Source organism: Streptomyces sp. M2CJ-2, from assembly GCF_016757295.1.
Taxonomy (GTDB): Bacteria; Actinomycetota; Actinomycetes; order Streptomycetales; family Streptomycetaceae; genus Streptomyces.
Map to the genome: position 1 here is coordinate 1 of NZ_JAESIF010000021.1, position 57349 is coordinate 57349.

Annotated in this window: 53 protein-coding genes; 38 read left to right on the forward strand and 15 right to left on the reverse strand. The window is 72.1% G+C overall.

What is annotated here, in order from left to right; genetic code table 11:
• Nucleotides 1–216: hypothetical protein (locus JL475_RS17930; RefSeq protein WP_202278731.1), on the reverse strand; the 216-nt coding region annotated here is incomplete at its 3' end.
• 67 nt (nt 217–283) lie between these two features.
• Nucleotides 284–1639 (reverse strand): SWIM zinc finger family protein, encoded by a 1356-nt coding sequence (locus tag JL475_RS17935; protein WP_202278732.1) that lies wholly within the window; start codon nt 1637–1639, stop codon nt 284–286.
• Nucleotides 1640–1771: 132 nt separating this feature from the next.
• Here JL475_RS17935 and JL475_RS17940 point away from each other — a divergent pair, with 132 nt between their 5' ends.
• From JL475_RS17940 to sucD, 6 genes are all read left to right on the forward strand, one after another.
• Nucleotides 1772–2962 (forward strand): AAA family ATPase, encoded by a 1191-nt coding sequence (locus JL475_RS17940; protein ID WP_202278733.1) that lies wholly within the window; start codon nt 1772–1774, stop codon nt 2960–2962.
• Entirely contained in the window at nt 2959–5373 is a 2415-nt protein-coding gene (locus JL475_RS17945; RefSeq protein WP_202278734.1) for a DUF5682 family protein, read from the forward strand. Before JL475_RS17940 ends, JL475_RS17945 begins: the two co-directional genes overlap by 4 nt.
• Nucleotides 5374–5435: 62 nt before the next feature.
• Nucleotides 5436–6599, forward strand: a complete 1164-nt coding sequence (locus JL475_RS17950) for a VWA domain-containing protein (RefSeq protein WP_202278735.1) — start codon at nt 5436–5438, stop codon at nt 6597–6599.
• 216 nt (nt 6600–6815) lie between these two features.
• Nucleotides 6816–7718 carry a hypothetical protein gene (locus tag JL475_RS17955; protein WP_202278736.1) on the forward strand — a complete coding sequence of 301 codons (903 nt, stop codon included), beginning with the start codon at nt 6816–6818 and terminating at the stop codon, nt 7716–7718.
• Nucleotides 7719–8324: 606 nt separating this feature from the next.
• Nucleotides 8325–9503 carry an ADP-forming succinate--CoA ligase subunit beta gene (sucC, locus tag JL475_RS17960; protein ID WP_202278737.1) on the forward strand — a complete coding sequence of 393 codons (1179 nt, stop codon included), beginning with the start codon at nt 8325–8327 and terminating at the stop codon, nt 9501–9503.
• A 21-nt stretch (nt 9504–9524) separates the two neighbouring features.
• Nucleotides 9525–10409, forward strand: coding sequence for a succinate--CoA ligase subunit alpha (gene sucD / locus JL475_RS17965; RefSeq protein ID WP_202278738.1), 885 nt, complete (start codon nt 9525–9527; stop codon nt 10407–10409).
• Nucleotides 10410–10507: 98 nt separating this feature from the next.
• On the opposite strand, the gene JL475_RS17970 is transcribed toward sucD, so the two are convergent.
• Nucleotides 10508–11656, reverse strand: a complete 1149-nt coding sequence (locus JL475_RS17970; protein WP_202278739.1) for a helix-turn-helix domain-containing protein — start codon at nt 11654–11656, stop codon at nt 10508–10510.
• 96 nt (nt 11657–11752) lie between these two features.
• Here JL475_RS17970 and JL475_RS17975 point away from each other — a divergent pair, with 96 nt between their 5' ends.
• Nucleotides 11753–13351 carry a DUF6350 family protein gene (locus JL475_RS17975; protein WP_237407483.1) on the forward strand — a complete coding sequence of 533 codons (1599 nt, stop codon included), beginning with the start codon at nt 11753–11755 and terminating at the stop codon, nt 13349–13351.
• A gap of 61 nt (nt 13352–13412) precedes the next feature.
• Here JL475_RS17975 and JL475_RS17980 read toward each other — a convergent pair whose 3' ends face one another.
• Nucleotides 13413–14207 (reverse strand): hypothetical protein, encoded by a 795-nt coding sequence (locus tag JL475_RS17980; protein WP_202278741.1) that lies wholly within the window; start codon nt 14205–14207, stop codon nt 13413–13415.
• Nucleotides 14208–14585: 378 nt separating this feature from the next.
• Here JL475_RS17980 and purN point away from each other — a divergent pair, with 378 nt between their 5' ends.
• Nucleotides 14586–15224 carry a phosphoribosylglycinamide formyltransferase gene (gene purN, locus JL475_RS17985; protein WP_202278742.1) on the forward strand — a complete coding sequence of 213 codons (639 nt, stop codon included), beginning with the start codon at nt 14586–14588 and terminating at the stop codon, nt 15222–15224.
• The gene (gene purH / locus JL475_RS17990) at nt 15221–16783 is read left to right on the forward strand and encodes a bifunctional phosphoribosylaminoimidazolecarboxamide formyltransferase/IMP cyclohydrolase (RefSeq protein ID WP_202278743.1); all 1563 of its coding nucleotides are present in this window, start codon (nt 15221–15223) and stop codon (nt 16781–16783) included. Before purN ends, purH begins: the two co-directional genes overlap by 4 nt.
• A 232-nt stretch (nt 16784–17015) precedes the next feature.
• Here purH and JL475_RS17995 read toward each other — a convergent pair whose 3' ends face one another.
• Nucleotides 17016–17603, reverse strand: a complete 588-nt coding sequence (locus tag JL475_RS17995; RefSeq protein WP_202278744.1) for a hypothetical protein — start codon at nt 17601–17603, stop codon at nt 17016–17018.
• 397 nt (nt 17604–18000) lie between these two features.
• Here JL475_RS17995 and JL475_RS18000 point away from each other — a divergent pair, with 397 nt between their 5' ends.
• From JL475_RS18000 to JL475_RS18070, 15 genes are all read left to right on the forward strand, one after another.
• A complete protein-coding gene (locus tag JL475_RS18000) occupies nt 18001–18855 on the forward strand; it encodes a bifunctional methylenetetrahydrofolate dehydrogenase/methenyltetrahydrofolate cyclohydrolase (protein WP_202278745.1) in 855 nt (284 codons plus the stop codon).
• Entirely contained in the window at nt 18845–19429 is a 585-nt protein-coding gene (locus tag JL475_RS18005) for a DUF3017 domain-containing protein (protein WP_202278746.1), read from the forward strand. Before JL475_RS18000 ends, JL475_RS18005 begins: the two co-directional genes overlap by 11 nt.
• A 453-nt stretch (nt 19430–19882) precedes the next feature.
• Nucleotides 19883–20974: an XRE family transcriptional regulator gene (locus JL475_RS18010; protein WP_202278747.1), complete on the forward strand. Its 1092-nt coding sequence runs from the start codon at nt 19883–19885 to the stop codon at nt 20972–20974.
• 446 nt (nt 20975–21420) lie between these two features.
• Nucleotides 21421–22410 carry a malate dehydrogenase gene (locus tag JL475_RS18015; protein ID WP_202278748.1) on the forward strand — a complete coding sequence of 330 codons (990 nt, stop codon included), beginning with the start codon at nt 21421–21423 and terminating at the stop codon, nt 22408–22410.
• Nucleotides 22411–22623: 213 nt separating this feature from the next.
• A complete protein-coding gene (locus JL475_RS18020) occupies nt 22624–24366 on the forward strand; it encodes a hypothetical protein (RefSeq protein ID WP_202278749.1) in 1743 nt (580 codons plus the stop codon).
• Entirely contained in the window at nt 24353–24709 is a 357-nt protein-coding gene (locus JL475_RS18025; RefSeq protein WP_202278750.1) for a hypothetical protein, read from the forward strand. The genes JL475_RS18020 and JL475_RS18025 overlap by 14 nt, the downstream gene beginning before the upstream one ends.
• Before the next feature lie 58 nt (nt 24710–24767).
• Nucleotides 24768–25805, forward strand: coding sequence for a hypothetical protein (locus JL475_RS18030; protein ID WP_237407486.1), 1038 nt, complete (start codon nt 24768–24770; stop codon nt 25803–25805).
• Between the two features lie 211 nt (nt 25806–26016).
• Nucleotides 26017–27537: an aldehyde dehydrogenase family protein gene (locus JL475_RS18035; RefSeq protein WP_202278751.1), complete on the forward strand. Its 1521-nt coding sequence runs from the start codon at nt 26017–26019 to the stop codon at nt 27535–27537.
• 213 nt (nt 27538–27750) lie between these two features.
• Nucleotides 27751–29286, forward strand: a complete 1536-nt coding sequence (locus JL475_RS18040; protein ID WP_202278752.1) for a GMC family oxidoreductase — start codon at nt 27751–27753, stop codon at nt 29284–29286.
• Nucleotides 29286–30401 carry a glycine betaine/L-proline ABC transporter ATP-binding protein gene (locus tag JL475_RS18045; protein WP_202278753.1) on the forward strand — a complete coding sequence of 372 codons (1116 nt, stop codon included), beginning with the start codon at nt 29286–29288 and terminating at the stop codon, nt 30399–30401. Before JL475_RS18040 ends, JL475_RS18045 begins: the two co-directional genes overlap by 1 nt.
• Nucleotides 30401–32344 (forward strand): proline/glycine betaine ABC transporter permease, encoded by a 1944-nt coding sequence (locus tag JL475_RS18050; RefSeq protein WP_202278754.1) that lies wholly within the window; start codon nt 30401–30403, stop codon nt 32342–32344. The genes JL475_RS18045 and JL475_RS18050 overlap by 1 nt, the downstream gene beginning before the upstream one ends.
• 1 nt (nt 32345) lies before the next feature.
• Nucleotides 32346–33302 carry an ABC transporter substrate-binding protein gene (locus JL475_RS18055; protein ID WP_202278755.1) on the forward strand — a complete coding sequence of 319 codons (957 nt, stop codon included), beginning with the start codon at nt 32346–32348 and terminating at the stop codon, nt 33300–33302.
• Between the two features lie 279 nt (nt 33303–33581).
• A complete protein-coding gene (locus tag JL475_RS18060) occupies nt 33582–33920 on the forward strand; it encodes a hypothetical protein (protein ID WP_202278756.1) in 339 nt (112 codons plus the stop codon).
• Between the two features lie 35 nt (nt 33921–33955).
• Entirely contained in the window at nt 33956–35179 is a 1224-nt protein-coding gene (locus tag JL475_RS18065) for a glutathionylspermidine synthase family protein (RefSeq protein WP_202278757.1), read from the forward strand.
• A gap of 296 nt (nt 35180–35475) precedes the next feature.
• Nucleotides 35476–36924, forward strand: a complete 1449-nt coding sequence (locus JL475_RS18070; protein ID WP_202278758.1) for a glycine hydroxymethyltransferase — start codon at nt 35476–35478, stop codon at nt 36922–36924.
• A gap of 13 nt (nt 36925–36937) precedes the next feature.
• On the opposite strand, the gene JL475_RS18075 is transcribed toward JL475_RS18070, so the two are convergent.
• Nucleotides 36938–37591: a hypothetical protein gene (locus JL475_RS18075; protein ID WP_202278759.1), complete on the reverse strand. Its 654-nt coding sequence runs from the start codon at nt 37589–37591 to the stop codon at nt 36938–36940.
• Between the two features lie 128 nt (nt 37592–37719).
• Between JL475_RS18075 and trpS the strand changes: the two genes are divergently transcribed.
• The 3 genes from trpS to JL475_RS18090 all read left to right on the forward strand — a co-directional run bounded on the left by trpS (nt 37720) and on the right by JL475_RS18090 (nt 40450).
• Nucleotides 37720–38733 carry a tryptophan--tRNA ligase gene (trpS, locus tag JL475_RS18080; RefSeq protein ID WP_307825090.1) on the forward strand — a complete coding sequence of 338 codons (1014 nt, stop codon included), beginning with the start codon at nt 37720–37722 and terminating at the stop codon, nt 38731–38733.
• 187 nt (nt 38734–38920) lie between these two features.
• Complete coding sequence (locus JL475_RS18085; protein WP_202278761.1) at nt 38921–39499, forward strand: 2'-5' RNA ligase family protein; 579 nt, start codon at nt 38921–38923, stop codon at nt 39497–39499.
• A gap of 39 nt (nt 39500–39538) precedes the next feature.
• On the forward strand, nt 39539–40450 hold the full coding sequence (locus JL475_RS18090) for a YihY/virulence factor BrkB family protein (protein ID WP_202278762.1): 912 nt from the start codon (nt 39539–39541) through the stop codon (nt 40448–40450).
• On the opposite strand, the gene JL475_RS18095 is transcribed toward JL475_RS18090, so the two are convergent.
• Entirely contained in the window at nt 40398–41690 is a 1293-nt protein-coding gene (locus JL475_RS18095; protein WP_307825085.1) for a D-alanyl-D-alanine carboxypeptidase, read from the reverse strand. The genes JL475_RS18090 and JL475_RS18095 overlap by 53 nt on opposite strands.
• Before the next feature lie 172 nt (nt 41691–41862).
• Here JL475_RS18095 and JL475_RS40080 point away from each other — a divergent pair, with 172 nt between their 5' ends.
• Nucleotides 41863–42111 carry an SCO4848 family membrane protein gene (locus JL475_RS40080; protein WP_307825086.1) on the forward strand — a complete coding sequence of 83 codons (249 nt, stop codon included), beginning with the start codon at nt 41863–41865 and terminating at the stop codon, nt 42109–42111.
• Between the two features lie 24 nt (nt 42112–42135).
• On the forward strand, nt 42136–43458 hold the full coding sequence (locus tag JL475_RS18100; RefSeq protein ID WP_202278764.1) for a metallophosphoesterase: 1323 nt from the start codon (nt 42136–42138) through the stop codon (nt 43456–43458).
• Nucleotides 43459–43490: 32 nt separating this feature from the next.
• Here the strand turns inward: JL475_RS18100 and JL475_RS18105 are convergent, their stop codons facing one another.
• Together JL475_RS18105 and JL475_RS18110 are read right to left on the reverse strand one after the other, a co-directional pair.
• Nucleotides 43491–44264 carry a TetR/AcrR family transcriptional regulator gene (locus tag JL475_RS18105; RefSeq protein ID WP_202278765.1) on the reverse strand — a complete coding sequence of 258 codons (774 nt, stop codon included), beginning with the start codon at nt 44262–44264 and terminating at the stop codon, nt 43491–43493.
• A 122-nt stretch (nt 44265–44386) separates the two neighbouring features.
• Entirely contained in the window at nt 44387–44797 is a 411-nt protein-coding gene (locus tag JL475_RS18110) for a VOC family protein (RefSeq protein WP_202278766.1), read from the reverse strand.
• Nucleotides 44798–44964: 167 nt separating this feature from the next.
• Between JL475_RS18110 and JL475_RS18115 the strand changes: the two genes are divergently transcribed.
• The 3 genes from JL475_RS18115 (at nt 44965) to JL475_RS18125 (ending at nt 46333) form a co-directional block, all read left to right on the forward strand.
• On the forward strand, nt 44965–45435 hold the full coding sequence (locus JL475_RS18115) for a TM2 domain-containing protein (RefSeq protein ID WP_202278767.1): 471 nt from the start codon (nt 44965–44967) through the stop codon (nt 45433–45435).
• Entirely contained in the window at nt 45428–45847 is a 420-nt protein-coding gene (locus JL475_RS18120) for a DUF2752 domain-containing protein (protein ID WP_202278768.1), read from the forward strand. Before JL475_RS18115 ends, JL475_RS18120 begins: the two co-directional genes overlap by 8 nt.
• Before the next feature lie 219 nt (nt 45848–46066).
• Nucleotides 46067–46333, forward strand: coding sequence for a TM2 domain-containing protein (locus tag JL475_RS18125; protein ID WP_202278769.1), 267 nt, complete (start codon nt 46067–46069; stop codon nt 46331–46333).
• A gap of 116 nt (nt 46334–46449) precedes the next feature.
• On the opposite strand, the gene JL475_RS18130 is transcribed toward JL475_RS18125, so the two are convergent.
• From JL475_RS18130 to JL475_RS18150, 5 genes are all read right to left on the reverse strand, one after another.
• Nucleotides 46450–47229 (reverse strand): succinate dehydrogenase iron-sulfur subunit, encoded by a 780-nt coding sequence (locus JL475_RS18130; RefSeq protein ID WP_202278770.1) that lies wholly within the window; start codon nt 47227–47229, stop codon nt 46450–46452.
• Nucleotides 47229–48983, reverse strand: coding sequence for a succinate dehydrogenase flavoprotein subunit (gene sdhA / locus JL475_RS18135; RefSeq protein WP_202278771.1), 1755 nt, complete (start codon nt 48981–48983; stop codon nt 47229–47231). Before sdhA ends, JL475_RS18130 begins: the two co-directional genes overlap by 1 nt.
• Nucleotides 48984–49002: 19 nt before the next feature.
• Nucleotides 49003–49485, reverse strand: coding sequence for a succinate dehydrogenase hydrophobic membrane anchor subunit (locus JL475_RS18140; RefSeq protein WP_202278772.1), 483 nt, complete (start codon nt 49483–49485; stop codon nt 49003–49005).
• Nucleotides 49486–49490: 5 nt separating this feature from the next.
• The gene (gene sdhC, locus JL475_RS18145) at nt 49491–49871 is read right to left on the reverse strand and encodes a succinate dehydrogenase, cytochrome b556 subunit (RefSeq protein ID WP_202278773.1); all 381 of its coding nucleotides are present in this window, start codon (nt 49869–49871) and stop codon (nt 49491–49493) included.
• Between the two features lie 236 nt (nt 49872–50107).
• Nucleotides 50108–50686: a 2-oxo-4-hydroxy-4-carboxy-5-ureidoimidazoline decarboxylase gene (locus JL475_RS18150; RefSeq protein ID WP_307825091.1), complete on the reverse strand. Its 579-nt coding sequence runs from the start codon at nt 50684–50686 to the stop codon at nt 50108–50110.
• Between the two features lie 329 nt (nt 50687–51015).
• Here JL475_RS18150 and JL475_RS18155 point away from each other — a divergent pair, with 329 nt between their 5' ends.
• The 3 genes from JL475_RS18155 to JL475_RS18165 all read left to right on the forward strand — a co-directional run bounded on the left by JL475_RS18155 (nt 51016) and on the right by JL475_RS18165 (nt 53978).
• Complete coding sequence (locus tag JL475_RS18155) at nt 51016–52596, forward strand: glycoside hydrolase family 20 protein (protein ID WP_307825087.1); 1581 nt, start codon at nt 51016–51018, stop codon at nt 52594–52596.
• A 116-nt stretch (nt 52597–52712) separates the two neighbouring features.
• Nucleotides 52713–53291, forward strand: coding sequence for a hypothetical protein (locus JL475_RS18160; RefSeq protein WP_202278774.1), 579 nt, complete (start codon nt 52713–52715; stop codon nt 53289–53291).
• 108 nt (nt 53292–53399) lie between these two features.
• Complete coding sequence (locus JL475_RS18165) at nt 53400–53978, forward strand: hypothetical protein (RefSeq protein WP_202278775.1); 579 nt, start codon at nt 53400–53402, stop codon at nt 53976–53978.
• Nucleotides 53979–54029: 51 nt separating this feature from the next.
• On the opposite strand, the gene JL475_RS18170 is transcribed toward JL475_RS18165, so the two are convergent.
• Entirely contained in the window at nt 54030–54524 is a 495-nt protein-coding gene (locus JL475_RS18170) for a DUF1877 family protein (protein WP_202278776.1), read from the reverse strand.
• Nucleotides 54525–54707: 183 nt separating this feature from the next.
• Here JL475_RS18170 and JL475_RS18175 point away from each other — a divergent pair, with 183 nt between their 5' ends.
• The 3 genes from JL475_RS18175 to JL475_RS18185 all read left to right on the forward strand — a co-directional run bounded on the left by JL475_RS18175 (nt 54708) and on the right by JL475_RS18185 (nt 57044).
• Entirely contained in the window at nt 54708–55106 is a 399-nt protein-coding gene (locus JL475_RS18175) for a hypothetical protein (protein WP_202278777.1), read from the forward strand.
• A 192-nt stretch (nt 55107–55298) separates the two neighbouring features.
• Nucleotides 55299–55916 (forward strand): RNA polymerase sigma factor, encoded by a 618-nt coding sequence (locus tag JL475_RS18180; RefSeq protein WP_202278778.1) that lies wholly within the window; start codon nt 55299–55301, stop codon nt 55914–55916.
• Between the two features lie 228 nt (nt 55917–56144).
• Nucleotides 56145–57044 (forward strand): hypothetical protein, encoded by a 900-nt coding sequence (locus JL475_RS18185; protein WP_202278779.1) that lies wholly within the window; start codon nt 56145–56147, stop codon nt 57042–57044.
• Nucleotides 57045–57349 lie beyond the last annotated feature (305 nt).

The window sequence follows — 57349 nt, forward strand, 5'->3', positions numbered from 1 at the left end:
GTGCTGGACAACAAGATCATCTCGTCGCCGCAGGTCGACCCGTCCGTGGCCTGTGGGGCCGGCATCACCGGCGGGCGCGGCGCCGGCCGGGGTACGCCGGTCCGTCCCCAGCAGCGCCGTGGTGACGAGGTCCTCCCAGGCGTCCGGGAGGGGTGGGTCCGCAGCGTGCGGCGCCGACGCGGCCGAGGGTGTGGCCGGTACGGAGGTCCTGCTCATGGGCTTCCTTTCCGTCGGACGGCCGGGAGCGGCAGAAGGCGGGTGGGGCCGGCGAGGTGCGGGCGGCTCAGCACAGCGGCACCACCTCGCCCGGTCCCTCCGGCCAGGCCGCCAGCGGGGTGAACCCCTGATGGCCGCACTCGCCGAAGACCGTGACCGGCGCACCGCCGGAGAGGGCGACGAGACGCCACAGGCCGGGACGGGAACGCGCGGTCGCGGTGAGCGGCAGGGCGGCGTCCTCGTCGGCGTCCGCGAGCTGCCAGGAGTCGCCGTCCAGGGCCGGTATCACCCGGTCCAGGGTCACCGGAACGGAGTCCAGCCAGGGGTCGTCGCGCAGCGCGTCACCGTAACGGGCGGCGGCCCGGGTCGTCGTCGTCCCGGGGGGCCGCTCGACCGTGGGGGCGGGCGCCGCGAACCGCTCGCCGAGCGCCGCCCGCGACTGCCCGGTGCCCGGGTGGGCGGACAGCTCCGCGTCCAGGGCCAGACCCACCGGCAGCGCGAGTTCCGGAGCGCGCCCCGCGGCCCCGTAGGAGAGGAGCAGCGCGGTGCGCCGCGAGTCCGTGCCGTACAGCCAGATCCGGCGGGTCGTCAGGCGCGCGTCCGCCGAGTCGTACTGGGCGAGGACCAGCCAGCGGTCCCGCACCGGCGGGCCGGCCGCCGAGGTCGGCAGACCGATGCGGGAGCGGACGGTCGCGGCCAGCCCCTCCGGCAGCCGATCACGGCGCAGCCAGCCCTGATCGAGGAGGTGGAGCAGCGCGCACTCCTCCAGCAGCCGCACCGGCCACCCCGGTCCCGTGCCCGGTATCGCCCCCAACTCCCGGACCCTGGAGGCCAGTCCCTGCGCCTGCGCGTCGACCATGCGGGCCGCCGTCTCCTCCCACAGGCCGTACCCGGACCGCTCCGCCACGGCCAGTCCGCCGCGGAGCAGATCCGTCAGCCGCTGCTCCAGCTCCGACGCACCCGCGGTGACCCGCTCGGCCCGGCGCTCCGCCCTGCGCCGGGCCGCCTCCGGATCGGCGGGTCCGGACGGGGAACCCGGCGGGGCCGCGGCCCCGTTCCGTCCCGCGGGCCCGCGCCTGCCCGTGATCCACTGCCCGGCCCACTCCGGCACCTCCGCCCGCGGCACCGCCCCCTCGTCGCCCGCCCAGAGCAGCAGCAGACCCACAGCGTGCTTGCACGGGAACTTGCGACTCGGGCAACTGCACTTGTACGCGGGCCCGGAGACGTCCGCGATGTCGACCACCGTCCGGTACGGCTTGCTGCCGCTGCCCTCGCACAGCCCCCACACCGCCCCCTCGCCCGAACTGCCGGCCTCGGACCACGGACCGGCCGCGCCGAGTCTGCTTCCCGCTGTGCGCGACGCGAGGTCAGGCGCCAAGGCCAGCACCTGCTCCGCGGTCCAGCGCACCCCCTGCTGAGTCATGTCGTCGAAGGTAGATCCCCCCACTGACAATCGGCCTCGCATGCGCGTCTGCCCAGGTCACAGCGATTGTCAGTGGTGTGGTGCACGGTGGTTGCCAGATCCGAACCGGCCGAGCTGGAGGGGGACTCCGCCATGTCTGTGCCTGTCGAACCGACGTCTGTCGACCCGACATCCGTCGACCCGAGCCGGAACGGCTCCGCGCCCGTGAACGGGGGCGCGAGAAACACCCCGCCCGCGCCCGCGGCCGAGGTGCTGCGGGCGCATGCCGAGGACGCCTTCGCCGCCGAACTCACCGCGCTGGCCGCACAGGACGACCGTCCGCGGCCGGCCCGCTGGAAGCTGTCCCCGTGGGCCGTCGCCACCTACCTGCTCGGCGGCACACTGCCGGACGGCACCGTGATCACACCGAAGTACGTCGGCCCGCGCCGCATCGTCGAGGTCGCCGTCACCACCCTGGCCACCGACCGCGCCCTGCTTCTGCTCGGCGTGCCGGGCACCGCGAAGACCTGGGTGTCCGAGCACCTGGCCGCGGCGGTCAGCGGCGACTCCACCCTGCTGGTCCAGGGGACCGCCGGCACACCCGAGGAGGCCATCCGCTACGGCTGGAACTACGCCCGGCTGCTCGCCCACGGCCCCAGCCGCGACGCCCTCGTGCCCAGCCCCGTCATGCGCGCGATGGCGGAGGGGAAGACGGCCCGCGTCGAGGAACTGACCCGGATCCCGGCCGATGTGCAGGACACACTGATCACGATCCTGTCGGAGAAGACGCTGCCGATACCGGAACTGGGCCAGGAGGTGCAGGCGGTCCGCGGCTTCAACCTGATCGCCACCGCCAACGACCGCGACCGGGGGGTCAACGACCTGTCCAGCGCCCTGCGCCGCCGGTTCAACACCGTGGTGCTGCCGCTGCCCGAGACCCCCGAGGCGGAGGTCGACATCGTCTCGCGCCGGGTGGACCAGATCGGCCGCTCCCTCGACCTGCCGACCGTGCCCGACGGCACCGACGAGATCCGCCGTGTCGTCACCGTCTTCCGCGAACTGCGCGACGGGGTCACCGCCGACGGCCGGACGAAGCTGAAGTCGCCCAGCGGCACCCTGTCGACCGCCGAGGCGATCTCCGTGGTCACGGGCGGGCTGGCGCTGGCGGCCCACTTCGGGGACGGCGTGCTGCGGGCCGGGGACGTCGCGGCGGGCATTCTCGGCGCGGTCGTCCGTGACCCGGCGGCGGACCGCGTCGTCTGGCAGGAGTATCTGGAGACCGTCGTCCGTGAACGCGACGGCTGGAAGGACTTCTACCGGGCCTGCAGGGAGGCAGGCGCGTGAGCGAGGTGGAGCGGGCCGGCGGTGGCCGGGGAGCGGGACCGCTGCTGCTCGGAGTCCGGCACCACGGACCGGGGTCGGCGCGGGCGGTGCGGGCGGCCCTGGAGGAGGCCCGTCCGGGAGTCGTCCTGATCGAGGGCCCGCCCGAGGCGAACGATCTGATTCCGCTCGCCGCGGACGACGGCATGCGTCCGCCGGTCGCCCTGCTCGCCCATGCGGTGGACGAGCCCGGCCGTTCGGCGTTCTGGCCGCTCGCCGCGTTCTCCCCGGAGTGGGTCGCCATCCACTGGGCGCTGGAGCACGGTGCCCCGGCCCGCTTCATCGACCTGCCGGCCACCCACACCCTGGCCTGGGGGAGGGGCGAGGCGAATGACGGAGAGCAGCCGGACGACGGAGAGCGGTCGGACACCGGGCAGCGGACCGATGTGCGGATCGATCCGCTCCGGGTGCTGGCCGAGGCCGCCGGGTACGACGACGCCGAGCGGTGGTGGGAGGACGTCGTCGAGCACCGCGGAGTGGGGGAGGAGGGCGACGTGCTCGCCCCGTTCACCGCGCTGGAGGAGGCCATGACGGAGCTGCGGGAGGTGTACGGCAGCGGGGGACACGACCGGGATCTCGTGCGCGAGGCGTACATGCGGCTCCAGATCCGGGCGGCGCAGCGGGAGTTCGGGGGCGGCGTGGCCGTCGTCTGCGGGGCCTGGCACGTGCCCGCGTTGCGGCGGAAGGCCACCGTCACCGCCGACCGGGCCCTGCTCAGAGGTCTGCCGAAGACCAAGACGGACATGACGTGGGTGCCGTGGACGAACCGCAGGCTGTCCCGGTTCAGCGGATACGGCGCGGGCATCGACTCGCCCGGCTGGTACGGGCATCTGTTCGGCGTGGAGGACCGGCCGGTCGAGCGGTGGATGACGAAGGTGGCGGGGCTGCTGCGCGCCGAGGACCGGACCGTGTCCTCCGCCCATGTCATCGAGGCGGTACGGCTGGCGGAGACGCTCGCCGCGATGCGCGGCCGGCCCCTGCCCGGACTGGGCGAGACGACGGACGCGGTGCGGGCGGTGATGTGCGAGGGCTCCGACGTGCCGCTGGCACTGGTGCACGACCGGCTGATCGTCGGTGACGTGCTCGGCGAGGTGCCGGCGACGGCCCCCGCGGTGCCCCTGCAGCGGGACCTCACCCGGATCCAGCGCCGGCTGCGGCTGAAACCCGAGGCCGCGGAGCGGGAGCTGGAACTCGACCTGCGCAAGGAGACCGACGGGCAGCGCAGCAGGCTGCTGCACCGGCTGCGGTTGCTCGGCATCGGCTGGGGGGAGCCGGCGACCTCGTACGGGAGCACGGGCACGTTCCGGGAGACATGGCGGCTGCGCTGGGAGCCGGAACTGTCCGTGCGGGTCGCCGAGGCCGGGATATGGGGGACGACCGTGCTCGCCGCCGCGACCGCCAGGGTCGAGGCGGACGCCGTCGCGGCGCGGGACCTCGCCGCCGTCACCGGGCTCGCCGAGCACTGCCTCCTGGCCGAACTGCCCGACGCGCTGCCCACGGTGATGCGGATACTCGCCGACCGCGCGGCCCTCGACACGGACGTCGGCCATCTCGCCCAGGCCCTGCCCGCCCTGGTCCGCTCGCTGCGCTACGGCGATGTGCGCGGCACCGGCACCGCGGCGCTGGCCGAGGTCGCCGCCGGGCTGGCGGAGCGGGTTCTGATCGGCCTGCCCCCGGCCTGCGCCGGACTGGACGCGGACGCCGCCGACGAGATGCGGCGCCATCTCGACGCCGTGCACGGGGCGGTGGGGCTCCTCGGCGACGTTCCCGCGCCGGGCCACGGGAACCTGCGCGCCCGCTGGGCGTCGGCACTGCGGAAGCTGGCGACGCGGGGCACCGTGCCCGGTGTCGTACGGGGGCGGGCGGTCCGCCTGCTGCTGGACGACGGGGAACTGGCGCAGGACGAGGCGACCCGGCAGATGGGGCTGGTGCTGTCGTCACCGGGTACGTCCCCGGCGGACGCGGCGGCGTGGATCGAGGGGTTCGTCGGCGGCTCGGGGGGCGGGCTGCTCCTCGTCCACGACGAGCGGCTCCTCGGACTGGTCGACGCGTGGCTGACGGGGGTGCCGGCGGAGGCGTTCACGGACGTACTCCCGCTGCTGCGGCGGACCTTCTCGGCGTACGAGCCCGGGGTGCGGCGCACACTCGGCGAGCTGGTCCGGCGCGGACCGGGGGCACGGGGCGGCGCGGCCGGCGCCGGTTGTGGGACACCCGGCTTCGCGGCCGGCCTCGACACCGGCCGGGCGGACGCGGTCCTGCCCGTGGTGCGGCTGCTGCTGGGGCTGGGACCGGGAGCGGAGGAGGCGGACGGGGGCGGCGAGAACGGGGAGGACGGCGAGGGCGCAGAAGCCGGCCTGGTGGGAGCGGTGCGATGACGGCCACCCGGCCACCGGACGAAGGAGCAAGGGGCGAAGGAGCAGGGGACCGAGGGGGACGTATGACGACAGCGGTGACGGACCCGGCGCAGGAACGGCTGCGACGGTGGCGTCTGGTGCTCGGCGGGGACACGGCGGACGGCACCGGATGCGCGCTGTCCGGCCAGGACGCCGCCATGGACGGAGCGCTCACCGCGCTCTACGGCAAGGGGGACAAACCGCAGACGGGGCGGGAGCGTTCGGCGGGGCTGGGGGCGTCCGCGCCGTCGGTGGCGCGCTGGCTCGGGGACATCCGGACCTACTTCCCCTCCTCCGTCGTCCAGGTCATGCAGCGCGACGCCATCGACCGGCTGGGGCTCGCCACCCTCCTGCTGGAACCGGAGATGCTGGAGGCGGTCGAGGCCGACGTCCATCTCGTGGGCACGCTGATGTCACTCAACAAGGCGATGCCCGACACGACGAAGGAGACGGCACGGGCCGTCGTCCGCAAGGTCGTCGACGAACTGGAGAAGCGGCTCGCCACCCGCACCCGGGCCACTCTCACCGGTGCCCTCGACCGGAGCGCCCGCGTCAGCCGGCCCCGCCACCACGACATCGACTGGAACCGCACGATCGCGGCCAACCTCAAGCACTACCTCCCCGAGCACCGGACGGTCGTGCCCGAGCGGCTCATCGGCTACGGGCGTGCCGGGCAGTCCGTGAAGAAGGAAGTCGTCCTCTGCGTCGACCAGTCCGGGTCGATGGCGGCGTCCGTCGTCTACGCCTCGGTGTTCGGGGCGGTGCTCGCGTCCATGCGGTCCGTCAGCACGCGGCTCGTCGTGTTCGACACGGCGGTGGTCGACCTCACGGAGCAACTCGACGACCCCGTCGACGTGATCTTCGGTACCCGGCTCGGCGGGGGCACGGACATCAACCGGGCGCTGGCGTACTGCCAGTCGCAGATCACCCGGCCCGCGGAGACGGTGGTCGTACTGATCAGCGACCTCTACGAGGGGGGCATACGCGACGAGATGCTCAAGCGGGTCGCGGCGATGAAGGCGTCGGGGGTGCAGTTCGTGACGCTGCTGGCGCTGTCCGACGAGGGGGCGCCCGCCTACGACCGGGAGCACGCGGCGGCCCTCGCCGCGCTGGGCGCGCCGGCGTTCGCCTGCACGCCCGACCTGTTCCCGGAGGTGATGGCCGCGGCGATCGAGAAGCGGCCGCTGCCGATACCGGATCCGGTGTGAGGAACGAAGAGGAGGAAAGGGAGGGGGAGGGAGGGGGGAGGGGCGGTTTGTCGATCCGTCGTCGTCCGACTCGGTTGGGCAAAGGCGGACAAGACGCCCCATCGGTGAGAGAGGGCTTGCGCATCCTCGGGAGTCGCATGCGAGGATCTACGGCGCTTGATGCCTGAGGCATCGAGTTTCCCTCATGTACCGCCGTCCACGAGAAACCTTCCTCCCTTGACCTGGTCAGCCCTCCTGCCCGGTGCCGCTCCGCGCGCGATGCGTACGGCGGCCGGCAGGCGTGCGCTGCGCCTGGTGTTCCTGGTAGGCGCGGTGCTCGTGCTCGGCGTGCTGTGCGGGGAGCGGGCCCAGGCGGCGGACGGCGGCGGCAGCCCGGTGAACACCTCCTCCGCTTCTCCGGTCACTGGTGCGGTGGTGTCGGTTTCGGGGTCGGTGGGTGAGTCGGTCGTGACCCCGGTCGCCGATCGGCTGGGTGGGGTGGTCGCCGACCTGACCGAGGTGTCCGAGAAGGTGCTCCCGGTACCGTCTCTGCCTTCACGCCCGCAGGTTCCCGCCCTGCCGACCTTGCCCGGTCCGACGCAGCCCGCGCCCCTTCCGCAGCTCCCGGGGCTGCCCGAGACCCCGGTGGAGCCCCGGCTCCCGGGACTGCCCGCCGTGCCGCCCGACGCACCGGACGCGCAGGACGCACCGGACACACCGGACGCGCCGGACACCCTCCCGGCGCCGTCCACTCAGCCGGAAGCCCCCGAGCCACCGGCGACCGACGCCTCCACCACGCGGCCCGAAACCCCGGAGGTCGCCACGCACGGCCCGGACGTCGGAGGGGCCGGCGCAGGCCTCGCCGTCGACCCGCTGCCGCACGACGACACCGAGCGCCGCGCCACATCCCCCGCGCCGCACACCGACCCGGTCCCGGCGCCCCACGCCCACGGTGGAAGCCCGGACGGCGCGACGGGCCACCGCTCCGCGGCGGACCACGGCACACCACGCCACGGCGACGCGCACGCCGTCACCCCGAGTCACCGTCTCCGCGTCCGGCTCGTGCCCGGCGCCACCGCGTCCACCGAGGCGGCCGAGACCCGGGACCGGTACCAGGACGTCCCGGTCTCTCCCGCCTAGGCAGCTTCCCCGCGGGCAGGCCGCGCGCTGCGCAGGCCCCTCACCGGCTGCCTGGACGCGAGCGCACCCCACATCCGTACGAGCGTCCTGCATCCGCACGCCTCGTACATCCCGTACGCCCCACACCACTCGTACGTCCCGTGCACCTCGTACGTGCGGCACCTGACTCTCGAGTAATGAAAGCTCCCCGGGGGTATCCGGATCCGGACGGCCGAACGCCATCGGCTGGTCCGGCCGCAACCCCGTGGACGGGGTGGCCGGCCCCCATTGGGGTGGGGGCCGGCCACCCCGCACTCCGGAGAGCAGGGACGTCGTTCCTGCCCGGGTGCACGGCGGGCCTCACCGGGCCAACCCCAGCCCGGTGAGGCCCCATATCAATGGCACGCTGTGTCACTGTTTGCGGCATCATGTGACAGGTATCACCGCTCATGTGTGACGCGCGATTTAGAGACACCTTGCAACCGGGGCTAACCTGCGAGACGGACATGCCGCGCGCTCGGACACCGTGTGCGCCCCCTCTGTGACACTGCGGACGTAGTCACGTTGCCCTTCGCGGCACGCCCACGCATCCAACGAATCGCGAATCACTGATAGGGACGGAAGCGCGTGGACCTGTTCGAGTACCAGGCGAGGGACCTCTTCGCCAAGCACGATGTACCGGTGCTGGCCGGTGAAGTCATCGACACGCCTGAGGCGGCGCGCGAGATCACCGAGCGTCTGGGCGGCAAGTCCGTCGTCAAGGCCCAGGTGAAGGTCGGTGGACGCGGCAAGGCCGGTGGTGTGAAGCTGGCGGCCACCCCGGACGAGGCCGTCGCCCGTGCGACGGACATTCTCGGGATGGACATCAAGGGCCACACGGTCCACAAGGTGATGATCGCCGAGACCGCTCCGGAGATCGTCGAGGAGTACTACGTCTCCTTCCTCCTCGACCGTGCCAACCGCACGTTCCTCTCCATCGCGTCCGTCGAGGGCGGCATGGACATCGAGGAGGTGGCGGCCACCCGTCCGGAGGCCGTCGCCAAGACGCCGGTGGACGCCAACGAGGGCGTGACCCCCGAGAAGGCGCGCGAGATCGTCGAGGCCGCGAACTTCCCGGCCGAGGTGGCCGACAAGGTCGCCGACGTCCTCGTCACCCTGTGGAAGACCTTCATCGCCGAGGACGCGCTCCTCGTCGAGGTCAACCCGCTGGCCAAGGTCGCCTCCGGTGACGTCCTCGCCCTCGACGGCAAGGTCACCCTGGACGACAACGCCGAGTTCCGTCACCCCGACCACGAGGCGCTCCACGACAAGGCCGCGGCCAACCCGCTCGAGGCCGCCGCCAAGGAGAAGAACCTCAACTACGTCAAGCTCGACGGCGAGGTCGGCATCATCGGCAACGGCGCGGGGCTCGTGATGAGCACCCTGGACGTCGTCGCCTACGCCGGTGAGGCGCACGGCGGCGTCAAGCCCGCCAACTTCCTCGACATCGGTGGCGGCGCCTCCGCCGCCGTCATGGCGAACGGCCTGGAGATCATCCTCGGCGACCCGGACGTCAAGTCCGTGTTCGTCAACGTCTTCGGTGGCATCACCGCCTGTGACGAGGTCGCCAACGGCATCGTGCAGGCGCTGCAGCTGCTCGCGGACCGGGGCGAGGAAGTCACCAAGCCTCTGGTCGTGCGTCTGGACGGCAACAACGCCGAACTGGGTCGCAGGATCCTCTCCGACGCCAACCACCCGCTGGTGCAGCGCGTGGACACCATGGACGGCGCGGCCGACAAGGCCGCCGAGCTCGCGGCCGCGAAGTAAGGGACGAGGGACACCACAGCCATGGCTATCTTCCTCAACAAGGACAGCAAGGTCATCGTCCAGGGCATGACCGGTGCCACGGGCATGAAGCACACCAAGCTCATGCTGGCCGACGGCACGAACATCGTCGGCGGTGTGAACCCGCGCAAGGCCGGCACCTCCGTCGACATCGACGGCAACGACATCCCGGTCTTCGGCACGGTCGCCGAGGCGATGGAGAAGACGGGCGCGAACGTATCCGTCCTCTTCGTACCGCCGGCCTTCGCGAAGTCCGCCGTCGTCGAGGCGATCGACGCCGAGATCCCGCTCGCGGTCGTCATCACCGAGGGCATCGCCGTCCACGACTCGGCCGCGTTCTACGCGTACGCCGTGGAGAAGGGCGACAAGACCCGGATCATCGGCCCCAACTGCCCGGGCCTGATCAGCCCCGGCCAGTCGAACGCCGGCATCATCCCGGGCGACATCACCAAGCCGGGCCGGATCGGCCTGGTCTCGAAGTCCGGCACGCTGACGTACCAGATGATGTACGAGCTTCGGGACATCGGCTTCTCCTCGGCCGTCGGCATCGGTGGCGACCCGGTCATCGGCACGACGCACATCGACGCGCTGGCCGCGTTCGAGGCCGACCCCGACACCGACCTGATCGTGATGATCGGTGAGATCGGCGGCGACGCGGAGGAGCGGGCCGCGGCCTACATCGCGGAGAACGTGAAGAAGCCGGTCGTCGGCTACGTCGCGGGCTTCACCGCGCCCGAGGGCAAGACCATGGGCCACGCCGGCGCCATCGTCTCCGGTTCGTCCGGCACCGCCCAGGCGAAGAAGGAGGCCCTCGAGGCCGCGGGCGTCAAGGTGGGCAAGACGCCGACCGAGACGGCCAAGCTGGCGCGCGAGCTCCTCGCGGGCTGAGCGACCGCAGAACACGGGTGGGCCCGTCCCCTCAGGGGGACGGGCCCACCCGTCGTTTCCGGCAGCGTCACCCGTCACCTCGTCACCCCGTCGGCCGGTCACCGCGGCTGCGGTGCCAGCCGTTGCGGGCCGTGCTGCAGTTCCTCCCGGAGTTTGCTCCGCAGCTCCCGTTGCCTGTCCGAGAGGGGGCCCGGGGCCATCTGCGGCGGCACCCCCTGGACGGTCTCCCCGGGCGGTGGCGGCGGGTCGTAGCGCGTGGGTGCCGTGGCCAGGGTGAACGCGGTGACGCCGATCAGGGCAACCGTGAAGGCGATGACGGCCCGGGTCCAGAACCGGGCCCTGCGCTCGCTGCCGTCCCGCACCTCCGGCGGCTTGGCGGACCGCAGGTGCTCGGAGGAGGCCAGCTCGGCCAGCCGTTCGTGCAGCACCCGCGGATCCGACAACTCCGGCAGCCGGGCCGCGACGACCTCGTGCGCGTGCAGCAGCCGGCTCGCGGCCGCCCGCGTGCTGGCCTCCGTCTCCGCCGCGGTCTCCGGAAGATCGAGGCCGACACCGTCATAGAGCACGAGCGTGCGGCGGTACGGCGGTGGCAGGTGCAGCAGGACGTCCAGCAGCTCCCGGTCGGACGGCTCCGCGAGCGGCGGTTCCGGGCGCCGGTGGCGGGGCCGGAACCGGTGCCACGGGGACAGCGCCCACTCGTGCGCCGCCGCACGCACCCAACCGGCCGGATCGCGGTCGCGGGCCACTTCGGGCCAGCGGTCCCAGGCCAGTTGGAAGGCCCGCTCGACCGATTCGCGCGCCAGCCCGCGGCGACCGGACAGCAGATACGCCTGCCGTACGAGCGCCGGGGCGCAGAAGGCGTACAGGGCGTCGAAGGCCTGAGCGGGCGTCAGGGCGGAAGGGACGCAGCCCTCCTGGCCGGACGGGGCGAGGGCCGGCTCGGGATGTTCTGCGCATTCAGGGTATTCGGTGAACTCAAGGTACTCAGGATGTTCGAGGGGCCGACCGGGCCGCTCGGACCGCCTGGGCCGCCCCGTGGGCGTGGGTGCCGTCGTGGCCGTCAGCAGTTTCGCGTACGTCTCCCGCTTCCGGCCGTGCGGTGTGCTGCGGCCGGACTCCCACGCACGCACCGTCTCGCGGCTGACGCCGATCCGCTTCGCGAGCTGAGCCTGCGTCAGCGAGCGGGATTCACGCAGGCGTCGCCGTTCCTCGGGCGAGGGGAGGGGGGTGGCGGGGCTCCGTGTCACAGGACGCCCCTTCGCACAAGAAGGCACATAAGGTTATATTGAGCGACACAGCGGTGCTTCGCCCGTTACATGGGGAAAGCGCGTGTCGTTGGGAGCATGACGGGTGTGACCCAGACGACTGCCCGCCGATCGACGCCGGCCCTGCTGCTCACCCGGATGCGTGACCACTCGCCCGGACTGACCTCCGGTCTCCTCGGTGGCGCTCTCGCCGCGGGACTCGGACTCGCCGCGTTCGCCATGCTCGTGATCCTGCTGTGGATCAGCTCGCCCTACCCCGACGGCGGACCTGACGGCGCGCTGCACATCGCGGCGGCGCTGTGGCTGCTGGCGCACGGCACCGAGCTGATCCGTACCGACACACTCTCCGGGGTGCCGGCGCCCCTGGGCGTTTCGCCGTTGCTGCTGCTCACGGTCCCGGTGTGGCTGCTGCACCGGGCGGCCCGCGACGCCACGGACGGGGACGCGCCGGACGACGCTCCGCTCGTCGACGGCCCGACCGCATGGGCGGGCGTCGTCCTCGGCTACCTGGCCGTCGGTGCGCCCGCCGCTCTCTACGCCGCGGGTGGTGAACTGCGGCCCGCGTGGGCGTCGGCGGGCGTGTGCGTTCCGCTGGTCGCCGTGCTGGCCGCGGGCGTGGGGGTGTGGCGGGCCTACGGCTGCCCCAGTGGACCGCTGGAACGGGCCATGGGGGCACTGCTGCCGAGGGGGGTGCGTCATCTGCTCCTCGGCCCGGACGGACGCCTCGGGGTCGCGGCACGCGCGGCGGCGGCCGGGGTCGCGGTGCTCGGCGGCGGCGGGGCACTGCTGCTGACGGTGTCGCTGGTGTGGCACGGCGGGGAAACCCAGGCGGCCTTTCTGCGGCTGACGGAGGGTTGGTCGGGGCGGGCCGCGGTGCTGCTGCTCGGCGTCATGCTGCTGCCGAACGCGGCGGTGTGGGCGGCGGCCTACGCGCTGGGCCCCGGGTTCCTCCTCGGGGCCGGCACCGCCGTGACCCCGTTCGCCTCCACGCCGGCTCCGCTGCTGCCCGCCTTCCCGCTGCTGGCGGCGGTGCCGGACGCGGGCCCGGGAACGCCGGTGAACTGGGCGGCCGGAGCAGTGCCGTTGGCGGCCGGTGTGGTGACGGGGTGGTTCGTCGGGAAGGGCGCCACGGCGACCGGGCGCCCGGCGCCGGCGGAAGGGGAGGGCCGGCGGTCGGGGCGCGCGCCGGACGCGGCCTGGTCGTGGAGCCGGACGGTCGGCGCCGCCGGGATGGCGGCGGTGTTGTGCGCGGCCCTGCTGGCGCTGTCCGCCGCGCTGGCGGGCGGGCCGATGGGGGTCGCGGCGCTCTCCCGCTTCGGGCCGGTGTGGTGGCAGACGGGAGGTGCGACGCTGGTGTGGATCGGGCTGGTGGCGACGGCGACGGCCCTGGTGGTACGGGCACTGCGGTGCCGCACGCCTCGGGAGGAACCGGCGGAACGGGCACCGGTGAGGGCATGGGCGCGGGCGCCGAGGATGCCGAGGATCGGCGGGCCGCGCAGGCGGCCACCGGAGGACGAGGCGCGCACGACGGGCGCGCGACGGCCCCGGGACGCCTCCGGCCCCTACGACTTCCTGCCCGCGGACCCCGCCCCGGCCGGGCCCGGTGCTCTCCCGACCCCCGGAGCTCCCGCGGTTCCCCCCGCGCCCCGCGCTCCCGAACCCCCCGAACACACCTGAGCCGCCCCCTGTGCTGTGAGGGGGCGGCTCAGGTGTGTGGGAGCGGCTTTCGGCAGGCCTCTCAGTCGGCCGTCCCGAGGAAGTTCCGGAGTTCGTCCGGCAGGAGGGTGTTGCAGGACTGCTTGGCCTCCTGGGTCAGGGCGTCCTGCGTACAGGTGTAGTAGTCCCGGTACACCAGCTGTGCCGTGAAATTGGCGGCGACCAGGGCGAGCGCCAGGGAGGCCGTGACCAGCCCGCTCACCGCGGCCGTGGTCTGCGGACGGCCCGTCTGGGCCGGTGCCGGGGAGTCGGGGTCGGAGGCCGCGCGGGGCTTGGCGCGCAGGGCGCTGATCGCCCAGTACAGGGCGAGCGCGCCCAGCAGCAGCGCGACGTAGGGCCAGCTGAACAGAGCGAAGAAGAAGGCCCACATGCCGGACAGCAGGGAGTAACGCGCCCGGCGCTGGACCGGGTCCGTCGGGTCCCAGCGCGGTCCGGGACCCTGGGGGCCGCCGTTCCCGCCGCTCTGTCCCTCCGGGCTGCGCGGGCGATCGCCGAAGCCGCCCGAGGAACGACCGGGCTGCCGGTCACTCCACCGCCCGCCCCACGGGGAGCGGCCGCCGTCTGCCCGGCCGCCACCGTCACCGCCCTCGTCGCCGGACGGGTGCCGGGGCTGCCAGGGCTGGTCGGGGGTCCCCTCCGGGGGCGGCGCGAACGGGTTGCTCTCCTCGGAGCCACGGCGCCGCTCGCCGCCGCCGCCCTCGTCCCGGGGCGTCTCGGGCGGCGAGGAGTGGCGCTCCCGCAGCAGCACGGCGCCACGCTCCCCTCCCTGTGCCGACGGCTGGGGGAACGTGAGGAATCGCAGGCTGCGGTCCGGCATCAAGTGAGCGTCTTCCCCTTTTAACGAAGTGCGACTGATCGAGTACGGCTGACTACGGACGACTTCCACGGCTGAGCCGGAGTGTTCCGTCCGTTCTCCGGTCCCGGGTCCCCTCCTGGGAACGCTTGGTGCACAGGAGGCGTTCCCGGGCGACTCGAGCGTTCCCGGACGTCCGGGAACGCTCCCGGACCGGCTCTTCCCAGACGCTACCTTCCAGCCACGCCCCCGTCCCGTGAGGGCCGCCCAGTGTGCCGGTATCGTTGCTGACGGTCGGCCGCTTCGTAGGCTTCCCCGTATCCGGGGGAGTGAAGCATTCGTACGAATACACAAAGCGCTGTGCCTCCGACCGCACGAGCGCTCCCGAGAAAGGGCCCCACCGTGGCCGCCAAGCCCGTGGCCGAGCGCCCCAGGCGCCTCGTCGTGCTGGTCTCCGGATCCGGCACCAACCTGCAGGCGCTCCTCGACGAGATCGCCGCCACCGGCACCGAGGCGTACGGAGCCGAGATCGTGGCCGTCGGCGCCGACCGTGAGGGCATCGAGGGGCTCGCCCGCGCCGAGCGCGCCGGGCTGCCGACCTTCGTGTGCCGGGTCAAGGACTTCGCCGGCCGCCAGGAGTGGGACGCGGCGCTCGCCGAGGCGGTCTCCGCCCACGAGCCCGACCTCGTGGTGTCCGCCGGGTTCATGAAGATCGTGGGCAAGGAGTTCCTCGCGCGCTTCGGCGGGCGGTTCGTCAACACCCACCCCGCCCTGCTGCCCAGTTTTCCCGGAGCCCACGGCGTACGGGACGCGCTCGCGTACGGCGCCAGGGTCACCGGCTGCACCGTCCACTTCGTCGACGACGGTGTCGACACCGGGCCGATCATCGCGCAGGGCGTGGTGGAGGTCCGGGACGAGGACGACGAGAGCGCGCTGCATGAGCGCATCAAGGAAGTCGAGCGAAGGCTGCTCGTCGAGGTCGTGGGGCGGCTCGCCCGCAACGGCTATCGGATCGAGGGACGAAAGGTAGTTATCCAGTGACCGCCGAGAGCAACAAGCGGGCCATCCGACGGGCGCTCGTCAGCGTCTACGACAAGACCGGGCTCGAGGAGCTCGCCCGTGGCCTGCACGAGGCGGGCGTCGAACTCGTCTCCACCGGGTCCACGGCCGGCCGCATCTCCGCCGCGGGCGTCCCCGTCACCAAGGTCGAGGAGCTGACCGGCTTCCCCGAGTGCCTGGACGGCCGGGTCAAGACCCTGCACCCGAAGGTGCACGCCGGCATCCTCGCCGACCTGCGCCTCGACAGCCACCGGCAGCAGCTCGGCGAGCTGGGCGTGCAGCCGTTCGACCTGGTCGTGGTCAACCTCTACCCGTTCCGCGAGACCGTCGCCTCGGGTGCGACGCCCGACGAGTGCGTGGAGCAGATCGACATCGGCGGCCCCTCCATGGTCCGCGCCGCCGCCAAGAACCACCCGTCCGTCGCCGTGGTCACCGACCCCGCCCGGTACGCCGACGTCCTGTCCGCCGTCCGCGACGGCGGCTTCGACCTCACCACCCGCAAACGCCTGGCCGCGGAGGCCTTCCGGCACACGGCCGCGTACGACGTGGCGGTCGCCTCCTGGTTCGCCTCCGACTACGCCCCCGTCGACGAGTCGGAGTTCCCCGACTTCCTCGGCGCCACCTGGGAGCGCAAGAACACCCTGCGCTACGGCGAGAACCCGCACCAGCCCGCCGCTCTGTACGTCTCCGGCACCGGCGGCCTCGCCGAGGCCGAGCAGCTGCACGGCAAGGAGATGTCGTACAACAACTACACGGACACCGACGCCGCGCTGCGTGCCGCGTACGACCACGCCGAGCCGGCCGTCGCGATCATCAAGCACGCCAACCCGTGCGGCATCGCGACCGGCGCGGACGTCGCCGAGGCGCACCGCAAGGCGCACGCCTGTGACCCGCTGTCCGCGTTCGGCGGCGTGATCGCGGTCAACCGGCCGGTGTCCAAGGAGATGGCCGAGCAGGTCGCGGAGATCTTCACCGAGGTCATCGTCGCGCCGGACTACGAGGAGGGCGCCCTCGAGGCCCTCGGCAAGAAGAAGAACATCCGCGTGCTGCGCGCCCCCGCGGCCCCGGCCGCCCCCGTCGAGGTGAAGCCGATCGACGGCGGTGCCCTGCTCCAGGTCACCGACCGCCTCCAGGCCGAGGGCGACGACCCGGCCACCTGGACGCTGGCCAGCGGCGAGGCCCTCTCCGAGGCGGAGCTGGCCGAGCTGGCCTTCGCGTGGCGGGCCTGCCGGGCCGTGAAGTCCAACGCGATCCTGCTCGCCAAGGACGGCGCCTCGGTCGGCGTCGGCATGGGCCAGGTCAACCGCGTCGACTCCGCGAAGCTGGCGGTGGAACGGGCCGGCGCCGAGCGCGCCCGGGGTGCCTATGCCGCCTCGGACGCCTTCTTCCCCTTCCCGGACGGCCTGGAGATCCTCACCGAGGCGGGCGTCAAGGCCGTGGTCCAGCCGGGCGGTTCGGTCCGTGACGAGCAGGTCGTCGAGGCGGCGAAGAAGGCCGGCGTGACGATGTACTTCACGGGCACGCGCCACTTCTTCCACTGACGGATCGTCCGCCCGGCCGCTCACACGGGCGACCGGGTGGACGCACCCCCTGCTTGTCCACCTCGTACCGGCCGGCCTCGGGGACACCACGGGCGCGCCGGCCCGGGCCGGCGACGGCCCCCTGCCGCTTCCGCCGTTTCCGGATCCGCTCGCCCCGGACGCGCCGAGGGCCGTGCCCCACCCGTTCGGGGAGACACGGCCCTCGGAGGCGGTGTGCTCGGGTCGGTCGCCCTCAGTAGCGCGGGCGGTTGAACCAGCCGCTGCCCGCGGCGTTGCCGACGAACACGGCGATCAGGATCGCCAGCACCGTGTGGATCAGGCCCACGAAGATGAAGGGGTAGATGCCGAGGATGGCGGTGATGATGCCGAAGATCAGCGCGGTGACGCGGACACCGTTGCCGCCCTTGCCGAACTTGACGGCCAGCACGAGCGCGAACACGCCCCACGCCAGCGCGAACAGGGCCAGACCCCAGAGCAGGCCGGACGAGTAGTCGGAGAGCTGCTCGAACGCGGGCTCCTCACTCAGCGCCGGGTCGTTCTTCGCGGCTTCCACGCCCGCGGCACTGATCGCGAACAGCGCCACGCCGATGAGTTGCAGGCCCACGATGACCCACAGCAGCACACGTGCCGTGCTCACCGTTCCCGGCATGGACGTCGGTATCGGGGCACCGGGGTAGGCGCCCACCGGCGGCGCCGCCGGATAGCCGTACCCCTGCTGGGGCTGCTGGGGCTGCTGGGGATAGCCGTACCCGGGGGCGGCAGGGGGCTGCTGGCCCTGCGGCGGCTGTCCGTAGGGGTTGTTCGGGTCGCCGAAACTCATGGCGCTTCTTCCTCCGTTGTCGCTGCGGGTGCGGGGACGACGCGGGGCGCAGTTCGGAGGAAGTTCTGCAGACGCGGTCCGTCCCCCCGGTTCTTGCCCGCGGCACCGTGTCGTTCATCGTTCTTGACCGATCTGCCGATTGTCCAGCCGCAGGCGGTATGTGTTGTGCAAGTGCAACATTGCTGATCTTGGCCGGATACAGGTGAAACATGACCGGTCCGAGGGTGGACTGAGGGTGAAATGTGGGATTGCGAACCCCGCGGTCGCCGGGGACGAGCCGGGGACGCGTCCGGAACGCGGGCGGAGCGCGGTCGCAGCACGGGCTGAGCGCGTCCGGAGTGCGGGCCGAACGCGCGCGGATTGGAACCGGGGCCCGGTCATCCGCGAGGATGGGTCCATGACCGCCCAGATTCTCGATGGCAAGGCCACCGCAGCAGCGATCAAGTCCGATCTGACCGCCCGCGTGGCGGCGCTGAAGGAGAAGGGCGTCACGCCCGGCCTCGGCACGATCCTCGTCGGCAACGATCCCGGCAGCCAGAAGTACGTCGCGGGCAAGCACCGCGACTGCGCCCAGGTCGGCATCGCCTCCATCCAGCGGGAGCTGCCCGACACGGCCACGCAGGAGGAGATCGAGGCGGTCGTCCGCGACCTGAACGAGGACCCGGCCTGCACCGGATACATCGTCCAGCTGCCGCTGCCCAAGGGCATCGACGAGAACCGCATCCTCGAACTCATGGACCCGGACAAGGACGCCGACGGTCTCCACCCGATGAACCTCGGCCGCCTCGTCCTGAACGAGCCCGCCCCGCTGCCCTGCACCCCCAACGGTGTCCTCACCCTGCTGCGCCGCTACGGCGTGGAGATCAAGGGCGCCGAGGTCGTGGTCGTCGGCCGCGGAGTGACCATCGGCCGCCCGATGCCGCTGCTGCTGACCCGGCGCAGCGAGAACGCCACCGTGACCCAGTGCCACACCGGTACCCGCGACCTGTCGGCGCACCTGAAGCGCGCGGACATCATCGTCGCCGCCGCCGGCTCCGCCCATCTCGTCCGCGCGGAGGACGTCAAGCCCGGCGCGGCCGTCCTGGACGTCGGGGTCTCCCGCAACGCCGAGGGCAAGATCGTGGGTGACGTCCACCCGGACGTGGCCGAGGTGGCCGGCTGGGTCTCCCCGAACCCCGGCGGTGTCGGCCCGATGACCCGGGCCCAGCTGCTGGTCAACGTGGTGGAGGCGGCGGAGCGCAGTGTCGGCTGACAGCGAGGCCCGCGAGTCGCGGGCACCCGGGTCGGAGCCGGAGCCGACGCCGGAGCAGCCTCAGGCACCGGAGCCGGCGCAGGCCGAGACCGGCACGGTCCCCGACCTCGCCGAGGCCCCCGATCCCGTCAGCGCGCCCGACGCCGAGGGGAAGCCGCGGCGTACCACCCGCCGCTTCCCGCGGTTCACCAGGGACACCGCCCGCCCGGAGGGCGGTGGCCGGGCCGCCCCCGGCGACGCCCCCGCGCCCGCCAGGCAGTGGCCGATCCTCGCCGTGCTGCTCACGGCCGGCCTCGGCCTGCTGCTGACCGTGTTCGACCTGTTCCGGATCGGCACGCTGCTGATCGGTGTGGCGCTGCTGGCGGGCGGTGTGCTCCGCTGGGCGCTGCCGGACGTCGGCATGCTCGCCGTGCGCTCCCGCTTCACGGACATCGTCACGTACGGCGTGCTGGGACTGGTGATCGTGCTGCTGGCGCTGATGGTGCAGCCCAGGCCGTTGCTGGAGATCCCGTTCCTGGAGGACACCCTGCACTTCACGGTCAGCGGCCAGTGGTCGGGGCCTGTCCCGGGATGATCCGGGGAATCCGGGGGACGTAGCGGAACGGTCACTTCCGTGCCACAGCGCCCGGACAGCCGTTGAACAGCGGGTTCGGCGTGCAGGAAGGTTGTTTCCGGCGGTGGCCCGCCCTTTCACGGGGGTGAGGACGGGCCGCCGTTCACGACAGGGCGGACGTTTCGGACGACCGGTGGGGCCGATGCGACAATCCTGACGACCCCGGACAATCCGTGCCGCCCTCCCGCGTTGTGCCCGATTCCGTTCGGTCGAGGGGGCTGCCGGTGGGAGACTGGGCCACGAGCGAGCGCGCGACGGCGCATGCCCGCGGCCCTGACGCTCCTGTGCGCCCCCATCCCGGGAACTGAGATCCTGACCGGCGGCATCCATGTAGGTAGCCGGAACGGCGACTGGGCAGAGGGCCACCACGCGCGAGGGACATACCAGTACGACCGGGGGAAGAGGGGGGAAGCAATGCCTCGTTGGAAGGCCTTGCCGGATGAACTCGATCCGCAGATCAGGGAGTTCACGAGCCAGCTCAGGCGCGTCGTGGACCGCAGCGGCCTGAGCGTCGCGTCGGTCTCCGACCGCACGGGCTACAGCAAGACGTCCTGGGAGCGTTATCTGAACGGCCGGCTGCTCGCGCCCAAGGGCGCGATCGTGGCTCTGGCCGAGGTCACCGGAACCAATCCGGTGCACCTGACCACCATGTGGGAGCTGGCCGAGCGGGCCTGGAGCCGCTCGGAGATGCGGCACGACATGACGATGGAGGCGATCAGGATCTCGCAGGCGCGCTCCGCGCTGAGCGAGCTCGCCGGACCGTCGTCGAGCGGCGGGGGCGGCAGGAGCCGCAAAGGCGGTGGCGCCTCGGTCCGGCCGGGCGTCGCCGGACCGGCCGGCGTCTCATCGGGCGTGCCGCCGCAGCCGACGGCCTCGGACGTCCGTGACGCCTCCGGGGCGAACTCCTGGGGCATGGCCGGGTACGCCGGGCCCGCCCCGGCGGGCCGCAGCGGCGCCGCTGCCCCTCCCGCGCCACCCCGGAGCGGCGGAGGCCGTGGCGGCTCCAACGGCCCGGACGGCAAGCGGCGGACGGGGATGTTCCTCACGGGTGCCGTCGGAGTGCTGGTGGTGATCGCCGCCGCGTTCTACGTCACCGGGAACGAGGACGGCAGGAAGGGCGAGGCCGGGAAGTCCCCCTCGCCCACCGCCTCCGCCCCCGCGGAACTGCCCGCCGGGGTGAAGTGCAGCGGCGACAGCTGTGACGGCAAGGACGCGGAGAACATGGGGTGCAGCGGCGACCTCGTGACCACCACGCAGACGGCGACCGTCGGCGCCACCACGGTCGAGGTCCGCTACAGCAAGACCTGCGGGGCCGCGTGGGGCCGTGTCACCCAGGCCACGCAGGGGGACGAGATCGAGATCGCCGGTGGGAAGTCGAAGCAGAGCGACAGCATCACCGAGGTCGGCGACACGGTCGCCTACACCCCGATGATGGCGGTCGAGAGCGCCGCACAGGCCAAGGCCTGCGTGGTACTGGCCTCCGGCGAGGAGGGGTGTACGGAGTAGGGCGGTGTGCTGAGGCGGCGACCCGCCGGCGAGCCGGGCGCGCTGTGAGGCCGCCCGTGAAGTTCGTGGCGCGGTGTGCGCATGGGACGGCGGATCCGGGGCACGTGAACCTCACCCCCACGGGAGTCCGGCACGATCGGTCCCCCGATCGGCGGCCGCCTCCGCCCCTCTCCCGGACAGGCGGCCGCCTTCCCCGGGCACGCTCGTGTACACGTTCGTCACTCTGTGGGACTGACCACACGGAGCCTGGGCGTCCACGATCGTGGATGCCGCGATAGCCTGACCGCTGGATCTCTTGACGCCAAGAGATCGATCACCGGCACTCACCACGATGCCCCATCCGCGCCGGTGACCGATCATCGTGGCGGGCACCGGTCACGCGCCGGAGCGGGATCCGTATCCCGGGGCCGGGACGCCCCACCGCCAGCTGTCATACGGAGAACGCCATGACCCGCACTCCCGTGAACGTCACCGTCACCGGCGCGGCCGGCCAGATCGGTTACGCCCTCCTCTTCCGCATCGCCTCAGGCCAGCTGCTCGGCGCGGACGTGCCGGTCAAGCTGCGCCTGCTGGAGATCACCCCCGCGCTCAAGGCGGCCGAGGGCACGGCCATGGAGCTGGACGACTGCGCGTTCCCGCTCCTGCAGGGCATCGACATCACGGACGACCCGAACGTGGCCTTCGACGGCGCCAACGTCGCCCTGCTCGTGGGTGCCCGCCCGCGCACCAAGGGCATGGAGCGCGGTGACCTCCTGGAGGCCAACGGCGGCATCTTCAAGCCGCAGGGCCAGGCCATCAACGCCCACGCCGCGGACGACGTCCGGGTGCTGGTGGTGGGCAACCCGGCCAACACCAACGCGCTCATCGCCCAGGCCGCCGCCCCGGACGTACCGGCCGAGCGCTTCACCGCGATGACCCGTCTGGACCACAACCGCGCGCTGACCCAGCTGGCGAAGAAGACGGGCTCGACGGTCGCCGACATCAAGCGCCTGACCATCTGGGGCAACCACTCCGCCACCCAGTACCCGGACATCTTCCACGCCACCGTCGCCGGCAAGAACGCCGCCGAGGTGGTGAACGACGAGAAGTGGCTGGCCGAGGACTTCATCCCGACCGTCGCCAAGCGCGGTGCCGCGATCATCGAGGCCCGTGGCGCCTCGTCGGCCGCCTCCGCCGCCAACGCGGCCATCGACCACGTCCACACCTGGGTCAACGGCACCGCGGACGGCGACTGGGTCTCCATGGGTATCCCCTCGGACGGCTCCTACGGCGTCCCGGAGGGCCTGATCTCCTCCTTCCCGGTCACCGTGAAGGACGGCACGTACGAGATCGTCCAGGGTCTGGAGATCAACGACTTCTCCCGCGCCCGCATCGACGCCTCCGTCAAGGAGCTCGAGGAGGAGCGCGAGGCGGTCCGCGGCCTCGGCCTCATCTGATCACTCCGTCCGGCCACGGACCACGGGCCCCGCACCGGTACCGACCGGTGCGGGGCCCGTCCGCACAGGGGGCAAAGTTCTGGCCAGAGCTTGACGCGTGTCACACGATCGCACCCTTGACAAACCAGTTCCCCTTGGCCTAGCGCCTCCCGTATGCTGATGGCTCGTCAACCCTTCTGTCACCGAAGGCGTACGCAGCATCGGGGGACTGGCATGACCACTGTCCACGTGCCACAGCAACCGCACCACCCGGACGGCCCGGCCCCGCCGGAGGTGCTGTCCGTCCCGCCGCACGCGAGCGAGGCGACCCGGCTGCTGTGCGGGGGCGTCTACCTGGACCCCGACTACCGCGACCGCGTCATCGACGAGCTGTATCTCCACGAACAACGCTTCGTGGCGCCCTCGCTGGGCATCGATGCCGCCCGGGTCCTCGCCCATGCGCTGCGGGCCCGCCGCCAGGAGCTGCGCTGGTCCGCGGGGATCGCCGGGCTCTGGGCGGTGGGCATGGTGGTGACCGGCGGGCTGCTGGCCGGCCTGTTGCTGGCCGGCCTGCTGCTCGGCCTCGCGCCCTGGGTCAGGGGCGGTGCCCAGCCGCCGCCCCCGCACCGGCAGCTGCCCGCATCCGTGCTGAGCTGGGGAGGCCGCGTCCTCTTCGCGGTGTACGCGGTGCTGGTCGTCGCCACGGCCTTCGGGGCCGGTCCCGGCGGCTCCGGTTCCTCGTCCGGCTCGTACGGCTCGTACGGCTCGTACGGATCGAGCGATCTCGACGGTCTGGGTCTGCCCTTCGTCGAGGCGGTCGACCCCTGGCGTGCCTGGCTGGGTATCGGTGTCGTCGTCCTGGTCGCGTGGTGTGCGACGGCCCAGCGTGACGGGTTCGCCCGCGTATTGGGCATGGAGCTGTCCCCGCAGCACTTCCCGGATGTGGCGAACGACCCCGCGGAAAGGGGAGAGGGGGAGCGATTCACCCGGCTGATGCGGCGTGTCCGACGGGAGCAGCACACTCCGCTGATCATGTACGACGAGGAGCGTCCGTTCTGCGGAGCGGGAGCCGCGCACGACACCTGGGTGCTCGCCGTGGAGCTCCGGCCGGACGAGGAGCTGAAGAACCGGCAGCCGCTCGGCAACCGCGTGATCCTCGACCGGGTCCGGCCACTGATCGAGCAGCTCCGTGAACCGGCCGAGCACGCGAGCACCCCTGTGCGCGACCGGCTGCGCGGACTGGAGATCGACGAGTGCGTGTTCCTCCCCGTGGAGGGATTGACCGACCGTGACCAGGCCACCTACACGACGGAGGCGTTCGGGCAGCACCTGCTGCGGGCAGTCGAGGAGGGCGGCGAGAAGCGGCGGCACTTCCTGCGGGTCCGGGTCGGCGCCTGGGGGGAGGAACTGGGCGTCACGGTGTACGTGCGGGTCCACACCCAGGGCCGCATGCTCATGCTGGAGATCGCCCCGCACGTCATGCCCCCGGTGCGCCGGGAGTTCAAACGCGCCGACCATGTCGCGCACGCGGTCCGTACCGGCCCGACGCTGGACAGGATCGTCTCGGCGGCCACCCTGATGCCCGGCTCCGCGGGCCGGGCTCTGGTCTCCCTGTTCCGTGGCGCGGTCTTCGGGTGGCGGCTGCTCACCGGGGGACACCGGAGCGCGCTGCCCGAGGGGCCCGCCCTGTCGGTGCGCGAGTTGGCCGCGACGGCCGCGAAGTCCACGTTCCAGGAGATGGACGTGGCCCGCTATCTCCGGAGCATTCAGGACCGTGTCGGGCATGGGGTACGGCTGGCGCTCGCCGACGCCGGTTATGAGACCGGCGAGTTCGTCCAGAAGATCGTGAACATCAGCAACGGCGCGGTCAGCATCAACCGGGTCGAGGGCTCCACCTTCGCCATCGGTGAGAACTCCAGCGCCACCACCGGCGGCCCCGTGCCGCAGAGGGGAGCCTCCGACGATGACGGCACGTGAGGAGCCGGGCGTCCGCCTGGGGGACGTCCACGGCAGTACCTTCGCCATCGGCAGCAACGCGCACGCGGAGAGCCACCACGGCACCCCGGCGCCGCGCGACGCCGCCGCGGAGGAACTGCTCACCGCGGTACGGGAACTGCGGGCCGATCTGGCCCGGCTGCGGCAGAGCGAGCAGACCGCACGCCTGGATGAGGCCCTGGCGGACACCGAGGAGGAGATCGGCCGGACCGGTACGGCCGCGGAGAGCCGTCGGCGGCGGCTGCGCGATCTGCTCGCGGACGCCGAAACCATCACGGGACTGCTCGCCTCGGCGGGGACCGTGGCGGGCCTGCTCGGGATGTGACGCCGACGGGCGACACGACGAGGGGAACGCGAAGAGCGAGGGAAACGAGGGGGAAGCGATGGGCGGAGGACCGCGGTACTGGAACGAGGAGGCCCAGCGCTGGGAGGAGGGGGGCCCGGGGGAACGAGGAGGGACGGAGGGCGCGGCCGCACCGGCCGCACCGCCGCCCCCTGCAGCCCCGTCGCCCCCGGCTGCTCCGCCCTCCGGCACTCCCACCCTCACGGGCCTCCAGTGGCCGGGCGGCGGTACCCCGCCGCCCGCGCCGGCTGCCCGGGCGTCCCCCGAGCTGCCCCACACCCTCGGGGGAGAGCCCGTCCCGCCCGGGCCCCCGGCGCCGGCTCGGCACGGGCTCGACCGGAGGCGGCTGTGGGTCGTGATGGGCGGGGCCGCCGTGGTCGGGGTGGTCGTGGGACTGGTGCTGATCCAGACCCTGGGAGGCGGCGAGGGGGCGCACGGCCAGGGAGACGGCAAGGCCCCCTCGGTGAGCGTGTCACAGCCCGCCGGGTCCGGGACCTTTGGACCGGAGGAGCCGCCCGCCCCGAGCCGGCCGTCGTCCTCCACCGACCGGACCGGGCCGTCCACCCCGGACCCGGACAGCACCGTCCCCGCCGGTTACGACCGGTACGCCGACTCCGAGGGCTTCACCGTCGCCCGCCCCGCGGGATGGATCCGTAGCAGCGTGTCCTCCCAGTACGGCATGGACGTGGTCAACTACCGCAGTCCCGACGGCGGCAGGCGGCTCCAGGTGTTCGAGGTGGCGGAGCCCTCGCCCGACGCGTCGCACGAACTGTTCCTCTCCGACGCCACCCCGAAGGCCCCCGGATTCGAGCAGCTCTCCCTGGAGACACTGGACGACGGCGACTTCACCGGCTCCCGGCTGGAGTACCTCGCCGACTCGTTCAGGGAAGAGCCCGACATCGGAACCTGGCACGTCGTCGACCTGCGCTTCCAGGCCGCCGACGGCAAGCTGTACGCGCTCGCCGCCTACGGGGCCGACGCCGACGGTCACGAGGACGAGCGCGAGCTGATCCGGATCGCCCTCGAACACTTCTGCCCGCCGGACACCACCTGTGGGACGGCCACGAGCCCCGGCTGAACCGAACCCGGCCGGAGACAGGGGATGTTTTCAGCCGTTTTGCTCGCATGATGTGTGGCGTTGCGCACTTCCCGCAGGGAATCGCGCATGCATTCGGGTCCTGCGGGAAGGCGCCATCCCGTTCCGTGGGTGACGCCCGTGTGACTCGACCTGGTCACCGGACCTGTGTCACTCATGGGCGCTGAACAGGAACGGAAGGCAGCAGTCGATCATGGCGGACAGTACAGAGCTCCAGGTGCGCACCTCGATCCACGCGGGAGGCGAGTGGCGGGCGGCCCTCTCGGGAGCCACCCGCGAGATCCTCGACCCCGCGGACGCGCTGCCGTTCGCCGTGGTCGCGGAGGGCGACGAGAAGGACGCCGACCTGGCGGTGGCCGCCGCCCGGCGGGCGTTCGACGAGGGCCCGTGGCCGCACACCCCCGTCGCCGAACGGGCCGCGCTGTTGCGCCGCGTCGCCGGTCTCCTCGTCCGGGACAGGGAGACGCTCGGCCTGTTGGAGAGCCGGGACGCGGGCAAGACCGTCGAGGAGGGGCGCGTCGACATCGACTGTGTCGCCGACGCCTTCCGCTACTTCGCCGATCTGGTCGCCGGGGAGGCCCCCGGCCGGGTCGTCGACGCGGGCTCCACCGACGTCCACAGCGTCGTCGTGCACGAGCCCGTCGGCGTCTGCGCCATGATCACGCCCTGGAACTATCCGCTGCTCCAGGCCAGCTGGAAGATCGCCCCCGCCCTCGCGGCCGGCAACACCTTCGTCGTCAAGCCCAGCGAGATCACCCCGCTGACCACCGTGGCGCTCATCGACCTGCTGATCGAGGCGGGGCTGCCCACCGGGGTCGCCAACATCGTCACCGGGCCCGGCCACACCGTCGGCGCCCGGCTCGCCGAGCACCCCGACGTCGACCTGGTCTCCTTCACCGGCGGACTGGTCAGCGGCACCAAGGTCGCCCAGGCCGCCGCGCCGAGCGTGAAGAAGGTCGCCCTCGAACTCGGCGGCAAGAACCCCAACGTGGTCTTCGCCGACGCCTGCGCCACCAGGGACGGCTTCGACACCGCCGTCGACCAGGCGCTCAACGCGGCCTTCATCCACAGCGGCCAGGTCTGCTCGGCGGGTGCCCGGCTCATCGTCGAGGAGTCGGTCCGCGACCGCTTCGTCACCGAACTCGCCCGCCGCGCCGAGAAGATCAGGCTCGGCCGGGGCACCGCGGACGGCGTCGAGTGCGGACCGCTGGTCTCCGAGCAGCAGCGCGACAGGATCGAGGCGTATGTCGCCTCCGCGCTGAAGGAGGGGGCGGTGCTGCGCTCCGGCGGCAAGCGGCCCGAGCCGTCCGCCGACCGGCCCGAGGCCGGCTACTTCTACGAGCCGACCGTCCTCGACCACTGCCACCGCGAGATGCGGGTCGTGCGCGAGGAGGTGTTCGGACCGGTCCTCACCGTCGAGACCTTCCGCACCGAGGACGAGGCCGTGGCCCTCGCCAACGACACCGAGTACGGGCTGGCCGGCGCCGTCTGGACCGCCGACGCGGGACGCGCCCGGCGGGTGGCCGGACGGCTGCGCCACGGCACCGTGTGGATCAACGACTTCCACCCCTACCTCCCGCAGGCGGAGTGGGGCGGCTTCGGCAAGAGCGGAGTGGGCCGCGAACTCGGCCCGGCCGGCCTCGCCGAGTACCGCGAGACCAAGCACGTCTACCAGAACCTCGCGCCGAAGCCGGTGCGTTGGTTCGCGGGCTGAGCCGCCACCGCCGAGCGGCCCCCGGAGTGAACGCGGTGCGTGCGGCCCGGGCCGCACGCACCGCGTGACGCCGTACTGCCTCGAACGCACTGCTCCGAACGCACTGCTTCGAACAACACCCCTGACCAGGGCTCTGCTCGAGGTCCCGCCGACATCGCTCGGCACCCTTCGTTCCCCTGTTCCGTCCCCCGAGTCCCCGTAGGAGCAATTTCCATGCCGGATCGCACCCGCGAACGCACGTACGACTACGTTGTCATCGGAGGTGGTACCGCAGGGTCCGTCATCGCCTCCCGGCTGACCGAGAACCCGGACGTCACCGTCGCGGTCATCGAGGGCGGCCCCAGCGACGTCGGCCGCGACGACGTGCTGACCCTGCGCCGCTGGATGGGCCTGCTCGGCGGCGAGCTGGACTACGACTACCCCACCACCGAGCAGCCGCGCGGCAATTCGCACATCCGGCACAGCCGGGCCCGGGTCCTCGGCGGATGCTCCTCGCACAACACCCTGATCGCCTTCAAGCCGCTCCCGTCCGACTGGGACGAGTGGGAGCAGGCCGGCGCCAAGGGCTGGGGTGCGGTGCAGATGGAGGCGTACTACGCCCGGCTCGAGAACAACATCGTCCCGGTCGACGAGAAGGACCGGAACGCCATCGCCCGTGACTTCGTCGACGCCGCCCAGGGCGCGCTGGGCGTGCCGCGGGTCGAGGGCTTCAACAAGAAGCCGTTCGACGACGGCGTCGGCTTCTTCGACCTCGCCTACCACCCGGAGGACAACAAGCGCTCCTCGGCGTCGGTCGCGTACCTGCACCCGGTGATGGAGGAACGCCCCAACCTGACGATCATGCTGGAGACCTGGGCGTACCGGCTGGAGCTGAACGGCACGCGCGCCGAGGGCGTCCACGTCCGCACCAAGGACGGCGAGGAGATCCTCGTACGGGCCCGGGGCGAAGTCCTGCTGTGCGCCGGCGCGGTCGACTCGCCCCGGCTGCTGCTGCACTCCGGCATCGGTCCGAAGGCCGACCTGGAGGCGCTCGGCATACCCGTGGCGCACGACCTCCCCGGGGTCGGCGAGAACCTGCTCGACCACCCCGAGTCGGTGATCGTCTGGGAGACGAACGGACCCATCCCGGACAACTCCGCGATGGACTCCGACGCGGGCCTGTTCGTGCGCCGCGACCCCGAACACGCGGGCCCCGACCTGATGTTCCACTTCTACCAGATCCCGTTCACGGACAATCCGGAGCGACTGGGCTACCAGCGGCCGGAGTTCGGCGTCTCCATGACCCCGAACATCCCCAAGCCGAAGAGCCGCGGCAGGCTCTACCTGACCAGCGCCGACCCCGAGGTCAAGCCCGCGCTGGACTTCCGCTACTTCACCGACGAGGACGACTACGACGGCCGTACCCTCGTCGACGGCATCCGCATCGCCCGCGAGATCGCGAAGACCGAGCCGCTGGCCCACTGGCTCAAGCGCGAGGTGGCCCCCGGCCCGGACATCACGGGCGACGAGGAGCTCAGCGAGTACGCCCGCAAGGTCGCCCACACCGTCTACCACCCGGCGGGCACCTGCAAGATGGGCGCGGCGGACGACGAAACAGCCGTCGTCGACCCCGAGTTGAGGATTCGCGGCCTGCAGGGCATCCGGATCGCCGACGCCTCCGTCTTCCCGACCATGACCGCCGTGAACCCGATGATCGGCGTGCTGATGGTCGGCGAGCGGGCCGTCGATCTGATCGGGAGTGATGCGTGATGAGTACCGCCGCTGCTCCAGCCACTCCTGCCGCTCCCGCCGGCTCGGAGGCCGACTCACCCGTCTTCTCCGTCGACGGGCTGTGGAAGGTCTTCGGCCCGAAGGCCGACCGCGTGCCCGGCGACCCCGAACTCGCCGCGCTCGACCCGGCCGCACTGCGCGCCCGCACCGGCTGCACGGCCGCCGTCCGGGACGTCGGCTTCGACGTCCGCAAGGGCGAGGTCTTCGTCGTCATGGGCCTGTCCGGCTCCGGCAAGTCCACGCTGGTGCGCTGCCTGACCCGGCTGATCGAGCCGACCGCGGGCACCGTCGCCATCGACGGCGAGGACGTCCGCGCCATGGACAAGGCACGGCTGCGCGAACTGCGCCGGCACCGCGCCGCCATGGTCTTCCAGCACTTCGGGCTGCTGCCGCACCGCACCGTCCTCGACAACGTGGCCTACGGCCTGGAGATCCAGGGCATGGGCAAGGCGCAGCGACGCGAGAAGGCCGCCGAGGTCGTCGCCAAGGTCGGCCTGGAGGGCATGGAACAGCGCAGACCCGCCCAGCTCTCCGGCGGCCAGCGTCAGCGCGTCGGGCTCGCCCGCGCCCTCGCCGTCGACCCCGAAGTGCTGCTGTTCGACGAGCCGTTCAGCGCGCTCGACCCCCTCATCCGGCGCGACATGCAGGAGGAGGTGATCCGGCTGCACCGCGAGGAGAACCGCACGATGGTTTTCATCACCCACGACCTCGGCGAGGCCCTGAAGCTGGGCGACCGCATCGCCCTCATGCGCGACGGACGGGTGGTCCAGCTGGGCACCCCCGAGGAGATCGTGGGCTCGCCCGCCGACGACTACGTCCGTGACTTCGTCCGGGACGTCCCGCGCGAACAGGTCCTCACCGTCCGTACGGCCATGCGCCCCGCCTCCTCGGCGGAAGCGGCCGGCAGCGGCCCCGCCGTCCGCCCGGACGCCACGGTGGCGGAGGCCGTCGAAGCCGTCGCCCGCGGGGGCGGTCCGGCCCGGGTCCTCGACGAGGGCCGTTGCCTGGGCGTCGTCGACTCCGACGCGCTGCTGTCGGTGATCGCGGGAACGGAGCAGCCCGCCGGGACGGAGCTGCCCAAGGAGGCCGTCTGATGGCGACCGCCACCGCAGTCGTCCCCCGGACCGGCCGGTCCGGTCTGCTCGGACACCTCGCCGTGCGCAAGCTCCTGCTGCTCACCGTGGCCGCCGGGGTCCTCGTCCCGTTCGCCGTCGCGCGCTGGGCCGGCGGCAGCTGGCCCGAGGCGCTGACCGTGGACGTCTCCGGACCGCTGGCCGAAACCAGCGACTGGATCATCGACAACCGGGACTCCCACCCCCTCTTCCTGTACTTCTTCGGCCACGTCAGCAACGTCGTCGTCGTCACCGTACGGGTCGTCTACCTCGCCCTCCTCGCCGTCGGATGGGCGGGGGTGACCGCTCTCGCCGGGCTCGTCGCCTGGCGCGTCGCGGGCATCCGCCTCGCACTCGGCACCGCCGTCGCGTTCCTCGCCTGCGGACTGCTCGGCATGTGGGTGCCCACCATGCAGACGCTCGCCCTGATGGTGGTCGCGGTCACCGCGTCCGTCGTCGTCGGCGCGCTGCTCGGGCTCGCCGCCGGGCTCTTCGACCGGATGGACCGCGTCCTGCGCCCGGTCCTGGACACCATGCAGGTGCTCCCCGCCTTCGCCTACCTCCTGCCGGTCGTGCTGATCTTCGGCATCGGCGTCCCGGCCGCCGTCCTCGCCACGGTCGTCTACGCCGCGCCGCCCATGGCCCGGCTGACCGCGCTCGGTCTGCGGGGCGCCGACAAGGAGGTGCTGGAGGCGGTCGAGTCGCTCGGCACCACGTCCCGCCAGCGCCTGCTGACCGCCCGCATCCCGCTGGCCCGCAAGGAACTCCTCCTGGGGCTCAACCAGACGATCATGATGGCGCTGTCCATGGCCGTCATCGCCTCGGTGATCGGCGCGGGCGGTCTCGGCGACCGCGTCTACCAGGCGCTGGCCTCCGTCGACGTGGGCGCGGCCCTCGCCGCCGGCATCCCGATCGTGCTGCTCGCCGTCGTCCTCGACCGGGTGACCGGCGCGGCCGGGGCGAACCTCGGCCGGGCGCCCAGGCCCCGCACGCACTGGCTGTACGTCGTGGCCGGCGCCGCGGCCGTGGCCGTCGCCGGACGGCTGACGGCACGCCTGGAGTGGCCCGACGGATGGGTCGTGTCCATCATCGAACCGGTCAACCGGGCCGTCGGCTGGATGACCGACCACCTGTACTCGGGCGTCCCCGTCATCGGCGGCACCGCCGACTGGGCCGCCCGCTTCACCACCTGGGTCCTCGACCCGATCCGCGACGGACTGCAGTGGCTGCCCTGGTGGTCGGTGCTGCTCGTCGTCGCCGCCCTGGCCTGGCTGATCGGCACCTGGCGCACCGCGCTCACCGCCGTCCTCGCCATGGCCGCCATCGGAGTGCTCGGCGTGTGGAACCCGGCCCTCGACACGCTCTCCCAGGTCCTCGCGGCCGTCGCCGTCACCCTGGTCATCGGCTTCGCGACGGGCATCGCCGCGGCACGCAGCGACCGCGTCGACCGTCTGCTGCGGCCCGTGCTGGACGTGTTCCAGACGATGCCGCAGTTCGTGTACCTGATCCCGGTCGTCGCCCTGTTCGGCGTCGGCCGCGCCCCCGCCGTCGCCGCGGCCGTCGTCTACGCGCTGCCGGCCGTCGTCCGCATCACCGCGCAGGGGCTGCGCCAGGTCGACCCGGCGGCCCTGGAGTCGGCCCGCTCGCTCGGCGCGACCAGCGCCCAGCAGCTGCGCCAGGTCCAGCTCCCGCTGGCCCGCCCGGCGCTGCTCCTCGCCGTCAACCAGGGCGTGGTCCTGGTCCTCGCCGTCGTCATCATCGGCGGCATGGTCGGCGGCGGCGCACTCGGCTACGACGTCGTCTTCGGCCTCGCCCAGGGCGACCTGGCGACCGGCCTGGTCGCCGGTGCCGCGATCGTCTGCCTGGGCCTGATGCTCGACCGGGTGACCCAGCCCACCGAACGCCGCGCGAAGAAGGGAGCCTGACATGCGACGCCGTACGACCTCCGCGGTGGCCGGAGCCTTCGCGCTCGCGCTGCTCACCGGTTGCGGTGCCGCGGACATGACCAAGCAGGCCTCGCCGTACGCCAACGCCAAGGGCGCCCGGACGGTGAACCTGGCGGTGCAGTCCTGGGTGGGTTCCCTGGCCAACGTGGCCGTCGCCCAGCACCTGCTGGAGAACGAGCTCGGCTACCGCGTCGACATCGTCCAGGTCGACGAGGTGCCCGCCTGGGACGCGCTCAGCCAGGGCCGGGTCGACGCGATCCTGGAGGACTGGGGCCACCCCGAACAGGAACAGCTGTACGTCGAGGAGAAGAAGACGATCGCGCGCGGCGGCGACCTCGGGGTCACCGGGCACATCGGCTGGTTCATCCCGACGTACTTCGCCGAACAGCATCCCGACCTGAAGAGCTGGAAGGACCTCAACAAGTACGCCGACCGGTTCCGCACCGCGGAGAGCGGCGGCAAGGGCCAGCTGATGGACGGCTCACCGGCCTACCTCACCCACGACAAGGCGCTGGTGAAGAACCTGGAGCTGGACTTCAAGGTGGTGTTCGCCGGCTCCGAGGCCGCGCTGCTCACCCAGATCAAGCAGTTCGCCAAGGAGAAGAAGCCCTTCCTCACCTACTGGAACACCCCCCACTGGCTGTTCGAGAAGGTGCCGATGACCGAGGTGATGCTGCCCCCGTACGAGGAGGGCTGCGACGCCGATCCGGCGAAGGTCGCCTGCGCCTACCCGACCGCCCCGCTGCAGAAGTACCTGAACGCGGACTTCGCGCAGGACGGCGGCGAGGCGGCGGACTTCCTGAAGAAGTTCGAATGGTCCACCGAGGACCAGAACGAGGTCTCCCTGATGATCGCCGACCAGAAGCTGACACCTCAGGAGGCGGCGGAGAAGTGGGTGGACGGGCACGAGTCCACCTGGAAGAAGTGGCTGTCCTGACGGCCGGGCCGGTCCGGGCATGACGCGTGGCCCCGTGCCCACCGAGCACGGTGGGCACGGGGCCACACTCCGGACGCCCCGTGCAGAGCCCTTCCCGGAGGGTTCCGGGGGCGCACCAAGCGCGCACGGGAGGCCAAAAGCCGTGAAACACCGGGGGAGCGAGGCCGGCACCGGGGGTCTCGCGGACACGTCGGACGGGCGGCGCCTAGGCTGTCCGCCGCGAGCCGGGGAGCAGGGACCCGGTGACGGGTACACGCAACACGAGGGGGAGCGGGGAACATGGCGGAGACACGGCGACGGCTGCGGTCCGGCACGGTGATGCTCGGTGGCGTGAGCCTCCTCGCGGCCGCCCTGTCCGCGTGCAGTTCGGATCCGGACCGCCGCTGCGTGGACCGGAACAGCTACGACTACCCCGACGGCTACAAGATCGTCGCCGACAAGAACTGCACGACCTCCGGTTCCACGGGCAAGGGCAGGTCCACCGGGTCGAAGCGGGTCGACGCCGGCTGGTACTACGACGCGGAGACCAGCAACGGCCGGGCCCACGGCGGCACCTTCAGCCGGAGCGATGCCGTCGACCGGGGCGGCTTCGGCTCCTCCGGCACCGGCGGCGGCTGAACACCGCGGCGAGCGAAGGAACGAAGGACCCGCCCGTGGAACGCCGCACCACAGAGCCCCGCCCCGGCTGGCAGCAGACCGTCGAGGAACAAGGGCTCATCTACCCCCTCACCCTCCCCCAGGCCCTCGAGTCCGCCCGAGCGGCGGGGATGCCCGTCCCCGACGACGCCTGGGTGCCCTACTGGGACGAGAGCGCCTACTACGTCTTCGGCCTGGACGAGGTCGAGGCGCTGGAGGAGGTCGTCGAGGAACTGCACCGCATGTGTCTCGCGGCCGCCGAGCACATCGTCACCGCCGACCGCTTCGCCGACCTCGGCATCACCGACCCGCGGGTCGTCGGAGCGGTCACCGAGGCCTGGCACCGGCGCGCCGAACTCCCCTCCGTCTACGGCCGCTTCGACCTCCGCTACGACGGAACCGGCCCCGCGAAGCTCCTGGAGTACAACGCCGACACCCCCACCTCCCTCGTGGAGGCGGCCTCGCCGCAGTGGTTCTGGATGGAGGAGCGCTTCCCCGGCGCCGACCAGTGGAACTCGCTGCACGAACGCCTCGTCGACGCCTGGCGGAAACAGGCCGCCCTCCTCCCGCCGGGCAGCCCCCTGCACTTCGCCCACTCCTCGGCCGACGAGGTCGGCGAGGACCTCATGACCGTCGCCTACCTCAAGGAGACCGCCGAACAGGCGGGCCTCGACACCGAGTGGCTCTCCATGGAGGAGATCGGCTGGGACCGGCTCTCCGGCCGCTTCGTCGACAAGAACCTCCGGTTCATCCGCAGCATCTTCAAGCTGTACCCCTGGGAGTGGCTCACCACCGACCGCTTCGCCGACCACGTCCTCGACACCCTCGACAACGGCGGCGGCACCGGCAGCACCCTGTGGATCGAGCCGGCCTGGAAGATGCTGCTCAGCAACAAGGCCCTGCTGGCGATCCTCTGGGAGCTCTACCCGGACCATCCCAACCTCCTCCCGGCCCACCTCGACGGCCCGCGCGACCTGGCGTCGGGCCCCGGCTACGTGGCCAAGCCGCTGCTCGGCCGCGAGGGCGCCGGTGTGACGATCCACCAGCCGGGCAGCGCCCCCGTCGTCCGCGACGAACCCTGCTGCTACCAGCAACTCGCCCCGCTGCCGGACTTCGACGGCAACCACGTCGTCCTCGGCGCATGGACCGTCGGGGACGAGTCCGCCGGCCTCGGCATCCGCGAGTCCTCGGGCCTCATCACCGACGAGTACGCCCGCTTCCTGCCCCACGTGATCCTCTAGCGCGCCGAAGGGGCGCGGGAAGGCGCCGATACGCGACTCCGTCGCGGGGCACGATCAGCCGCGGCGAACCCGCGGAGGGCAACCGGCAGCCGCCGGACGGACGCCCCCGCCCGCATGGCGGACGCCTCGCCACGGCACTCCGTGCCGCCCGGTAGGCTGGCCGAGGGCCGTGACTGGCGTGCTGGGATGGGACCGACCATCGGGGAGCGGCCCCCGGATCACCCCCGGGTGCCCGGTACGAGTGCCGTGCGCCTGGGCCATGCCGTGAACGCCGAACGCCACGTCCGGAGGTCCTCATGTCCGCCGAGCCCCTCTCCACCGCTTCCACCGCCTTCCGCTCCGCCCTCGACGTGATCCGCGCCGTCGAGCCGCGCGTCGCCGACGCCATCGGCCAGGAGGTCGCCGACCAGCGCGAGATGCTCAAGCTGATCGCCTCCGAGAACTACGCCTCCCCGGCCACCCTCCTGGCGATGGGCAACTGGTTCAGCGACAAGTACGCCGAGGGCACCGTCGGCCGCCGCTTCTACGCCGGCTGCCGCAACGTCGACACCGTCGAGTCGCTGGCCGCCGAACACGCCAAGGAGCTCTTCGGCGCCCGCCACGCCTACGTCCAGCCGCACTCGGGCATCGACGCCAACCTGGTCGCCTTCTGGTCCGTGCTCGCCCAGCGCGTCGAGGTACCCGCCCTGGAGAAGGCCGGCGTCCGCCAGGTCAACGACCTCTCCGAGGCCGACTGGGCCGAACTGCGCCGCGCCTTCGGCAACCAGCGCATGCTCGGCATGTCCCTGGACGCCGGCGGCCACCTCACCCACGGCTTCCGCCCGAACATCTCAGGAAAGATGTTCGACCAGCGTTCCTACGGCACCGACCCGGCCACCGGCCTCCTCGACTACGAGGCGCTGCGCACCTCCGCCCGCGAGTTCAAGCCGCTGATCATCGTCGCCGGCTACTCCGCCTACCCCCGTCTGGTGAACTTCCGGATCATGCGCGAGATCGCCGACGAGGTCGGCGCCACGCTCATGGTCGACATGGCCCACTTCGCCGGTCTCGTCGCCGGCAAGGTCCTCACCGGAGACTTCGACCCGGTCCCGCACGCCCAGATCGTCACCACCACCACCCACAAGTCGCTGCGCGGCCCGCGCGGCGGCATGGTCCTGTGCGACGACTCCCTCAAGGACCAGGTCGACCGCGGCTGCCCGATGGTCCTGGGCGGTCCGCTCCCGCACGTCATGGCCGCCAAGGCGGTCGCCCTGGCGGAGGCGCGGCAGCCCTCCTTCCAGGACTACGCCCAGCGTGTCGTGGACAACTCCCGCGCCCTCGCCGACGGCCTGATGCGCCGCGGCGCCACCCTGGTCACCGGCGGCAGCGACAACCACCTCAACCTGATCGACGTCGCCACCTCCTACGGCCTCACCGGCCGCCAGGCCGAGGCCGCCCTGCTGGAGTCGGGCATCGTCACCAACCGCAACAGCATCCCGGCCGACCCCAACGGCGCCTGGTACACCTCCGGCATCCGCATCGGCACCCCCGCGCTGACCACCCGCGGTCTGGGCACCGCCGAGATGGACGAGGTCGCCGGTCTCATCGACCGTGTCCTCACCAGCACGGAGTCCGGCACCACCAAGTCCGGCGCCCCCTCCAAGGCCTCCCACGTCCTCGACACGCAGGTCGCCGACGAGATCTCCCGCCGCGCCACCGATCTGGTCGCCGGCTTCCCGCTGTACCCGGAGATCGACCTCGGCTGACGCACCGGGCGGCTCAGAGGTCGATCAGCTCCTGACGCGGCTCCCCGCGCGGCGGCCCGGCACCGTACCGGGCCGCCGCGCGGCGTGTCAGCAAGGCCCCGGCGATGCCCGCCCCGACCCCCGCGGCAGCCCACCACACCCGGTCCCGCACGCCGTCGCCGTCGTCGGGATCGGCGGGCCCCGCCCCGAGGAAACCGGCGTCGTCCAGACGGTCGTAGACCTCCCGCGGCACCCGGTGCCAGCGGATGTCGTCGTCCGGCAGGTCCGGCGCCGGGTCCGTGCGCACCCACGGCGTGCCGTCCCCGGCGAGGAACAGTTGGTCCTGGCGCAGCATCGCCACGTCGCCACCCGGTGCCCGCCGCGTCTGCGGCCAACCCCCGACCCCGGTCAGCCCCCACAGCACGGTGAACCGCACCGGGGGCCAGCGGCCCTCCGTCCAGGCCTCCGGCACCCGCTCCGTGCCCGTGTACGCCGGGTCCAGCAGGCTCCGCAGCCGGTCGAAGTCGGCCTCCCCGGCGTGCCAGGACGCGGTGCGTCCGGTGCCGGACCACACGACCACCGCCACGTCCGGCTCTCCGGCGGACGGCGCCCCGTCCGCCGCGGCCCCCGGCGCCCCCGCCGACAGCACCGCCGCCGTCGCCGCGATCGCGCACACCCACTGCCGCATGCCGCTCCCCTCCCACCCGCTGCCCAGCCGTCCCCAGCTCTCCTCGCCCCTTGTCGCACCGCCGCGGGCGGAACGGAACCCCCTGGGCCGAACCAGTGCCCGACCGCTCCCCGCGGCCTGAGAGAATGGTGAACATGGCTTCTCCGCGCGTGCTCTCCGGTATCCAGCCGACCTCCGGCTCGTTCCACCTCGGCAACTACCTCGGTGCCGTCCGCCAGTGGGTCGACATGCAGAACACCCACGACGCGTTCTACATGGTCGTCGACCTGCACGCGATCACGGTCCCGCAGGACCCGAAGCAACTGCGCGAGAACACCCGGGTCGCCGCCGCCCAGCTCCTCGCGGCCGGCCTCGACCCGGACCGCTGCACGTTGTTCGTCCAGAGCCACGTCCCCGAACACGCGCAGCTCGGCTGGCTGATGAACTGCATCACCGGCTTCGGCGAGGCCTCCCGGATGACCCAGTTCAAGGACAAGTCCGCCAAGCAGGGCAGCGACCGTGCCACCGTCGGCCTGTTCACGTACCCGATGCTGATGGTCGCCGACATCCTGCTCTACCAGGCCGACCAGGTCCCGGTCGGTGAGGACCAGCGCCAGCACCTGGAGCTGACCCGCGACCTCGCGGACCGCTTCAACCAGACCTACGGCGACACCTTCACCGTCCCGAGCGCGTACATCCTCAAGGAGACGGCGAAGATCTACGACCTTCAGGACCCGACCGCCAAGATGAGCAAGTCGGCGGCCACCCAGAAGGGCCTGATCAACCTGCTCGACGAGCCGAAGGCCACCGCGAAGAAGGTCAGGAGCGCGGTCACGGACACCGACACGGTGGTCCGTTTCGACCGCGAGCACAAGCCCGGCGTCAGCAACCTCCTGACGATCTACTCGACCCTCACCGGAGCGGGTATCACCGAATTGGAGGAGCGGTACGCCGGCAAGGGCTACGGTGCGCTGAAGACGGACCTCGCCGAGGCCGTGGTCGAGTTCGTGACTCCCTTCAGGGAGCGCACCCAGCAGTACCTGGACGACTCCGAGACGCTCGACTCGATCCTGGCCAAGGGCGCGGAGAAGGCGCGTGCCGTCGCCGCGGAGACCCTCACCCGGGCCTACGACCGGGTGGGCTTCCTGAGCGCCAAGCACTGAACGGACCGGGGCGTCGGTCGTACTGAACGCGACCCGGGCACCGATCCGTACCACCGGGTGAGCGCCGTACATCACGCCGACTGCGCCTGCCCGGGGCGGGGCCGTGGTCGTACAGTCGGGTAGAGGGTGACCGCTCCGGCGGTCACCGGGCGCTCGGCGGAATCACCATCACAACGAAGGAGACGACGTGGGGACCGTAACGATCGGTGTGTCGATCGCGGTCCCGGAGCCCCACGGCAGCCGGCTTCAGCAGCTGCGCGCGGGCTTCGGCGACGCCGCTGCTCACGGTATCCCCACGCATGTCACCCTGCTGCCGCCGACGGAGGTCGACGAGGGCGACCTGGCGGCCGTCGAGGCGCATCTGAGCGAGGTCGCCGCGGCCGGTCGGCCGTTCCCCATGCGGCTGTCGGGCACCGGCACCTTCCGGCCGCTGTCGCCGGTCGTGTTCGTCCGGATCGTGGAGGGCGCCGAGGCCTGCACCTGGCTGCAGAAGCAGGTCCGCGACGCGTCCGGTCCCGTCGCCCGTGAGCTGCAGTTCCCGTACCACCCGCACGTCACCGTGGCGCACGGGATCGACGAGGCGGCGATGGACCGCGCCTTCGAGGAACTCGCCGACTACGAGGCGCACTGGCCCTGCACCGGCTTCGCGCTCTACGAACAGGGCGCCGACGCGGTGTGGCGCAAGCTGCGGCAGTTCCCGTTCGGCTCGCCGGCGGTGCCGCCGCAGGCCGGGCGCGCGGACTGCGGCTCCGTCTCCGCGCACTGACCGGGTTCCGGCCCGGCCCGGCGGGGGCAGAGGCGGTTCATGGACTGGCTGAAGAAACTCCCGGTCGTCGGCCCGTGGGCGGTGCGACTGATGCGCACCCACGCGTGGCGGTCGTACGAGCGGTTGGACCGCGTGCACTGGACGCGGCTGGCCGCCGCGATGACGTTCACCAGCTTCGTCGCGCTGTTCCCGCTGCTCACGGTCGCCGCCGCGATCGGCGCCGCCGCACTCGGCCAGGAGCAGCAGGACACCCTCCAGGAGAAGATCACCCAGCAGGTGCCCGGCATCTCCGACCAGTTGGACATCGGGGGCTTGGTGGAGAACGCCGGCACCGTGGGCCTCATCGCCGGTGCCGTCCTGCTGTTCATCGGCATCAGCTGGGCCGGATCCATGCGCGAGTGCCTGCGCGCGGTGTGGGAGCTGCCCGACGAGGAGGAGAACCCCGCCCTGCGCAAGGCCAAGGACGCGGGCGTCCTCGTCGGGCTCGGCGGCGCGGTCCTGATCACCCTGGGCGCGTCCGTCGTCGCCTCCGCGATGGTCGGCCGGATCAGCAGGGCCATCGGGCTGGAGGAGGGCGGCTGGGGCGGGATCGTGCTGCACGTCGCGGCCTTCGCCGTCGCCGTGGGCGCCGACTTCCTGCTCCTGCTGTACGTCCTGACCCTGCTGCCCGGCGTCGAACCCGCCCGCCGCCGCCTGGTGGTGGCCGCGCTCATCGGCGCGGTCGGTTTCGAACTGCTGAAACTGCTGCTCAGCGGTTATCTGCAGGGTGTGGCCGCGAAGAGCATGTACGGCGCGTTCGGCGTCCCGGTGGCCCTGCTGCTGTGGATCAACTTCACCGCGAAACTGGTCCTGTTCTGCGCCGCCTGGACCGCGACGACGCAGAACGAGGAGACCGGGCTCACGGACGCGAGCGGCGGCGCACCAGATCCGGCAGCGGCCAACGGCGGTTGACCAGGAACGCCCCGCCCGCGAGCAGCGCCAGCGCCCCGCCCGCGACGGCGAGCGCGGTCCCCATGCCGTCGGTGCCGCCCCCGGTCGCGGCGCTCGCCACCGGCTCGGCGCCCGCGGCGCCGGGCATGCCGTCACCGGCGCCGCCCGCCTCACCGGGGGAGGCGGAGGCATCCGGCCGGGCGCCCGCCTGCACGGCGTTCTTCGGCGGCACCAGCTCACCCACCGGATCGACCTTGCCGGCCGCCTTGAAACCCCAGTCGAAGAGCTTCGCGGTCTCCTTGTAGACCGCGTTGCTCCCGCCCTCCTGCGGGTTCATCACGGTGACGAGCAGCACGGTGCCGTCCTGCTCGGCGACCCCGGTGAAGGTCGCGCCCGCGTTGGTGGTGTTGCCGTTCTTCACACCCGCGATGCCCTCGTAGACGGGCACGTCGTAGTCGCCGGACAGCAGCCGGTTGGTGTTCTGGATCTCGAAGGACTTGCGGACCTTCTTGCCCTTCTTGTTCTTCTTCGTCTCGCCCGGGAAGTCGGCGCGGACCGTCGAGGCGTACTCCCGGAAGGCCTTCTTCTGCAGCCCGGAGCGGGCTATCAGCGTCAGGTCGTACGCGGAGGACACCTGTCCCTCGGCGTCGTAGCCGTCGGGGCTGACCACGTGTGTATCGAGGGCCTGGAGCTCCTCGGCGTGCTCGTTCATCTCCTGGACGGTGTTCTCGATGCCGTCGTTCATCGCCGCCAGCACCCGCACGGCGTCGTTGCCGGAGCGAAGGAAGACGCCCAGCCACAGGTCGTGGACGGTGTAGGTCTCCTCCTCCTTGATCCCGACCATGCTGGAGCCGGGGCCGATACCGGCGAGGTCGGAGGGGGCGACCTCGTGCTCGGCGGATCCGGGCCACTTCGGCAGCAGCGTGTCGGCGAACAGCATCTTCAGGGTGCTCGCCGGGGCCAGCCGCCAGTGCGCGTTGTGCGCGGCGAGCACCTCGCCGGACTCGGCGTCGGCGACGATCCAGGAACGGGCCGACAGTTCCTTCGGCAGCACCGGGACCCCGCTCGCGAGGTCGACCTGCGTTCCCGGCTGCCCGAGCCGGGCGCCGCCCACCGACGACATGGTCGCCGGGGGAGTGGCCGAAGGGCTGCTCGAAGGGCTCGGCGCCGCGAGTGCGACGGGAGCGGTCAGCGCGGTGGACAACAGAACGGCGGAAGTGACCAGCAGTGATCGCCGGATGGAGTTCTTGGGTGCGGGCACGGACGGAAACGTACATGCCCCGTCCAGGGAAGTCCCTCTTCCGTCCCCACCCCGCGAACGGAACCGGACACCGTCCGGCGATACTGGATCCATGCCGTGCCCGTCCGGGGAACAACCCCTGGCCCCCCGGCCGACTCCGGGTGCCCGGAGTTGCGATGAAAGGTTCGATCTGGTGAAGCTCAGCCGCCCCGTCTCCTGGTTCCTGCTCGCCTTCGGGGTGTGGAGCTGGATCATCTGGATCACTTTCGTCAAGAACCTGGTCAAGGACGGCAGCGGGCTCGCGTTCGACGACGGCGAGCCGACGGCGTACTTCTGGGTCCATCTGCTGCTGGCCGTCGTCTCCTTCGTATTGGGGACGGTCATCGGGGCCATCGGGTTGCGTGGTCTGCGCGCACTGAGCCGGACGTCACGGACGTCGTAACGGAAAACTGGGGAACACCGCACCGTGCCCATCGTCTTCGTACTCGTCGCACTGCTGGTCCTCGCCGTACTGGTGACGGGCAACTGGTACATGTGGCGCCGTCTGTTCCGCGACACGACCCGGGGGCCGGGTGCCGTGCGCCGCTGGGGTGTCCTGGTGTTCGCCGGAGGCTGGACGCTGACCTTCGCGGCCTTCTTCGCCACGCGCAGCGGTGCCCCGTTCTGGCTCAAGCAGGTCCTGGCCTGGCCGGGCTACCTCTGGCTGGCCCTGTGCCTCTACCTGCTGCTGGCGGTGCTCGCGGGTGAGGTCGTCCGCCCGGTGCTGCGCCTGTTCCTGGAGCGCCGGGCGGCGCGGCGGACGGCACCGCCGCACGAGGAGCCGACGCCGATACCCGCGGAGCCGACACCGATACCCGCGGGGGCGACGGCCGCCGCACCGGGATCGGCGCGGCCTGCGGACCGGGACACCCCTGCCCCCGGCACCGACCCCGCCCCTCCCGCCCCTTCTTCGGCCCCCGCCGGTCCCTCCCGTCGTCTCTTCGTCTCCCGGGTGGTCGCCGGGGCCGCCGCCGCGGCGGCCGTCGGGACGGTCGGGTACGGCACGGCCGGCGTGGTGCGCGGACCGCGGGTGAAGCGGGTCACCGTGCCGCTCGCCAAGCTGCCCCGCGCGGCGCACGGTTACCGGATCGCGGTGGTCAGCGACATCCACCTGGGACCCGTTCTCGGCCGGGGCTTCGCGCAGAAGGTCGTCGACACGATCAACTCGACCCAGCCCGACCTGATCGCCGTCGTCGGCGATCTGGTGGACGGCAACGTGAAGGAACTCGGTCCGGCCGCGGCCCCCCTGGCGCAGCTGACGGCGAGGCACGGCTCCTTCTTCGTCACCGGGAACCACGAGTACTTCTCCGGCGCCGAGGAGTGGGTCGAGGAGGTGCGCCGGCTCGGTCTGCGTCCCCTGGAGAACGCCCGCACGGAACTCCCGCACTTCGACCTCGCCGGGGTGAACGACCTGGCCGGTGAGAACTACGGCCAGGGCCCCGACTACGCGCGGGCGCTCGGCGACCGGGACCGGGCACGCGCGTGCGTGCTCCTCGCCCACCAGCCGGTGATGGTCCACGAGGCCGTCGACCACGGCGTCGACCTCCAGCTCTCCGGCCACACCCACGGCGGCCAGCTCTGGCCCGCCAGCTACCTCGCCGCCGCCGCCAATCCGACCCTCGCGGGCCTGGACCGGTACGGCGACACCCAGCTGTACGTCAGCCGCGGCGCCGGCGCCTGGGGCCCGCCGACCCGGATCGGTGCGCCGTCGGACATCACGGTGATCGAACTGGCGTCGAAGCAGACCTGACGGCGGCCCGTACGCCTGCGCGCGAGGAGTGGTCAGCCGAGCGGTGCGGTGCGGTCGTGCTCGGCGGCTGTCGTACCGCGGGGTCTCGCCGGGTCGGGCAGGGCCCTGGTCAGGCCCGGCAGGAAGTCCGTGAACAGTTCGTGGACCTCGCGGACCAGCGGGCGCAGTACGCGGAAACGGGCCAGGGCGACACTCCGCGCGGTGATGCGGGCGCCGCGCTCGGCGAGGCGGTGACTGCGTTCGCGGTCCTCGGTGCGGTCGAAGATCCAGTACAGGACGAGGCCCATCTGGGCCAGCCACATCAACTCGGGCAGCACCTCCCGCAGTTCCGGTGCGACCTTGGCCCCCGACCCGGCCAGCACCTCCTGGTGGACGCCGATCGCCAGCACGCGCGCGTGCTCCGACTCGGGGGAGAAGGGGCTGAGCGGGCTGTCCGGGTCGGCGGCGTTCTTGAAGAACTGCACCGCGAACTCGTGGTACGGCGTGGCGATGTCCAGCCATGCCTTCAGCACGCCCGCGAGCCGGGCCTCCAGCTCGGTCTCCCGGTCCAGGATCTCCCGGACCACCTGCCGGTGCTCGGTGGCGATCCGGTCGTAGAACCCCTGGATCAGGTGTTCCTTGCCCTCGAAGTAGTAGTACGCGTTGCCGACGGAGACCCCGGCCTCCGTGGCGATGGCCCGCATGGTCGTCCTGTCGTACCCGCGCTCCCGGAACAGCCGCATGGCCGTCTCCAGGATCAGGGCGCGGGTCTGCTCGGACTTGCTGGGTGCGGCACCGTCGCCGGGGCCGTCGTTCTTGGCGGGCACGGGAGGAGAGCCTAACGGCACGCCGAAGGACCCCCTGCCGGGAGGAAGACCCTGCGGGGGAGGAAGACCCCGCAGGGCGGCGCGGGGACCGTCCTGATTCCCGTCGCGGGTACGGCCGGTGGTCACGGCCGGCGCCCGAGCTGAGGGCGCTTGGTGTAGTCGGTCAGGCCGACCACGTTCCCCCAGGGGTCGGCGAACTCGACGGTCCAGCCGGTGGCGCCCGAGAAGGGCCCGTCGAGCAGACCGATCCCGGCGCCGCTCAACGCCTCGGCGGCGACCCGGGCGTCGGGCACCTCCAGCCACACCCGCACGGAGGGCCACACCGGCGGTCGGCACCCCAGCCCCTCCTCGAGCCGCAGCACCATCCCGGGCGTCTCGCCGCCCACCTTCAGCTGGACGATCCTGGCCTCGTCCAGCCGGAAGCCGACGGGGAACCCGGCCCGACCGTAGAATCCGACGGCCTCGTCAAGGTCCCCGACGGGCAGCAGAACATGGTCGAACCCGAGCAGTTCGTAGGACTCGTCACCTGACATGACGTCACATTAGGTGCTTTCCTTCCGAAGTCGGCAGATGAGGGGACGGAGTGGTGGCGGGTCACCCTTTCGGAGGGGCGGCCGAGGCGGGGGCCCCGACTTCTCTTTGCCGTCCGCGTCCTGCAAGATGACTGGCAGTTTCCGCATCTTCCAGGAGAGACACCACCGTGAGCGAGCAGCCGCAGCAGCCGCAGCAGCCGTCCCAGCCGCCTGGTTTCGGCCCTCCGAACCCCGGCGCGGCCGGTCAGTCCGGCCCCTACGGCTACCCGCAGGCCGGCCAGCCCGGCCAGCCCGGTTACGGCTACCCCCAGCAGCCCTCCGGCGGCTACCCGCCGTCCGTCTACCAGCAGGCCGGTTACCAGCAGCCCCCGGGGTTCCCGCAGGGCGACCCTCACGCGCCCTACGGGTACGACCCCTACGGCCGTCCGTACTCGGACAAGTCGAAGATCGTCGCCGGTGTCCTCCAGCTCTTCATCGGCTCCTTGGGCATCGGCCGCTTCTACGTCGGTTCGGTCGGCATCGGCATCGCCCAGCTGCTCACCTGTGGCGGCCTCGGCATCTGGTCGCTGATCGACGGCATCATGTACCTGGTCAGCAACGACCGCACGGACGAGCAGGGGCGGATCCTGCGTGGCTGACGCGGCTCGTTCCGCGTCGGCCGGAGGGCGACCGCGGTGGCATCCCGCGGTGCCCCCCGTCGCGCTGCTGGTCGCGGGCGTCGCGGGTGCCGCCTACCTGTGGGGCACCGACCCGCACGAGCCCGGCCACGTCCTGCCCCGGTGCCCGTTCCGGGCCGTCACCGGCCTGCTGTGCCCGGCCTGCGGCGGTACCCGCATGGTGTACGACCTGATGCACGGTCACTTCGCCGCGGCCTGGCTGGACAACCGGGCCCTGCTGCTCGCCGCGCCGTTGGCGCTGGTGCTGTGGGGGCGCTGGACGATCGAGGGCCTGCGGGGCCGCTTCTGGGCTCCCCGGCTCGCTCCCTGGGTCCAGGTGCTGATCCTGCTGACGGCGGTGGCCTGGACGGTGGCCCGCAACATCGTCCGATGAAACACGTGATCACGGTACGGGAACGTTTGTTCCTCCCCTCTCCCTCCTCGCCGACCCGGCCGTTTACGCTCCTCACGCGCAGGGGGGACAGCTGACGGACCACGGGCTGTCGCGCGTGGTCGCGTACGCGGTCGTCGGATGCTCCCTCCTGGGCCGTCCGGGCGGAGTCGCCCGGTACATACCGCTTTCTTTCTCTGTCTTTTCCCCAGGAGAACCGCCATGACCGTCCCTCCCAACCCCCAGGCCCCCTTCGGCTTCGACCCGCAGGGCCGTCCGTACTCGGACAAGTCGAAGATCGTCGCCGGTGTCCTCCAGCTCTTCCTGGGGGGCCTGGGCATCGGCCGGTTTTACGTCGGTTCGGTCGGCGTCGGCATCGCCCAGCTGCTCACCTGCGGCGGCCTCGGCATCTGGTCGCTGATCGACGGCATCATCTTCCTGGTCAGCAACGACCGCACCGACAAGGAGGGCCGCGTGCTGCGCGGCTGACGCCGTCCGGGCCCTGCCCGGCGGCCCTGTACCGCCCGGCGGCACGAACGGACCGAGGGCCCCGATCCAGTGGATCGGGGCCCTCGGTCGTCACGGCGCAGAGCGTCGGGAGAACGTCAGAAGCGGCGCGTGATGAGCGCCCGCTTCACCTCCGCGATCGCCTTGGTGACCTCGATGCCGCGCGGGCACGCGTCCGTGCAGTTGAAGGTCGTCCGGCAGCGCCAGACGCCGTCACGGTCGTTGAGGATCTCCAGGCGCTGCTCGCCGGCCTCGTCACGCGAGTCGAAGATGAAACGGTGCGCGTTGACGATCGCGGCCGGACCGAAGTACTGGCCGTCGTTCCAGAAGACCGGGCACGAGGACGTGCAGGCGGCGCACAGGATGCACTTCGTCGTGTCGTCGAAGCGCTCGCGGTCCTCGGCGGACTGCAGCCGCTCACGCGTCGGCTCGTTGGTCTCCTTCGTGATCAGGAAGGGCATCACGTCCCGGTACGCCTGGAAGAACGGCTCCATGTCCACGACCAGGTCCTTGAGGACCGTGAGGCCCTTGATGGGCTCGACCGTGATCGGCTTCTCGGGGTTGAGGTCCTTGATCAGCGTCTTGCACGCCAGGCGGTTGGTGCCGTTGATCCGCATGGCGTCGGAGCCGCAGATGCCGTGGGCGCAGGAGCGGCGGAAGGTCAGGGTGCCGTCCAGGTCCCACTTGATCTTGTGCAGACCGTCGAGGACGCGTTCCTTGGGGTCGATCTCCAGCTGGAAGTCTTCCCAGGTCGCCTCCGCCGAGACCTCCGGGTTGAACCGGCGGACCCGGAAGGTGACGGTGATGTAGGGGGAGTCGGCGGAACCGGGCTCGGGCGATCCGGCCGCGTCCGCCTTGTCCAGAACAGGGGTAGCCATCAGTACTTACGCTCCATCGGCTGGTAGCGGGTCTGGACGACCGGCTTGTAGTCGAGACGGATGGACTCGGTGCCGTCGTCGCCCACCTCGCGGTACGCCATGGTGTGGCGCATGAAGTTGACGTCGTCGCGGTTCGGGTAGTCCTCGCGGTAGTGACCGCCGCGGGACTCCTTGCGGGCCAGCGCGGAGACGGCCATGACCTCGGCCAGCTCGAGCAGGTTGCCCAGCTCGACGGCCTCCAGCAGGTCGGTGTTGAACCGCTTGCCCTTGTCCTGGATGGCGACGTTCCTGTAGCGCTCGCGCAGCTCCCCGATCTTCTCGACCGCCGTCTTGATCGTCTGCTCGGTGCGGAACACCATGACGTTGGCGTCCATGGTCTCCTGCAGCTCGCGGCGGATCTCGGCCACCCGCTCGGTGCCGGTGGAGGACCGCAGCCGCTCGATCTGCTCGGTGACGAACGCCTCAGGGTTCTCCGGCAGCTCGACGAAGTCGGTCGTGTGCGCGTACTCGGCCGCCGCGATGCCCGCCCGCTTGCCGAACACGTTGATGTCCAGCAGCGAGTTGGTGCCCAGGCGGTTGGCGCCGTGCACCGACACGCACGCGACCTCACCGGCCGCGTACAGGCCCGGCACGACGGTGGTGTTGTCCGACAGGACCTCGCCCTGGACGTTCGTCGGGATGCCGCCCATGGCGTAGTGCGCGGTCGGCTGGATCGGGATCGGGTCCGTGTACGGCTCGATGCCCAGGTAGGTGCGCGCGAACTCCGTGATGTCGGGCAGCTTGGCGTCCAGCTGCTCCGGCGGGAGGTGGGTCAGGTCCAGGTAGACGTGGTCGCCCTCGGGACCGCAGCCGCGGCCCTCGCGGATCTCCGTGTAGATGGACCGGGACACGACGTCACGGGAGGCGAGGTCCTTCATGACCGGCGCGTACTTCTCCATGAAGCGCTCGCCGTCCTTGTTGCGCAGGATGCCGCCCTCACCGCGGGCGCCCTCCGTCAGCAGGATGCCCATGCGCCAGATGCCGGTCGGGTGGAACTGGAAGAACTCCATGTCCTCCAGCGGCAGCCCGCGCCGGTACACGGCCGCCTGGCCGTCACCGGTCAGGGTGTGCGCGTTGGACGTCACCTTGAAGAACTTGCCGTTGCCGCCGGAGGCGTAGATCACGGACTTCGCCTGGAAGACGTGGAGCTCACCGGTGGCCAGCTCGTACGCCACCACACCGGCCGACTTCTTGACGCCGTCGACCTCGGTGATCAGCTGGTCCAGGACGTAGAACTCGTTGAAGAACTCCACGCCCTCCTTGACGCAGTTCTGGTACAGCGTCTGAAGGATCATGTGACCGGTGCGGTCGGCCGCGTAGCAGGAGCGGCGGACCGGGGCCTCGCCGTGGTTGCGGCTGTGGCCGCCGAAGCGGCGCTGGTCGATGGTGCCGTCCGGGGTGCGGTTGAACGGCAGGCCCATCTTCTCCAGGTCGAGGACGGAGTCGATGGCCTCCTTCGCCAGGATCTCTGCGGCGTCCTGGTCGACGAGGTAGTCACCGCCCTTGACCGTGTCGAAGGTGTGCCACTCCCAGTTGTCCTCCTCCACGTTGGCCAGCGCGGCGGCCATGCCGCCCTGCGCGGCGCCCGTGTGGGAGCGGGTGGGGTAGAGCTTGGTCAGCACGGCGGTGCGGCTGCGCTTGGTCGACTCGATGGCCGCGCGCATGCCCGCGCCGCCGGCGCCGACGATGACGGTGTCGTACTTGTGGATCTTCATGAGTTTCGCAGCCCCGTGCCTAGCGGATGTTCGGGTCGAAGGTGAAGATCACCAGCGTGCCCAGCAGGATGGTGAACACCGTGGCGGTGTAGAGCAGGCCCTTGAGCCACAGCCGGGTGTTCGTGCGCTCCGCGTAGTCGTTGATGACCGTGCGCAGGCCGTTCGCTCCGTGCAGCATCGCGAGCCACAGCATCAGCAGGTCCCAGACCTGCCAGAACGGCGAGGCCCAGCGGCCCGCCACGAAGGCGAAGCCGATCTTGGAGACGCCGCCGTCCAGGACGAGCTGGATCAGCAGGTGCCCGATGACCAGGACGACCAGGACGATGCCGGACAGGCGCATGAACAGCCAGGCGACCATCTCGAAGTTGCCCCGGGTGGTCTTCGGGGTCTTCTTGGTGCGCGCCCGGGGCGGCTCGATGACGGGCGCCGGGTTGTCGACCGAGTAGAGCGAGGCACCTTCGACGGGGCCGATGCCCGAAGGGGTGGATTCAGTCGTGGACATTGGCGTCAGCTCCCGAACAGTTCACGAGCGGCGTGGCCGAGCACGGGGTAGATCGCCCCGAGCATCAGCACGACCCACACGGCGACGACGGTCCAGAGCATCTGCTTCTGGTACCGGGCGCCCTGGATCCAGAAGTCGACGGCGATGACACGCAGGCCGTTGAGCGCGTGGAAGAGGACGGCGGCCACGAGGCCGTACTCCAGCAGCGCGACGATCGGCGTCTTGTACGTGGCCACGACGGTGTCGTAGGCCTCCGGGGACACTCGCACGAGGGCGGTGTCCAGTACGTGGACGAACAGGAAGAAGAAGATGAGGACGCCGGTGACTCGATGAGCCACCCAGGACCACATTCCTTCCCGGCCGCGGTACAGCGTTCCAGCCGGCACGGAAATTTCCTCCGGGAGCGGGGGTTGGGGCCGCGCCGGCTTTCTCCGTGTCGGTCGGGCCCGGCCGGGTACGGTCCACCGGCCCCTAGCATCGTAGCCAGGTGTCGCCGCGAGGTGGACAGGGGCCCTGCTGCCGTGATCGAACTGGCACGCTTACGGGCTAGAGAAGCGGCTTCTGGGATGGGATGTCCGGTGACGGCCCGGGGTGGCGCCGACGGGGCGGGTGCCGTGGCCCGTCAGCGGTCCCCGTCCGAGAGGAGAGCGGTCAGGCGGCCCCGTGCCAGGCGCCGGAGTTCCTCCCCCGCGACCAGGCGCTCCTCCTCCGGATCGTTGGCCAATCGTGACCGGATGCCTTCCAGTACGTGGTCCAGCACCTCGTCCGGCCTCAGGTCGTCCACGTAGATGACGAACGGGTGCCCGAACCGGCTCTCGTAGGCCGTGTTGGCGGCGTTCAGTGCCGTGTGGGCGGCGGAGTACGCGCCCTTCGGGAGGTCGGGGAGGGCCTCCGCGGACAGGGCCGCGACGCGCTCCGCGCGGGGCAGGTCGTAGGCGGCCTCGTCCGCTGCCGCCAGGAGGGAGGTCAGGTCCGGGTACGGGCGGTGGCTCGCGACGCGCACCGCCCAGCCGGGGCTGTGCAGACAGGTCAGCAGGGCGCGCTCGGCGTCCTCGGCGGACGCGGCGTTGAAGCGCTCCAGCGGGGACGGGACGCCGCCGGGCGTGTCGGTCGATCCGGGCGTGTCGGGCGTGGGCGTGCCGCGGGACTGTCCGGGTATGGCGACACGGCCGGGGCGATGCGGGAGACGGTGCGCAGGCAGCGTGGGTCCTCGGGGGTGTCACGGGTGTCGGTGGCTGGGTCTGTCGGTGGGCGGGGCGACGGGGTGGCGGGGTATCGAGGTGGTGGGGTGACGAGGTGGTGAGGGATCGGGCAGTGGGTGGTGTGAGAGTTGTGTCGTCACGTTATCGAGTGAGTCCATGACGTGTCCGATCGATATCCGAAATTCACCCGGACGGGAGAGTTTCGGAACAGCCCGTCGATGCCCTTCATCCGTACGGGTCGTAGGTTGGCCGTGTGAGTCAGCACAGGCAGGGCAGGCGTCAGGCTCGTCGGGCACATCGGGCATCGGTTCGGAAGAAGCAGCGTCGGGTGCTGGTCGTGGCCCTGGCCGCGGGCGCGGTGGTCGCGGCGGCCGGGGTGGGGCTCGGACTCTGGGCGACCTCGGACGACGCCGGTTCCGCCGCCTCCCGGTCCGAGAACTCCGCGGGCTCGCCGCCGGAGCCGAGTCCCACCCGCTCCTACCCGCTGTCCCAGGCGCCCCGGACCATACCCGCCGTCCGCGACCACAGTGCCGAGCGCGGCCCCGGCTGGCGTCCCGAGCGTGGTCACCGGGTGGTCGTCGGCGATCCGGCGCTGGCCGACGAGGGCCGCCTCATAGCCGGTGAGCTGGGCCTGACGTACGCGGGGGAGAAGGACGACGAGCGCGCCGGGGACCTGCGCCTGGTGCTGAACAAGGACAAGGGCGCGAACCCCGAGTCGTACACCATGACCGTGCGGGGCGGCCGGGTGACCGTCAGCGCTCCCGCCGAGGCGGGCGTCTTCTACGGCACCCGTACCCTCAAGCAGCAGATACGCGGCGCCGAGACCGCCCCCGAGGGCGTCGTGCGCGACGAGCCCGCCAAGCAGCGGCGCGGGATGATGCTGGACGTCGCGCGCAAGCATTTCACCGCCGACTGGATAGAGGACCGGGTCCGCGAGCTCGGCGACCTGAAGTTCAACGAGCTGGGGCTGCACTTCTCCGACGACCAGGGCTTCCGCATCGAGTCCGACTCGCACCCGGAGATCGTCTCCGCCCAGCACCTGACCAAGGCGCAGGTCAAGCGGATCGTCGACCTCGCGGCGAGCCGGCACATCACCGTCGTGCCCGAGATCGACTCGCCAGGACACCTCGGCGCGGTCATCGCCGCCCACCCCGACCTCCAGCTGCGCAACGTGAACGGCGGCGTGGTGCGCGGCGCGATCGACATCTCCAAGGACGCGTCCGCCGAGATCGTCGACGACCTGCTGAACGAGTACGCCGGACTCTTCCCCGGCGGGCAGTGGCACCTCGGCGCCGACGAGTACCAGGCGCTGGTGGTCTCCGACCCCGAGGCGTCGTTCCCGGGCCTGGCCGCCGCCGCGCGGGAGAAGTACGGCTCCGGCGCCACGGTCGAGGACCTGGCCACCGGCTGGCTCAACGACCGGGCCGACACCGTCCGCGCCCACGACCGCACGCCCCGCGCCTGGAACGACGGCTTCTTCAAGGGCGGTTCGGTGCGGGCGGCCGAGGACGTCCAGATCGCCTACTGGACCGGCAAGGAGATCGGCGCCCGCCAGCCGGTGGAGTACCTGAGCGAGGGCCGCGACGTCATCAACTACAACGACGAGTTCCTCTACTACGTGCTCGGGGAGCCGCAGACCTTCGTCTATCCGACGGGCGAGCGGATCTACGAGCAGTGGACGCCGCTGGTGCTGCGCGGCACCACCGCGGTGCCCGCCCAGTACGACGGACAGATCCTCGGCGGGTCCTTCGCCGTCTGGTGCGACCTGGCGAACTCCCAGACCCAGGAGCAGGTCGCGGCCGGGATACGGATGCCGCTGCGGGCGACGGTGCAGAAACTCTGGCACCCGGACGGCGAACCGGAGCTGTCCTGGGCGGAGTTCCGGGCCCTGGCGGACAAGCTGGACTGAGCCGGCGGTTGCGACAAGGTCACGAACGGACGGATTGCGGCGTATTCCTGCGAACCCCCGTGCGACTGTGGTGGTCTTCTGCCGAGCCGAGACCGACACGGGGGGAATACCGGCACATGGGCTACTGGGGGTATTTCGTCGTGGGCCGTGGCGAGCGGCCGCTCGCCGAACTGGACGCGCTGGCCGGCGCCCGGGGCATGACCCTGCGCACGTCGGCGCCGGGCGGCTGGCAGATCTGGGAGTACCCGAGCGGAGACGGCGGCATCGGGAGCATGAACGACCTCGCCGGACAGACGGGCGCGCCCGCGCTGTTCGGCTATGTGATGGACAGCGCCTGCGTGGTGGTGGAGGCGGCGGCGCCGGAGAGCGGCGCGTGGACCACCTGCCTGGTGCGCGCCGCGATGGCGGACTACCTCGGCGCGGGAGCGGGCGGCGGGCAGGACGGCGGGAACCAGGACGGTGTGGAGCGGGACGGTGTGGAGCGGGAGGGGCTCACGCTGGAGGACTACTTCCTCGAGCCCCGCGACGCCGCGGACCGTGCCGTGGAATGGGCCGCCGAGGCCGGACACACCGTGCCCGCCGAGGCGCTGGTCGAGGTCCTGACCGCCGAGCCCGGCCCCGGTCCCGGTTTCGAGCCCGTGGCTGAAAACCTCTTCTTCCGCTTACTCGACCGGCTCGGAGTGATGCCTCTGTGACACTCCCGGGCCGTCGCACGCAGTAAGGGGAAATGCGGCCTCCGCCCCGTGAGGTCCGTGAAAGGGGCCTTGTCAGGGGCCTGCGAAGACCCGCTGAGGGAGACGTGGATGAGTCTGGTGGAACTGATCGCGCAGGCGGACGAGCGTGGGCTGGCCGCGAGCGGGCTGGCTTGTTTGGATCGGTGCGTACCGCTGCTGGGCGGCGACGACGAGACGCTGCGCCCCCTGTGGGCGAGCCTCGCCGAGGACGCCGCCGCCGACGACTGGACGCAGCGGCTGGAGCAGACGCGGGGCAAGCTCGACGGGGCGGCCGGCGGGGCCGCCGACGGTGACGCCGTGGCGCTCGCGCACCGGATGCTCACCACCGCCCCCACCGAGCGCTCCGCCCCCGCGCTGGAGGAGTGGGCCCACGCCTGCTCCGTCGTCGCGATGCGGATCCACCGGATCCTGGACGGCGGTGCTCCGTACGAGGACGTGACGGACGCGATCGAGGCAGCCCGCAGGGGCCGTATGGAGGGTCTGCCGCTGTCGCCGCTCGCCGCCGCCGAACTGCGCCGCCAGATCACCGTTCTGGAGGTCCTGGCCGGTCACGGCCCGGCCGGACTGCGCCGCGCGCTCGAGGTGTCGACGGAGGGCCGCCGCGTACTGGTCGCCGCACTGTCCCGCCGGAGCCGCAGAGACGGCTGAGAGACGGCTGACCGCCCGGCACCGGCGACCGCCCGGGACGGTCGTTCCGGGTCAGGGCAGGAGCCACTTCACCACCGCCTCCCGCTGCCGTGCCGTGCACGTGTAGAACGTGGTCAGGTCGCGGTGGGCCGCCGCGAAGGCGTCGCGTGCCTGCGGCTCCACGTCCGGTCCGCCGTAGCGCGGGAGGATCCGGTCACGGGCCCTTCGCCACAGCGTGTCGAAGTCGGCGGTCTCCAGGAAGCCGGCGACGCGGCCGGCCTGGGCCGAGGTCAGCAGCAGGAAGGGCGGCCGGCCCGGGCCGGGCGGGGTGACCGGACGGCCGCCGAGGACCACGTGGGCGGGCGGGCCGGCCGGCGTGTGCCGCGGGGCCGCACCGGTGTAGAGGAACTCCTGGTCGAGATACCCCTTGTCCAGGATCTCCTCGCGATGCCGGCCGATGCGTTCGCGCACCGCCTCCCAGTCGTCCTCGAACAGCCGCAGCAGCCAGGCGGGGCTGTTGCGCAGGGCCGGGGACGGTACGGCGCGTAGATGGAAGTACGTACTCATCGAAGACAGGAGCGCAGCAGACCCCCGATCCGTCACCCCCGTGTCGACGGCCCCGCCCGAACGAGCACGTTCTGTGACCACGGTGCGGTGGCCTCGGGGCGGTTCTGCGCCGGTTGCGGGATCGGGCGGAATCGCGGTGACGAATTCATCCCCCCGAGCGCTCTACCGAGTGTGACGACTGCGATGACTGCGACGACTGCGACGACACAGCAGGGGACCAGGCCTTCGGCCGCGGCCAAGCCCGTGCGATGGGCGGCGGACACCGTGACGGCCATGCGTGAAGGGGCACGGCTGCGACTCGACTACTCGGCGCGCAGTCTGTGGAGCGTCGACCGCATGATCGAGGACATACGCCGGGAGGCGGCCCCGTACGCCGCCGTGGAGACGGTGCTGCGCGGATTCGGCGCCTATGCCGGTGAGGTGATCGTGCGCCGGACCGGAGGAGAGTGGTGGGTCTCGGGCGGCGACCACTGGGTCCGCACCCCCGACGGCCGCTTCTGGGACCCCGTGGACGAGGCCCGCCGCTGCTACACGGGTGACGGATCACTGCGCCTGCTGTGCCGGGACGCGTTGCGGACGTGACGCGCGGCGCCGCGCACGCGCCACGGCCGGTCCGAGGACCCTCGATCCCCCCGCGACCGGAGGGTCGTACGGGGCGGTTGACGAGCTGTGACACTTTCGTGGTGCCGGACGCTGATGACCGTGAGGCGGGCTACGACCCGATGTGTCGCACCAGGCGTCGCCCCACGAACTCGGTACGGACGAGGACGGTTCTTGGGCAAGGGAGGGGAACCCCGCCGCGCGAAGGCGCACGACGGGGAGCTGGGCGCGGCTGTCGCGCGGGCCCAGGACGGGGACGAGGCCGCCTTCGCCGTGGCCTACCGCCTCGTCCAGCCCGGACTGCTCGGGTATGTGCGCGGGCTGGTCGGTGACGACGCCGAGGACGTGACGTCGGACGCCTGGCTGGAGATAGCCCGCGACCTGGGCAGGTTCAAGGGCGACGGAGCGGGGTTCCGGGGCTGGACGGCGACCATCGCCCGGCACCGGGCGCTGGACCACCTGCGTCGGCAACGGGTGCGGCCCCGCCCCTCGGCACTGGAACAGGACGTGTGGGACCTCCCCGGTCGGCAGAGCACGTACGAGATGGCACTGGAGGCCATTTCCACGGAACACGCCCTGGCGCTGGTCGCGGGACTGCCCCGGGACCAGGCCGAGGCCGTACTGCTGCGGGTGGTCGTCGGCCTCGACGGACCCGCCGCCGCCCGCGTCCTCGGAAAGCGGCCGGGCGCGGTGCGGACGGCCGCGTACCGGGGTCTGAAACGCCTGGCCGCACAACTGGGTGCCGAAAGTGTGACGGATGAGGCCTCCCGGACGCTGGGTGAGTCGAAGTGACCCGTGACCGGGACGGCGCGTGACGGCGGACGGGGACGGCGCCCCGACCGGACCGGCCGGCCCCGGCGACCCGCGGCCTCCGGCCCGCCGGGCGGTCTGAACAGGCCGGACGCGCGGAACGTATGCGTCGGTCGGGCCGTACCGCCCGAACGGGCGGGCCGCGCGGACCGGTTGTGCCGGGCGGGGCCGGGAGTGAACCGAGTGGATCGAGCAGGGACGGAAACGGACATGGGTGAGCGGAGGAACGACGGCGCGCCGTCCGGCCGTCGGCGTGAGCACCCCGAGGGCGTGTCGCAGGGCCGTCGCCCGGTCGGCCAGGGCCGCCTCGGCTCCGGTCCGCACGCTGCCCGTGGCACCGAGGGTCTCGAGGCGCTGCTCGTCCGGGCGCTGGTCCGGGAGGGTGTCGACGACGAGGCCGAGCAGCGGGCCGTGGCCGCGTTCCGGGAGGCACGGGAGACGGGCGCGCAGCGCACCGGTGCCCGCGCCCGGCGCCGGGACGACTGGCGGCCGGGGGAGCGGCGCCTCGGTCGCTTCTCGGTGAAGACCACCCTCTCCGTCCTGATCGCCGGTCTCAGCCTGGGCGGGGTCGCCGTGGCCGGGATCGGCGCGGCCGGCTCGGCGGGGGACGTTCCCGGGGACGACGGGAACCGAGGCCCCACCACGGCGCCGGCCGACATCACGGCGTCGGCCGGCGCCTCGGCGCCCGGGGGCCCGTCCGCCGCCCGGTCCGCCGGCACCGGTGCGGACTCCCGGCCCGGTTCCGACTCCGCCGCGCCGGAGCGCCCTGCCCGGGCCCGGGACGTCGAGGCCCACTGCCGGGCGTACGAGCGGGTCGAAGGGCGCGGCAAGGCGCTGGAGTCGGTCGCCTGGAAGCGGCTCATCGAGGCGGCGGGCGGCGCGGCGAACGTCGACGCGTACTGCACCGAGCGGTTGCGTTCGGCGACGGGTGAGGCGAGACCCGGCGGCACCGGTGTGCCGGCCGACAGGACCGGTGGCGCGGGCGGGGCGGCCGGGAACAGCCCCTCCGACACCGGCGCTTCGGGCAACGGCGCGAGCAAGGGTGCGGGCGACAGCGCGAGCAGCGGTCAGGGCAAGCCCGCTCAGCCGGGTGGCGAGAAGAAACCGTAGGCCTGTCCCGTCAGCCGCCGAGGCAACGGCCGAGGCAACGGCCGAGGCCGCCACCCCCCACAGGAGAGGCCCCAGCCGTTGCGCGGCACGGGCCGCGCGGCGGCCCGTAACTCCTACAGCGTCATGTGTGCGTTTTCTGTCACACCGGCCGGTCACGGGTCTGTTGAACCATGCACGAAATCGGGAACGGGCATGGACGGGGAGAGGTTTCAGGTCGTAACGTGCCTTTCGCGCCAGGCCGTGAAGGACAAACGACCACCACCATCACGGGCCGAGGGGCAGGCCCTAGAGTCCGTAATCGATCG

Excerpts from the sequence above, each read along its gene's own strand:
- JL475_RS17975 (WP_237407483.1), top strand. The coding sequence starts at position 11,753 with ATGACGGGTGTGACCCAGACGACTGCCCGCCGATCGACGCCGGCCCTG.
- JL475_RS18010 (WP_202278747.1), top strand. The coding sequence starts at position 19,883 with ATGCCTCGTTGGAAGGCCTTGCCGGATGAACTCGATCCGCAGATCAGG.
- JL475_RS18140 (WP_202278772.1), bottom strand. The coding sequence starts at position 49,485 with ATGTCCACGACTGAATCCACCCCTTCGGGCATCGGCCCCGTCGAAGGT.
- JL475_RS18185 (WP_202278779.1), top strand. The coding sequence starts at position 56,145 with ATGGGTGAGCGGAGGAACGACGGCGCGCCGTCCGGCCGTCGGCGTGAG.
- JL475_RS18025 (WP_202278750.1), top strand. The coding sequence starts at position 24,353 with ATGACGGCACGTGAGGAGCCGGGCGTCCGCCTGGGGGACGTCCACGGC.
- JL475_RS18030 (WP_237407486.1), top strand. The coding sequence starts at position 24,768 with ATGGGCGGAGGACCGCGGTACTGGAACGAGGAGGCCCAGCGCTGGGAG.
- JL475_RS17950 (WP_202278735.1), top strand. The coding sequence starts at position 5,436 with ATGACGACAGCGGTGACGGACCCGGCGCAGGAACGGCTGCGACGGTGG.
- JL475_RS17940 (WP_202278733.1), top strand. The coding sequence starts at position 1,772 with ATGTCTGTGCCTGTCGAACCGACGTCTGTCGACCCGACATCCGTCGAC.
- JL475_RS18015 (WP_202278748.1), top strand. The coding sequence starts at position 21,421 with ATGACCCGCACTCCCGTGAACGTCACCGTCACCGGCGCGGCCGGCCAG.
- JL475_RS18000 (WP_202278745.1), top strand. The coding sequence starts at position 18,001 with ATGACCGCCCAGATTCTCGATGGCAAGGCCACCGCAGCAGCGATCAAG.
- JL475_RS18035 (WP_202278751.1), top strand. The coding sequence starts at position 26,017 with ATGGCGGACAGTACAGAGCTCCAGGTGCGCACCTCGATCCACGCGGGA.
- sucD (WP_202278738.1), top strand. The coding sequence starts at position 9,525 with ATGGCTATCTTCCTCAACAAGGACAGCAAGGTCATCGTCCAGGGCATG.
- JL475_RS18165 (WP_202278775.1), top strand. The coding sequence starts at position 53,400 with ATGAGTCTGGTGGAACTGATCGCGCAGGCGGACGAGCGTGGGCTGGCC.
- JL475_RS17995 (WP_202278744.1), bottom strand. The coding sequence starts at position 17,603 with ATGAGTTTCGGCGACCCGAACAACCCCTACGGACAGCCGCCGCAGGGC.
- JL475_RS18070 (WP_202278758.1), top strand. The coding sequence starts at position 35,476 with ATGTCCGCCGAGCCCCTCTCCACCGCTTCCACCGCCTTCCGCTCCGCC.
- JL475_RS18110 (WP_202278766.1), bottom strand. The coding sequence starts at position 44,797 with ATGTCAGGTGACGAGTCCTACGAACTGCTCGGGTTCGACCATGTTCTG.
- JL475_RS18055 (WP_202278755.1), top strand. The coding sequence starts at position 32,346 with ATGCGACGCCGTACGACCTCCGCGGTGGCCGGAGCCTTCGCGCTCGCG.
- JL475_RS18075 (WP_202278759.1), bottom strand. The coding sequence starts at position 37,591 with ATGCGGCAGTGGGTGTGCGCGATCGCGGCGACGGCGGCGGTGCTGTCG.
- JL475_RS18175 (WP_202278777.1), top strand. The coding sequence starts at position 54,708 with ATGACTGCGACGACTGCGACGACACAGCAGGGGACCAGGCCTTCGGCC.
- JL475_RS18020 (WP_202278749.1), top strand. The coding sequence starts at position 22,624 with ATGACCACTGTCCACGTGCCACAGCAACCGCACCACCCGGACGGCCCG.
- JL475_RS17935 (WP_202278732.1), bottom strand. The coding sequence starts at position 1,639 with ATGACTCAGCAGGGGGTGCGCTGGACCGCGGAGCAGGTGCTGGCCTTG.
- JL475_RS17980 (WP_202278741.1), bottom strand. The coding sequence starts at position 14,207 with ATGCCGGACCGCAGCCTGCGATTCCTCACGTTCCCCCAGCCGTCGGCA.
- JL475_RS18090 (WP_202278762.1), top strand. The coding sequence starts at position 39,539 with ATGGACTGGCTGAAGAAACTCCCGGTCGTCGGCCCGTGGGCGGTGCGA.
- JL475_RS18040 (WP_202278752.1), top strand. The coding sequence starts at position 27,751 with ATGCCGGATCGCACCCGCGAACGCACGTACGACTACGTTGTCATCGGA.
- JL475_RS18160 (WP_202278774.1), top strand. The coding sequence starts at position 52,713 with ATGGGCTACTGGGGGTATTTCGTCGTGGGCCGTGGCGAGCGGCCGCTC.
- JL475_RS18045 (WP_202278753.1), top strand. The coding sequence starts at position 29,286 with ATGAGTACCGCCGCTGCTCCAGCCACTCCTGCCGCTCCCGCCGGCTCG.
- JL475_RS18050 (WP_202278754.1), top strand. The coding sequence starts at position 30,401 with ATGGCGACCGCCACCGCAGTCGTCCCCCGGACCGGCCGGTCCGGTCTG.
- JL475_RS18170 (WP_202278776.1), bottom strand. The coding sequence starts at position 54,524 with ATGAGTACGTACTTCCATCTACGCGCCGTACCGTCCCCGGCCCTGCGC.
- JL475_RS18130 (WP_202278770.1), bottom strand. The coding sequence starts at position 47,229 with ATGGCTACCCCTGTTCTGGACAAGGCGGACGCGGCCGGATCGCCCGAG.
- JL475_RS18125 (WP_202278769.1), top strand. The coding sequence starts at position 46,067 with ATGACCGTCCCTCCCAACCCCCAGGCCCCCTTCGGCTTCGACCCGCAG.
- JL475_RS18060 (WP_202278756.1), top strand. The coding sequence starts at position 33,582 with ATGGCGGAGACACGGCGACGGCTGCGGTCCGGCACGGTGATGCTCGGT.
- sdhA (WP_202278771.1), bottom strand. The coding sequence starts at position 48,983 with ATGAAGATCCACAAGTACGACACCGTCATCGTCGGCGCCGGCGGCGCG.